Here is a 57,671-nt window from a genome sequence, read left to right on the forward strand (position 1 = left end):
GCCCGAGGCCTCGGTCTCCTCGGACGAGGTCGTCTCCGCCGTCTCATCCGTCGTCGAGTCGCCATCGTTTTCGGATTTCTTGCCAGAAGCGATGGCCTGCACCAGCGCATCGAGCCACTGCGGGGATTCGGTACTGCTGCTGTCGGACGCCTTGACGTCGGTATCGGAATTGACGGACGGTGCCATCAGCGGCCTCCTGAAGAGATTTGGCATCGGAGTCGGCGCCAGGAGCGCGCAACCTGTCGATAGCCAGTATCCCTCGGTGAATGGACCGTCCAACGCGCCCTGCGTGACAAGATGAATAAAAATGTAATCAAAAAGAAACCGTCGCCGCTGTTTCTGCGACAACGGCACCATCCTGATAGGTGCCTTTGGCGCCAACCCTCTCAATCGGTGGCTGAAATAGGGCCATCGCCGCCAAATGGCCCGTTACACTCCGACACACGCAGTAATGCCCCCGCCGGGCGCCAGACTTGAAACGAAACAGGCGCACCGGGCCCGCCTGTCTCCAGTCCGGCAACGAATGCGTCAGAACCGGTAGGTCGCCTGCACACCGAAAAGATTCAGCGTGTTGTCGTAATCGGCACTGAAGGAGTTGCCGTTTTCATCCTGCTGATCCACCGGCGCGCTGGATTCCCAGATTCGGGTATACGCCAGATCGACGGTAACTGCCGGCATCGGAGTCCAGCCCGCGCCGAGCGAGACCAGCGTCCGATCCGCCGACGGCACGCGGACGGTACGCACGCTGTCGCGTATGGGTGACTCGTCGTAGGCGAGGCCACTGCGCAGCGTCCACTCGGCGTTGACGCGGTAGGACGCCCCGATCGCGTACTGCCAGGCATCCTCGTAATCCTGCTTCTCCTCGATCGGCAGCCCCAGCTCGTTGTCGACCACGAGCTCGTCGAATCGACTCCAGCGGACGTAGGTCACGCCGCCCATCAGCGTCCATCGATCGGTGAGGCGATGCGTGACCGAAAGGTCGATCGTCTCCGGCAGCGTGATGTCGAGCGAGGCATCGCCCTTGCCATCGATGAAGACCGGTGCGCCGGTGCCGGGGTTGACGCCACCGAATACCTGGGAGGCATCGACATCGCCGTCGAGCGTGTAGTCGACCTTGGAGCGGTAGGTCAGGCCGAGCGTGGTGGACTCGACGGGCCGGTAGATCATGCCGATGTTGTAACCCCAGGCTTCGTCGTCGCCATCGACATTGACAGTGCCATCGGCACTCGAGGATGGGTTGAGCGGATTGGGCGTCTTGGTCTCCAGCTCACCGCTGATGGTGTTGTAGGTGATGCCGACACCGACGGAGAATTGGTCATTGAAGCGATACGACAGCGTAGGCTGTGCGGTGATGACCTCGACCTCGCTATAGTTGCCGAAGTGTCGCCCCAGAAAATCGTCGTTGTAGTCGGTGATCAGGCCAAAGGGCGCGTACACCCCCAGGCCGAAGCTCCAGCGATCATTGATCGGCTGAACGTAGTAGCCGAACGGAATCGCCTTGTGAGGGATCATGTCGCCATCGCTATCGCCCTGCGATCCGACGACGCCTGCTCCGGTTGGCTGAGAGGCGCTGGCGTTGTGGATATCGCTGCTCGCATCGATGTAGTTCACCCCGCCGGTCAGCTGCGCCTGATTCAGAAACGACATCCCGGCCGGGTTACCGAAGACGATCGTCGCATCCTGAACGTTGGACGAACGCCCGGCCCAGGCGTTTCCCTGACCGCTGACGCTCTGTTCCTGAAGCTGGAAGGCACCGGCGAAGACCGGCCCCGATGCGGCGGCGCCAACGGCGGCAATAGCGACGGACAAGCGTGAATAGCGAAGCTTCATGACGTGACTCCCGATCCCTCGGAGCCTCTCGACCGCGATCGCTGACACCAACGCCGACCCGAGAAGACTCCTGCATTTTTTGGGCTGCAGACCGCTTGGCCATCAGCCGGTTTCTCGCCTTCCGTTTTGACGTAATGGCGACCTGCGGTCAATTCGCAAACGGTCGTTTTAATCGCTCAATAGGGAACTCTTTGGTCGTAAGACCAAGGGTGACCAGACCTTGGTCGATCGAGCCCCTGGCTTCCCCTTCTCCTTTTCCGACTCGCCTTGACCCTTGTGTTACACCTAGGTTTTAGACTTGGGTCATCGACAGCCGAGGACATGACATGAAGGTCACCGAACTCTCGCGCATGGCAGGCGTTACGCCGGAAACCGTCCGCCATTACACCCGGCAGGGTTTGCTACAGCCGCAGCGCGATCCCGACAACGGCTACCAGCTCTACGGCGAGCGTCATCTCGAACGCCTGCGCTTCATCCAGCGCGCCCGCACATTGGGCTTCAGCCTGACCGAGATCGGCGAGATTCTCGCGCAGGCCGATCAGGGAGACTCCCCCTGTCCGCTGGTCCGCGACCTGCTGGCGGCTCGCCTGCCTCAGATTCACGAAAAGATTCGAGAATTGCAGGCGCTGGCCAATCGTATGGAAGAAGCACTCGAGGACTGGTCGCACTTGCCGGACGGAACGCCAGATGGTCATAGCATCTGCCAATTGATCGAGCACACGCCCGGCACACGAAGTGAATGCTGCAGCTCTCGCAACGAGGAGGCCGGATGAATCGTTACCGATACACCATTGACGCCATGCACTGCCAAGGCTGCGTCAAGCGCATGCGCGAGGCGATTCAGGCAGAGGACACCGACGCCGAAGTCAGCGGGGCCCCCGCCGAGAAGCGCCTTGAGGTCACATCCACGCTATCCGATACCCGCATACAGGCGCTGCTCGCCGACGCGGGTTATCCAGCCGACGAAGCCGTGTCGAAGCGATCCGCGGCGGCGCGTTCATTGACCGTGCCGGGGATGAACTGCCAAGGCTGCGTCAAGCGCATGCGCGAGGCGATCCAGGCAGAGGACGCCGACGCCGAGGTCAGCGGGGCCCCCGCAGAGAAGCGCCTTGACGTCACATCCACGCTATCCGACACCCGCATACAGGCGCTGCTCGCCGACGCCGGTTATCCCCCGCAGGACACGCCGACGATTGCGGATGGAGCAGAAGGCAATAGCGACCAACATTTCTCGGAAGCACCGGCGCAAACGATCGCGAAGGGCCATGGCCGAGATGAGACAGACATCAACGGCATCGAGTCCGATTCAAGCGACACATCGCCCATGCAGCGGTTTTCGATCAGTGGCATGACCTGCGCCGGCTGCGTCAATGCCGTGCAGAAAGCGCTCGCGCGAACGCCCGGCGTGCAGCGCGCTCAGGTCAACTTCGCCAGTGAAACGGCACAGGTCAGCGGCAGCGCCTCCAGCGAGGCGCTGGTCGCCGCGGTGAAGTCGGCGGGCTACGGCGCGCAACCGATCGAGAATCTGCGCGAGGCCACCGCCCAGCGTCAACAAAACGCAGCCAGCCAGATGCGGCGCCATGCCATCGAATCTGCCGTCAGCCTCTCGCTCGGCATTCCGATGATGCTGGCGATGTTTTTCCACACGCCCCGGTTCGCCGGCGCGGAGCGTATCGTCTGGCTGGTCTTGGGTCTGGCGACACTCGGCGTTCTCGCCACGGCCGGCCGCCGTTTCTTCGACGGCGCATGGAAAGCGGCCCGCCATCATCAGGCCAACATGGATACGCTGATCGCGCTGGGCTCGGCTGCCGCCTGGCTCTATTCGATGGCCGTCCTGCTGTTGCCGTCGGCGATTCCCGAAGGCGCTCGTCATCTGTACTTCGAGGCGTCATTGATGATCGTCGGCCTGATCGGTCTGGGGCAGACACTGGAACTCCGTGCGCGAGGACGCACCAGCCAGGCGCTGTCCCGCCTTCTCGACCTGCAAAGCGCGACGGCGAGGGTGATCCGGGGAGAGGCTGACCAGGAAAGAGAGACCGAGGTTGATATCGAGGCCGTGGAAGTGGGCGACCGCATTCGCGTGCGCCCCGGTGAACGCCTGCCGGTCGATGGCGAGATCGAGACCGGCGACAGCTACCTCGATGAGTCGATGCTGACCGGCGAGCCGGAACCGGTGCACAAGCGCCCGGGAGACCGCGTCAGCGCCGGCACCGTCAACGGCCGCGGCAGCCTGATCTATCGCACGACGCAGGTCGGCGACGATACCCAGCTCGGGCGTATCGTCGATCAGGTCTCGCGCGCACAGGAGTCGCGCCCGCCCATCGGGGCGCTGGCCGACCGGGTCTCGGCGATATTCGTACCGAGCGTCATGATCGCCGCCGTGGTGACCGCGCTGATCTGGCTCAACGTCGGCCCGGCACCGCAGATGATCCACATGCTGGTGGCCGCCACGACCGTATTGATCATCGCCTGCCCCTGCGCATTGGGACTCGCCACGCCGATTTCGACGATGATCGGCATCGGCAAGGCCGCCGAGTACGGCATCCTGATTCGCAGTGGGGAAGCCCTGCAGACGGCGAGTCGACTGACCACGCTGGTCGTCGATAAAACCGGCACGCTTACCGAGGGCAAGCCCAAGGTAACCGATGCCCGATACTGGCAGGACGAGTCGCTCGCCAAATCGGTCGCGGTGGCGCTCGAACGAGACTCGGAGCACCCGCTGGCAACCGCGCTGCTTGCCTATCTCGGTGACGATACGACACCGTCGAAGATTCGGGATTTCGAAAGCCTGACCGGGCGTGGCGTTCGCGCGACGCTGGCTGACGGGCGTGTCGCGCTGCTGGGCAACGCTGCACTCATGCGGGAACAAGAGATCGATATTGCCACCGCCGAACGCGAAGCCATACAGTGGCAGTCGCAGGCCGCAAGCCTCATTCATCTCGCCGTCGATGGGCAGTTCGCGGCTCTTTACGGCGTCCGCGATGCCCTGCGTCACGACAGCCGGGAGGCGATCCAGCGGCTGCACGATGCGGGCCTCAAGGTCGTCATGTTGAGCGGCGACGGTCAGGCCGCCGCTGATGCCATCGCCCGTGAGGCCGGTATCGACGACGTGCGCGCCGAGCTGATGCCGGGAGACAAGCAGGCCGCCATCCAGGCACTGCAGGCGCGTGGCGAACGCGTCGGTATGGTCGGCGACGGCATCAACGACGCCCCGGCGCTGGCGCAGGCCGAAGTGGGCTTCGCCATCGGCCAAGGCACCGATGTCGCGATCGAAAGCGCCGGCATCACGCTCATGCGCAACTCGCTGCACGGCGTTGGCGACGCCATCGCCATCAGCCGGGCCACGCTCACCAATATCAAACAGAATCTGTGGGGCGCTTTCGGTTACAATTCGCTCGGCATCCCGATCGCCGCCGGCATCCTCTATCCGTTCACGGGCATGCTGCTGTCGCCGATGATCGCGGCGCTGGCGATGTCGCTTTCCTCCGTCACCGTGGTGAGCAACGCCAACCGCCTGCGATTCTTCCGCCCCGATGCCGGCCGGCGCGACAAGACCGAATTCCAGGCTGAGGAAACATCCGCATGACGCTACTGCTCAACACTCTCGGTATTGCCGTGATCCTTTTCATCGTCTGGTGGTTCTGGCTGCGCGGTTGAGCCGCGCAGCCGGCGGAGAGGAACCTTGATCTCGCTAGGCGCCGCGACTGCCCCGCTCTTGCTCCTCAACTTTGACTCACGCCGGTATAAAGTCCCGGACGATGATTGATGGTGAGGATGGCACTGAGCACCACGGCGCCGATGATCGAGTAGAGCACGTTGGTGACCGGCAGCACCGCAAACGCTATCAGCATGATCAGGGCGTCGAGCGCCATCTGCACCTTACCTGCACGCCAGCCGTACTTGTCCTGCAGGTAGACGGCGAGAATGTTGAATCCGCCGAGACTGCCGCGGTGGCGAAACAGGAACAGCACCCCGAGCCCGATCAGACTGCCGCCGGCCAGGGCGGCAAACAGCGGATTGACCTCGCCGATGGTCAGCCAACCCGGCAGCATCCAGGAGATCCAGGAGAGTAGCGCCACGGCGGCGAAGGTCTTGAAGGTGAAATGGTGCCCGACACGGCGCCAGGCGAGCCAGTAGAAAGGCAGATTGACGACGAAGAAGACGGGTCCGAAGCTCCACCCGGTCACATAGGTGATCAGCAGCGCCATCCCCGCCGTGCTGCCGATCAGAATCTCCGCGTGATGATAGATCGCGAGCCCCAGCGCGGCGCAGGTCGACCCCAGAATGATAGCCAGCACGTCCTCGTACGGACGATGGCGATGCACCGATTCCATTGCATGATCCTTGTTCTATTCGTGCCGCCGGATAGGCAGCCGTGAGTCTCAGACGGCGCTTGTGGCGCTCAGGCCAGATTATAGCGACAAGCGGTCGCGACAGAAGTCTCGGCGGCGCGACGAAGGGAAGGAGGCAGGAAGAGAGGTCGCGCGATTCAGCGCCGTTCGGCGTGCTCGACCATCAGCTGTAGAGACTCGCGCCCTTTCCAGCGGTTGCGAGAGAGCTTGAAGGCGCAGCGCACGCGGTCGCCGACGGCGATCGGCAGGCGCTCTCCGGGGTTGAGCGCCCGAAACCAGATCGCGCGACAGACGACGCCCTCCCGCGAGAGCTCCAGCATCAGATGATTGCCCTCGGCGCCGACGGCGCGAAGCTGTTCGACGAAGAACTCACCCTCGAACAGCGGCGCATCGAACTCGCGACCGTAGGGGGCCAGCGCGTCCAGCTCATCCAGCGTCGCCAACGTCAGCTGGTGCGCTGCAAGCTCACCGTCGGTCAACACGACGGGGTAGAGCTCGCGCTCGCCAAGCTGTTCGCTAACGGCCTGTAGAAAAGCCTCCCGAAACGTTTCCAGCTCGGCAAGCGGGACGCCGACACCGGCAGCGCCGCGGTGCCCGCCGAATCGCGGCAGGCTCGTGGGCGCCAGTTCGTGGGCTCGCTGCAGCGCATCGCGCAGATGCAGTGCCTCGATGGAGCGGCCGGAGCCGGTCAGCATCTCCGGCGCGGTCGCCGGTGTCAGTACCAGCGTCGGCCGGCCGTAGGACTGGACCAGACGTGAGGCGACGATGCCCTGCACGCCGGCGTGCCCTTCCGGCAGATGCACGATCAGCGCCGGCTGGTCGGCGGCGAGTTGGGCCGCGGCCAGCGTACGGGCGCTCTCGACCATCTCCGCTTCCAGCGCTTTCCGCGCCTGATTGTCATCATCGAGTACCTGAAGATGCTGGCGGGCAATGGCGTCATCGGCGGCAAGCATGAAGTGCAGCGCCGCGTAGGGGTCGTCCAGCCGCGAACGGGCATTGATCCTCGGCCCCATCTGAAAAGCCAGCGTCTCGGCATCGAACGGCACGCTGTCGGCGCCGAGACGCTCTGCCATCACGCGCCAGCAGGCCGACTCCATCTGATTGATCAGTTTGAGTCCCGTCGTGACGACGGCGCGGTTGGCCGCGCTGGCGCCGAGCGAGACGCAATCGGCCACGGTGCCCAGCGCCACGTAGGAGAGCCACGGCGAGAGTTTCGGCGTCGACGTCGAGAGCACGCCCTGCTCGACCATGACCGAGCGGGTCAGCGACATCATCAGCCAGGCCACCATGCAGCCGGCAATGGTCTTGTCCGGATAGCCGCAATCAGACCGCGTCGGGTTGATGGTGGCATAGGCGGATGCCGGTGGCCCCTCGACCGGCAGTGCGTGATGGTCGGTCACCACGACATCGATGCCGGCCTCTCTCAGCCGCGCGATACGCGGCTCGTCGGACGAGCCACAGTCGGCAGTGATGACCAGGCTCGGCCGTGGCTTCAACGCCAGCGTGCGCTCGACCAGCGGCAGGCTGATGCCGTAACCATCGTTGATCCGATGGCCGATCAGGCTGTGGAGACGCGACGCGGGCACGCCGAATAGCTCGGTCAGCGAGCGCAGGATGACGACGTGCGAGGTGATGCCGTCGACATCGTAGTCGGTCAGGATACCGATGTGCTCGCCGTCATTGACAGCGCGGGCGATGCGCTCGGCGCCGCGCCGCGAATCGCGGAGCCGCTCGGGATGGGAGAGATAACGCAGCGCCGGCGCAGTCAGTGCCTCCAATGGGCCCTCGTGACCCTGAAGGCGCCCGGCCAGAATCCGCGCCTGCAGCTCGCTGGAGCCGCTCGCCAGCGCGGCGCGATAGATCGTCTCGTCACGGGGGCGGGACTGGATCCGCCGCCGCGTGGGGTCGTTGACGATCTTGCCGCTCGTCTCGTCCATCGCCACGCTCAGCGGCGATTTTCGGCGACGAACGCCTGCACCGCCGAGAGCTCCGCCGGCAGCACGCGGTAGCGTTCCTCACGCTCCAGCAGGTCGTCCATGTGCGCCGGCAGCGGGACGCCGGAGAACCCCGCCTTGACCACCGCTTCGGCGAACTTGGCCGGATGCGCGGTCGCCAGCGTGATCATCGGTGTCGATTGGTCTGCTCGCACCTGCTCGACGGCACGATAGCCGGTAGCGGTGTGCGGATCGAGTAGCTCCTTGGTGCGATGATGCGCCTCGCGAATCGCCTCGAGGATGGTGTCATCATCGACGCTGAAACTCGAAAACTTCTCGCGCAGCCTGGCAAGCGGCGCCTCGGCGAGCGCTGCCGGCTCGCGCTGGAAGCGCTCCAGCAGCTCGCGTACCGCGTTGCCGTCGCGATCGTAGGCATCGAACAGTAGCCGTTCGAAATTCGACGACACCACGATATCCATCGATGGCGCGAGCGTTGCCGCCAGTTCACGCTTGGAGAAGTCGTTGTCGGCAATCGTCCGATGCAGGATGTCGTTGGCGTTGGTGGCGATGATGAACTGCTTGACCGGCAACCCCATCCGATAGGCCATATAACCGGCGAAGAGGTTACCGAAATTGGCCGAGGGCACGCAGAAACTCACCTCACGGTGCGGCGCACCGAGAGCGACGCCCGAGGCGACGTAGTAGACGATCTGGGCCATGATCCGCGCCCAGTTGATCGAGTTGACCGCCACCAGACGTGTGCCTTCGAGAAAGGCCTGATCGGCGAAGCTCGCCTTGACCATCGCCTGGGCATCATCGAAGTTACCTTCGATGGCGATATTGAAGACGTTGTCGGCCAGCACCGTGGTCATCTGCCGACGCTGCACTTCGGAGACCCGGTTGTGCGGGTGCAGGATGAAGATGTCGAGATGATCGCAGTGACGGCAGCCTTCGATGGCCGCGGAACCCGTATCGCCGGAGGTCGCCCCCATGATCACGGCGCGCTCGTCGCGCTTGGCCAGGAAGTGATCGAGAATGCGTCCCAACAACTGCAGCGCGACATCCTTGAACGCCAAAGTCGGGCCGTGGAACAGCTCGAGCAGGAAGTGGTTGTCGCCGAGCTGATTGAGCGGCACGACCGTATCGTGGCTGAACGTCGCGTAGGCATCGCGCACCAGACCTCGGAAGGTCTCGTCGTCGATCTCGCCACCGACGTAGGGTTTCATTACCCGAAACGCGATCTCGGCGTACGACAATCCAGCCATCCCCGCGAGCTCGTCACGCGACAGCTGCGGTACCGTCTCGGGAACGTAGAGCCCGCCGTCGCTGGCCATGCCGGTCAGCACCACTTCCTCGAAACTCAGCGCCGGCGCCTGCCCGCGCGTACTGATGTAACGCATGCTTCACTCCGTGAGTGGCGAGCCTGAGCCGCGAGCGGCGAGCTGCCTTGTCGCCATTGCCAGCGCGGCCGGCTCCGGACGTGTTGAATCGACTACCTCTGCTTCACCGATCTGGCGCTCGTCGCTCGTCGCTCGTCGCTCGTCGCTCGTCGCTCGTCGCTAAAGGCTATTCCTGCTCGTCCAGGGACTCGACGCGGATCCGCGTCACAGGCCCGGCGATATCGGCGAGCGATTCCAGCTGGCGAATCGCTTCGTTCATGTGCTGTTCCCGGGTGCGATGCGTCATGAGGATGATCGGCACCAGTTCGCCCTCGGTCGCCTCCTTCTGGATGATCGCCTCGATCGAGATCCCCTGTTCGGAGAGGATCGTCGCCACGCGCGCGAGCACGCCCGGACGGTCGACGGCCAGAAGACGCAGATAGTAGGCCGTGACGATCTCTTCCATGGGCAGGATCGGCAGCGCGTTGGCTTCGTCATTGACGCCGCTGAATGCGAGATAGGGCACACGATAGTGATGGTCGGTGGCGATGTTCCGCGCCACGTCGAGCAGATCGGCGACAACGGCAGACGCGGTTGGCTCGGCCCCGGCACCGGCGCCGTAGAAGAGCGTCGGGCCGACGGCATCGCCCATGACGGCGATGGCGTTCTTGACACCGTGCACATTGGCGAGCAGCCGTTCCTTCGGAATCAGCGTCGGGTGAACGCGCAGTTCCACACCGTTGTCGCTGCGCCGGGTGATACCCAGATGCTTGATGGTGTAGCCGAGGTTGTCCGCCTGCTCCACGTCCTCGGCCGTAATGCGCGCGATACCCTCGGTATAGGCATGCTCGAACTGCAGCGGCATGCCGAAGGCGATGGAGGCCAGAATCGTCAATTTATGCGCGGCGTCGATGCCCTCGACGTCGAAGGTCGGGTCCGCCTCGGCATAGCCCAGCGCCTGCGCCTCGGCGAGCACATCGTCGAAGGCGCGCCCTTCGTCCCGCATGTGAGTGAGGATGTAGTTGCCGGTGCCGTTGATGATGCCGGCGAGCCACTGGATGCGGTTACCGCCAAGCCCCTCGCGCAGCGACTTGATCACCGGAATGCCGCCGGCAACCGCCGCTTCGAAGGCGACGATCACGCCCTTCTTGTGTGCGGCCCGGAATATCTCGTTGCCGTGGACGGCAATCAACGCCTTGTTTGCCGTGACGACATGCTTGCCGTTCTCGATCGCCGTCATCACCAGTTCGCGGGCGACATCGTAACCGCCGATCAGCTCGACCAGGACGTCGATATCGGGGTTGCTCGCCACTTCGAAGATGTCTCGCGTGACCTTGATGCCGGTGGTATCGCAGGCGGGATTGTCGCGGCGCGCGCCGACCTGTTCGATCACGATTGGACGACCGGCGCGACGCGCGATCTCGTCGGCGTTGCGCGTCAGCACGTCGAACGTTCCGCCGCCCACGGTGCCCAGACCGCAGATTCCCACTCTCACCGGATCCAAGATGTCGCCCCTCCCTCAAGTCATCGATGTCGAGGCAAATGCCTCGTCATTTACCGCGAATTCCTCCTCCTCGCCCGCGCACGTCGACGCCGGCGCGGCGATGAGGGGCAGCCACGGTAGAAAGCCGGAGCCCCCTTGTCAAGCGGGCTCCGCGCCGCCCGCCGCGGTTCAACCGTTGCTGTCGTCGCCTAGACCCAGCATCGATGCCAGGCGCTTCGCCGGCAGATAGCCGGGAACCATCCTGCCGCTCGGCAAGACGATCGCCGGCGTCCCCTGGATACCGGACTCGACGCCGAGCTGATACTGCTTGGCGATCGGCGCGCTGCAGTTCGCCGGTGCATCGACCGTGTCACCGCGAAACGCCGCACTCATTGCTTCGGAACGGTTGTCGGCGCACCACACGCGAGCCAGCTGGCGCGCGGCATCGGAGTTCGGGCCCATGCGGGGAAAGGCCAGATAATCAACCTCGATGCCCATATCGTTGAGCTGGCTCATTTCGGCGTGCAGCTTGTGACAGTACGGGCAGGTGGTATCGGTGAACACGGTCAGCTTTGCCTTCACCTCACCCGCCGGTTTATAGACGACACGCTGATCTTCGGGCACGGCCGCGAGCAGTTTCTGGCGACGCTGGTTGGCGGCCTGCTCGGTCAGATTGATCATGCCGTCGTCAGCGTTCTGGTAAAGATCGCCGACGATCATGTACTTGCCGTCACCGTCCGAATAGAGCGTGTTGCCGCCCTTCAGCCGCACCTCGTAGAGACCGGGCACCGGCGAGTCATCGATGGAGTCGATCGGCAGCGGCTGTCCACTGTGCGCATTGAGCTTGTCGGCCAGGTCGGCAGGCGGCTCGGCAAAGGCCGCGGGAGCCACGATCACGCCGACCAGGGCAATGACGGATAACAGACGACTTCTCATGTTCAACCTCTTGGGTGGTGTTGAGCGTGCAGCGCTTCCAGTCGAGCCTGCGCCACATGGGTATAGATCTGCGTGGTCGAAAGATCGCTATGACCGAGCAGTAGCTGTACGACACGCAAGTTGGCCCCATGATTCAACAGATGGGTGGCAAAAGCGTGGCGCAGGGTATGCGGCGACAGCGACTTGTCGATGGCGGCGAGCTGGGCATAGTGCTTGAGACGATACCAGAACGTCTGACGGGTCATGAAACCGTCGCGACGCCCGGGAAAGAGCGGCGGTCGCTGAATGTCCTGCATCAGTTCACTGCGCCCCTGACGGAGATAGCGTTCGATCCAGGCCAACGCCTCTTCCCCCAGCGGAATCAGGCGATCCTTGTCGCCCTTGCCGCGAACCAGCACGACGCCCTGGCGCAGGTTGACCGCGCTGACGGTCAACCCGACCAGTTCGGAGACACGCAGACCGCAGGCGTAGAGGATCTCGAGCATCGCCCGATCGCGAAGCCCCAGTGCAGTCCCGGTATCAGGCGCGGCGAGCAGGCGTTCGACGTCCTGCTCGTCAAGTGTCGAGGGCAGACTGGGCCGAACCCGCGGCGGCTCGATCTCGGCCAGGGGATCGTGCTCGATCAACCCTTCGGCCAGCGCCCAGCGATAGAATCGGCGCAGGCACGAGAGCAGTCGGGCGACGGAGCGAGCATGATAGTGCGCCCGTCGCATCTCGACGAAGGCGACGAGCGTCGTCTCGCCGGGCGCCAGCAGGCGCTCTTGCTCGCCGTCGAGATGAGCGATCCAGGCGGAGAGATCCTGCCGGTAGGCGCTCAAGGTGTGCTCGCTGACGCCCCGCTCCAGCCACAGTGCGTCCAGGAAGGCGTCGCGTCGATCATGATCGTTCATGCAGTGTCAGCCAGCCGGCGACCGTTTTCTGTCATCGCAGAGAATGCCGAGCGTCAGCGGAAAGCCGCGGCCGGCGCAAAGCGCCCATCATAACGCGGAAACCCCGCGAGCCGAACGGCCCGCGGGGTTTCTCGTAGCGCTTTTTTCGAAAGCTTCCGGCCGGCGCCGAAAGCTGTCGAATCAGGCCAGCTTTTCCTTGATACGCGCGGATTTGCCGCTGCGCTCGCGGAGGTAGTAGAGCTTGGCCTGGCGCACGTCACCGCGACGCTTCACCTCGATACCGGCAACCAGCGGGCTGTAGGTCTGGAAGGTACGCTCGACGCCGACACCGTGGGAGATCTTGCGCACGGTGAAAGCGGAGTTGAGGCCGCGGTTACGCTTGCCGATCACCACACCTTCGAACGCCTGCAGGCGCTCGCGGTTGCCTTCGACGACCTTGACCTGAACGATGACGGTGTCGCCCGGGGCGAACGCGGGGATTTCCTTGCTCATCTGCTCGGCTTCGAGCGCCTGGATCACTGAATTCTTGCTGCTCATGACTTGCTCCTTTTGGATGAAAGCGCCTCGCCGGTCTGCACCGTTTCGAGTCGCTTCGTGATCCCGGCGCTCGGCGTGACAAAGCCACGGCGTCGAGACGGAATCGGACTAGTGAGTGACACACGTCGGCGCGATATGGCGCGCCTCATGCACCGCCGTCGCCGGTGGCGACGTATTCCTCGATGAATTCATCGAGCAGACGCTGCTGCTCGCGATCCAACGTTCGGCTCTCCAACAGATCCGGACGCCTGAGCCAGGTGCGTCCGAGAGATTGCTTCAGGCGCCAGCGACGTATCGCTTCGTGATTGCCGCTCAGCAGCACATCCGGCACCCGATGCCCATCGATCACTTCAGGCCGCGTGTAATGGGGGCAGTCCAGCAGGCCATCCGCGAAAGAGTCCTCGCTCGCCGAGTCCCGGTGCCCTAGCACCTGCGGAATCTCACGAGCCAGCGCATCGATCATCACCATGGCCGGCAGCTCGCCACCGCTGAGCACGTAATCGCCGATCGACCACTCTTCATCGATATCGGCCTCGACGACTCGCTCGTCGATGCCCTCGTATCGACCGGCGACGACGATCAGTCCATCGCGTGTTGCCAGCTCCCGTGCCCCGGCCTGATCCAGACGGCGCCCTTGGGGCGACAGATAGATCACCGTGGGGCGCTTGCCGGCCGCTACCGCAGCCGCTCGCGCATCAGCGAGTGCGCCACGCAGCGTATCGACCTTCATCAACATGCCGGGGCCGCCACCATAGGGCCGATCGTCGACCGTCCGGTGCCGATCCGTGGCGTAGTCCCGGGGATTCCAGAAGGCCATCTGCAACAGCCCTCGGTCCACCGCGCGCCCGGTCACACCGTGACGAGTGATGGCCTCGAACATCTCCGGAAACAGAGAGACGACGCCAAGCCACATCCCGGGCGAAGCCTTCTCGCCACCGACGACTTCCGGGCCAGCCTCATGCGATGACGCCGCAAGGTCCATGCTCAGAATTCCGGATCCCACTCGACGACCATGCGCTTGGCGCTGAGATCGATCTCGACGATCACATCGTCGGGCAGAAACGGTAGCAGGCGCTCGCGATCATCCAGACTGCCTTCGCAGGGACGCACTACCATGACGTCGTTGGCGCCGGTCTCGAACAGATGATCGATCCGTCCCAGCCAGGTGCCATCGCAGGTCTGGACATCGAGACCTTCCAGCTGATGCCAGTAGTAGTCATCGTCTTCCAGCTCGGGTAGCGAGGACTTCGCCACCAGCACATCGGCGCCGGCCCACTGCTCTGCCAGCTCGCGCGTGTCGACCTCTTCCAGCCTCACGACCAGGCCCTTCCCCTGGGGACGGGCATCGAGCAGACGACGCGAATGATGCTCACCACGCTTCGATAATATCCACGTCGGATAATCGAAAATGCCTTCGGGCGGACTGGTGTACGAGTAGATCTTGAGCCAGCCTTTCACACCGTGCGGGCTGGTCAGACGCCCCAGCACCACATGCTGCTCGCCATCGCTCATCGCCACGTCACCCGTTGCGTCATCATGCATCGATCGACGAGCCGCTTCCGGCATGGTTCAGACTCAGGCCTGGGCCTTGCGAGCTTCTTTGACCAGCTCGGCGACGCGGTCGGAAACCTGCGCACCCTGGGACTGCCAGTGAGCGACACGGTCCAGATCGACGCGCAGACGCTCTTCCTGACCGCGGGCGATCGGGTTGAAAAAGCCGACGCGCTCGATGAAGCGGCCATCGCGAGAAACGCGAGAGTCACTGACGGTCAGGTGATAGAAGGGACGCTTCTTGGCGCCACCACGTGCCAGACGAATGGTTACCATTGCGTTGATAATCCTTCGGTTAAGTTAATCGTTACGCCACGAAATCGAGTCTTCCCGGACACAAGCCCGAGACGAAGACGCGGCATTCTACGGAAAACGCCCCCGATTGGGAACCTTTTATTGCGTCGACGGGCTCTCACGCCAACCCGCGTCGACGGGCCGCATCAGCGCCACGGAAAGCCACCGCCGCCGCCCATGCCACCAGGGCCACCCATACCGCCGGGGCCACCAGGGCCGCCGCCGCCCATCATGCCGGACATACCACGCATCATCTTCTGCATGCCGCCTTTCTGACCGGCTTTCTTCATCATCTTCTGCATCTGCTTGTGCTGCTTGAGCAGACGGTTGAGATCCGGCACCTGGAGCCCCGCCCCCGCCGAGATGCGGCGCTTGCGCGAGCCGTTGATGATCTCGGGCTTGCGGCGTTCCTGAGGCGTCATCGAATTGATCAGTGCCTCGAGCTTGCCGAACTCCTGCTCGGCGCCCTTGCCCTGCGCCATTTCGGCCATCTGCCCCATGCCGGGCAGCTTGGACATCAATCCACCCATACCGCCCATTTTCTTGAGCTGCTGGAGCTGATCGCGAAAATCCTCGAGGTCGAAACCCTGGCCCTTCTTGACCTTCTTGGCGAGCTTTTCCGCCTTGCCCTTGTCGACATTGCGTTCGGCTTCCTCGATCAAGGAGAGCACGTCGCCCATGCCCAGGATGCGCGATGCGACACGATCCGGGTGGAAGGGCTCGAGGGCATCCACTTTCTCGCCCATCCCCATGAACTTGATCGGCTTGCCGGTCACGTGACGCACCGACAGCGCGGCGCCACCGCGAGCGTCACCATCCGCCTTGGTCAGAATCACGCCGGTCAACGGCAGCGCGTCGCGGAACGCCTTGGCCGTATTGGCGGCGTCCTGGCCGGTCATCGCATCGACGACGAACAGCGTCTCCTGCGGCTGGATGGCCTGATGCAGCGCGCGAATCTCCTCCATCATGGCCTCGTCCACCGCCAGACGCCCGGCAGTATCGACGAGCACCACGTCGTGGAACTGGATCTTGGCGTGCTTGATCGCGGCTTCGGCGATCTTCACCGGCTGCTCGGCGCTGGTCGACGGGAAGAAGTCGACCTGCACTTCCTTCGCCAGTGTCTCGAGCTGATCGATGGCCGCCGGGCGGTAGACGTCGGCCGATACCACCAGCACCTTCTTGTTCTCACGCTCACGCAGGTACTTGGCAAGCTTGGCAACGGAGGTGGTCTTGCCCGCCCCCTGCAGCCCCGCCATGAGCACGATGGATGGCGTTCCCTTGAGTTCGAGGCGCTCGTTGGCCTGCCCCATGATCGCTTCCAGCTCCTGCTGGACGATCTTGACGAACTGCTGCCCCGGCGAGAGGCTCTTGGACACTTCCTGCCCGACCGCGCGGTCGCGCACGCGGTCGACGAAATCCTTGACCACCGGCAGCGCGACGTCGGCCTCGAGCAAGGCGCGGCGCACCTCGCGCAGGGTGTCCTTGATGTTGTCCTCGGTCAGACGCGCCTGGCCGGTGATCGACTTGAGCGTCTGCGACAGGCGATTGGAGAGACTTTCGAACATGGAGCGCTCCGAACGGCGATGCCGAACGCCGAGTGACCTGGCGGCGAGGCTCGGCGTCTGGGGGAATAGAAGTTTGGCCGGCATTATACGCGTGCAGAGGCGTCAGCTCCATGATCGACGGCGAGCCTGTCGACATGCGCCACCGCCGCACGGGTTCTTCCTTGGGTATCCTGCCAGCGATTGGGTATAGTAGCCGGCAAAACGCGATCGACTATCATTCGACCGTTGATCGGCGCCGGGTACCACGGCTCGATCGACGAAGCGTCTCGAGTCGCCGCCGCCGCGACATATCACCACTGTTTTCCCGACTCCGCGAATTCGCGGATCGTGCCACGAGGTCAAATCACCGATGCCGGCGCTTCCCTTCGCCCTGGTCGCAATCGTCTGTTATCTCGCCGCCGGACTCTGGCAGAGCCTGAGCCTGGCTCGCCGCGTGGCAGAACGTCCGGGATGGGTGCGCGGCGCGGGGCTGATCGCCCTGGTCTGCCACGGCGTCATCGTCGGTCTGACCATCTTAGGGCCCCGCGGCCTGCATCTCGGCCTCACCCAGAGTGCCGCGCTGGTCGGCTGGCTGGTGGTCGCCCTACTGCTGGCGGCCAGCCTGGTCAAACCCGTCCTCAACGCCGGCGTCTGCGTCTTCCCGCTGGCGGCCATCACCGTGGTCGCCGTCATCGGCATGCCCAGCACGATGACCGAGTCCGGCGTTTCCCCCGGCCTCTACTTCCACATCCTGACCTCGATCGCCGCCTTCTCCTTTCTGGCGATCGCCGCCGTCCAGGCCGTGCTGGTCGCCTGCCAGCATCAGGCGCTCAAGCGTCGCCAGACCGGCGGCATCGTGCAGGTACTGCCGCCGCTGACGCGCATGGAACAGCTGCTGTTCGAACTGATCTGGTGCGGCATGCTGCTGCTGACCGTCGCCATCGTCAGCGGATTCGTCTTCGTCGATAATCTTTTCGCGCAACACCTGGCGCACAAGACCATCCTGTCACTGCTGGCATGGCTGATCTTCGCCGGCCTGCTGGCCGGCCATCACTACCTCGGGTGGCGCGGGCCGAAGGCAGTGCGCTGGACACTGGTCGGCGTGGGCGTGCTGATCCTGGCCTTCTTCGGCACCAAGTTCGTGCTCGAGTACATCTTTCACTACAACGCCTGACCGCTCGCCGACGACGACAGCGGTGCCGCCCTGACCGGCATCGTTGACACCGCCACGGCAACGCCCTACAACGACTTGATCATCGCATGAGGATTTTTCCGTCTTGAGTGACGACATACCCCTAGGCCTGATGCTGGGCCTGCTCTTCGTCCTGGTCTGCCTGTCGGCCTTCTTCTCCAGCTCCGAAACCGGCATGATGTCGATCAATCGCTACCGCCTGAATCATCAGGCGAACAGCGGCTCCCGATCCGCCAAGCGCGTGGTCGAACTGCTCAAGCGCCCGGACCGCCTGCTTGGCGTGATTCTGATCGGCAATAACCTCGTCAACAATCTCGCCGCCTCCATCGCGACTATCGTTGCCATCCACTTCTTCGGCGATGTCTCCGGCCCGGCCATTGCCACACTGGTACTGACCATCGTGGTCCTGATCTTTGGCGAAGTGACGCCCAAGACCTACGCCGCGATCAAACCGGAGCGCATCGCCCTGCCGTCTTCGATGGTGCTCTCGCCGCTGCTGCGCCTGTTCTACCCGCTGGTATGGATGGTCAATGCGATCTCAAACAATCTTCTGCGCCTGCTCGGTGTCCGCCATCTGGAAGCCGGCAAGGACAGTCTGACTCGCGACGAGCTGCGCAGCGTAGTGCACGAGGCGGGATCGCTGATTCCGACGCGCCACCAGACCATGCTGCTGTCGATCCTCGATCTCGAGAACGTGACCGTCAACGACATCATGGTGCCGCGTCACGAAATCGTCGGGCTCGACCTCGACGATGATCTCGAGACCCTGCTCGCCCAGATTCGCCAGAGCCAGCACAACCGACTGCCGATCTACAAGGGCGACATCAACAACATCATCGGTATTCTGCACCTGCGCAACGCCTCGCGCTTTCTGACCAAGCCGGATCTCTCCAAGGCATCGATCGTGCAGGAAGCGCGCGAACCCTACTTCATTCCAGAGTCGACGCCCTTGCATACCCAGCTGCTCAACTTTCAGCAGCAGAAGCGGCGTATCGGCATCGTGGTCGACGAGTATGGGGACGTGGAAGGACTGGCGACGCTCGAAGACATCCTCGAGGAGATCGTCGGCGAATTCACCACCGATGTCGCCGGCACCTATCGCGACATTCACCCGCAGACCGACGGCGGCTACGTCATCGAAGGTACCGCCAACATCCGCGAGCTCAACAAGGCGCTCGGTTGGCAGCTACCGACCGATGGCCCCAAGACCTTGAACGGGCTGATTCTCGAGCACCTCGAAGCGTTTCCGGAAGCCCAGGCCTGCTTGCAGATTGGTCCGACGCGACTCGAGATTCTCGACATCAAGGACAACCTGATCACCTCGGTACGCTGCTGGCAGCAAGGCGTGCGCAGACGCGCCGCGGAGTAACGACGGCGACGGGCAGGAACGAAGGATAGACAGGGACGACCGACAGAGGCGGTAAAACGCAACGACAGACAGAATTCAGCGCGGCAGCGGCGATCGGCAACAGCAGTCACGCGCCTTCCTGGCAGCGCAACCGCCACCGGGAGGCGCCAGTCAGACTGGACCGCGCAACCCCTTGGCGAGCCGCAATTCCGCCTGACGCTTGAGACCGCGGACGCGCCGCTCCATCACGCGACGCGGCGAATCCCCCGCCGGAATCGGCTCACCGAAGACCAGCAGTACACGAGCGCGAAGACGCCGTGGCCACTTGGTCAGCGCCTTGCCATCCTTGTTCGACGTCCATGATCCCCAGAGACCGGCCAGCGCCGCCGGCACGACCGGAACCGGGTCCCGCGCCAGCACCAGATCGAGACCACGGCGAAAGGCCTGAACCTCGCCGTCGGGCGTCAGACGCCCTTCCGGAAAAATCATCACCACCTCACCGTTGCGCAGCGCCCGGCTGACCTCCTCGAGCGCTCGACGCACGCCGCCGGGATCGCGGCGGTCGGAGTCGACGGGGATCGCACCGGCGATACGGAAGAACCAGTGGATCCACGGATTCTCGTAGATGGGCCGATCCATCATGAAGCGCAGCGGCCGCGGACAGGCCCCGCCAAGCACCAGCGCGTCCATGAAGCTGACATGGTTGCACACGACCAGCGCCGGCCCCGTCGCCGGTACATGGTGGCGGCCGCGGCAGCGCAGCCGGTAGAGCACCTGGATCAGCGCAAAGATGAGCAGGCGCAGCGCGGGCCGTGGATTGCGGATCAAAAGCCCCACGCCGACCAGCAGCGAAAGCCAGCCGAGCACGGCGAAGAACGTGAATAGCGAAAGCCCGAGGGCGCTCAAAATCACGATGCCGAACAGGGCCGAGACGATCATGAAAAGAGCGTTGAGAATATTGTTGGCGGCAACCACCCGAGCCCGTCGATGCGCCTCGCTCGCCACCTGCATCAGCGTGTAGAGCGGCACACTGTAGAGACCGCCCCCCAGGCCGACCAGCGCCAGCAGCGTGCTCATGCGCCAGAACTCGGTCATGCCAAGCAGGCTTGCCAGCGCAAGCTGTTCGCCGGGCAGGCTCGCTTGGCTGGCCAGCTCGATGCCGGAGACACCGATGACCAGCGCACCGATCGGCACCAGCCCGAGCTCCAGCCGCCCGGCGGAAAGCCGGGCGCAGAGCAGCGCTCCCAGACCGACGCCAACGGCGAAGGCGCCAAGCAGAAAGCTCACCGCACCCTCGCTGCCATGAACCACGTCTCGAACCCAGGCCGGCAGCTGCGTCAGGTAGGACGCGCCCAGAAACCAGAAGAAGCTGATGCCGACCAGGGCGGCGCGAACCCGGCGCTCGCGCATGCCGGTTCTCACGACCTGCCAGGTGCCCGCGAAAGGCTGCCAGCGCACCCGGCCCGTCACGCTGGGGGGCGCACTCGGGATGCCGAGACTCGCGACCACGCCGACCAGCGCGATAACGACCAGCGCCCCGGCAATGGCGGCACGCTCCCATACGCCATCGAGCGACGTCAGCACCCCCGCCAGCAACGTGCCCAGCAGAATCGACACGAAGGTGCCGAGATTGACCCAGGCGTTACCTTTTACCAGCTCGGTAGCTGACAGATGCTGGGGCAGGATGGCGTACTTGACCGGCCCGAACAGCGCCGACTGGGTGCCCATCATGAACAGCAGCGCCAGCAGCAGCCCGAACAGCTCGAACCAGACCGCGACGGCGGCCAGCATCATGGTTACCAGCTCGAGCAGTTTGAGCCGACGCACCAGGCGCTGCTTATCGAGATGATCGGCCAGCGTGCCGCCCCAGGCGGAGAAGAGAAAGAACGGTAGAATGAAAAGGCCTGCCGCCAGATTGTTGAGCAGCCCGGTATCCCAGCCATAGCGCGGGACCGCCACGAACGTCAGCAGCAGCAGAAGCACGTTCTTGAACAGATTGTCGTTGAAGGCGCCCAGCGCCTGCGTCCAGAAGAAGGGAGCGAATCGCCGCTGTGTCAGCAGTCCGGGAATCACGTGGCATCCGGCCAGTGACGAAGGCCGAGCAGCGTGGTCGAAAGCAGTTGATCGAGCAGCTCTCCGACTTCCATCGGCTGCCCCTGCCAGTATCCCAGGCGGTCATTTAGCCCGAGCTGAACCAGGCCGTGGACACTCCCCCACAGCGTACGCGCCATCCGGCGGGCAGTGGCTTCATCGAGCCGGGGCTGATGGTGCGTGAGCGCTGCCTCTACCCGGACGAACAGGGCCTCGATGATATGATTCTGGCGCTCGTCGAGCTCCCCCTCCTCGGCCAGCGGAAACTCGAACAGCATCTGCCAACGATGCGGCTCATGCTGGGCGAACTGCCAGTAGGCTAGTGCCAGAGCCTTCAACTGGGGCTCGGGCGCCGCGTCCTCGAGATGCGCGACCGCGGCGCCCATTCGATCGAGCGTTTCGATGTTGACGTACTGCAGCAGGTTGCTGAAGCTGCCGTAGAGTTTCAGCAGCGTGCTGGGCGCGCAGCCGACATCGCGCGCGAGCGAGCGCAGCGACAGCGTATGCACGGGGCTTTCGCGCAGCCATGCATCGCAGGCGGCCATCACCTGGGCATGAAGCGCATCGGGGGCGTGCTGGCGCGGTCGAGCCATCGAAATCCTCGCTCGGAAAAATCGGATCGGCTGTCGATTTCCCGTGATACGGGCGCTTTGGGAGTGTCGTCCCTTATTGTCGGCTTAAAATCGAACAGCGTTTCCCAGCATATCGCTAAACGCGGTAAACGCAAGCGCACAGGTTATTAACGCAACGATTTCGCGAGACTTTTAGACGCACTTCCACGCCCGGAAACCTTGGGGCGCCCCTTGGCCCGACAGCCGCCGTGGCATAGTCTGTGACCCCGATATCCCGTTCGCGAGGAGAGCTCATGCCCGGTCGCCTGATGATCGACGACTGGACGCGTCATGCCGAGATGCCGGCGTTCCACGGCGACCACTCGCCGATACTGACGCCGAACGCCGCGCCACGGCGCTGGCTTTCGATCCTGCGCCATGAACCTGGCGCCGAATCGACCTCGCCAACGCGCCCGCCCCTGCTACGTGAAGCCTTCTGGGGGCTGACGCCGGACTGGCTCGAGGTACTCGACCACGCGCCCCACTGCGCACGCGCCGAGACGCTCGACGAACGCCCGATGTTTCGTGACTCCCTGGACCGGCGTCGCTGCCTGGTGCCGGTCGGTGGCGTCTACGTCTGGCAGGCGGGTCTCCGCGGCAAGCAGCCTTTCCTGATCACGCATGCTCGTCGAGCGCCGCTGCTGCTGGCGGGCATCTGGACGCGCCATGCCCCGGATTCGCAGACGTCTCGCGACTCCTTCGCACTGATCACGGTCGCCGCGCCGGAATGTCTCACACCGCTCAGCGACAGGCTACCGGCAGTCATCTCCTCGGCACAGGCGTCCGCCTGGCTCGACGAAGAGACGACGCCTGATTCGGTAAGGGCACTGCTGCATCCGGCTGGCGAAGAGCTGCTTGGCGCCTTTCCCGTTTCTCGAAGCGTCAACGACCCCAAGCAGCAGGCCTGGCATTGTGCCCACCCGACGGGCCCCATGCGGCTCGCTCGGCAGCCGGCTTCGTCATGACATCCGCCACCGCCACTTTCGGCCGCTTCGCCTCTGTCATTCGCTCACCCCTTGTTATTCGCTTCGCCCTTTGCTCCGGTCCAGGAACTGCCATGCAGACACGCACTCTTCTTCGCTCATCGATTCGTCCGGCAGGGCCAAGGGCCATGCTTCACGGCCTGCTGATAAGCCTTGCCCTCGGTCTGGGTATCGCGCCTGCACTGGCCGATACCTCCACCGACCCGATCACGCCATCAGAAGCCCCGCAGGCCGGCAGCATCATCCAGAGCCCCAATGATCATCGCGCCTATCGCGCCGTCACGCTCGACAACGGTCTCGAAGCACTGCTGATCAGCGACCCGCAGGCGGACAAGGCCGCCGCCGCGATGGATGTTTCGGTCGGCAGCGACTACGACCCCAAGGATATGCCCGGGCTTGCGCATTTTCTCGAGCACATGCTGTTCCTTGGCACCCAGGGCTATCCCGATCCGGACGGCTATCAGCGCTTCATCAACCAGAATGGCGGCTCACACAACGCCTTTACCGCCGATCAGGACACCAATTTCTTCTTCGATGTCGACCCCGGCGCCTTCCCGGAAGCGCTGGATCGGTTTGCGCAGTTCTTCATCTCGCCGCAGTTCAATCCGGCCTACGTCGACCGCGAGCGCCATGCCGTCAATTCCGAATACCAGGCGCGCCGCGATGACGACAGTCGACGCCTCGCCGAGGCGCTGGGCAAGGCCTTCAATCCGGCGCACCCGGTCAATCATTTCTCGGTCGGCAACCTGGATACGCTCAACAGTGACAAGCGCCCGCTGCGTCAGGCCCTGATCGACTTCTACCAGGCCCACTACGGGGCCAATGTCATGCATCTCGTCCTGCTCTCCCCGGAGCCGCTCGATGTCATGGCCGACCAGGTAGAAGCGCGTTTCAGCGCCATACCGGACCGGGGGCTGAGTCGTCCAACGATCGACCAGCCGCTGACGACGCCAGGCGAGCTGCCGGCCGCGATGCGCGTCAAGACCCACGAGGCGCGCCAGCGAGTCGAATTCCTGTTCCCGATCCCGGACCCGATCGAGGACTACGCCACCAAACCGGACGACTACCTCGCCAACCTGCTCGGCCACGAGGGAGAAGGCAGCCTGCTGGCAGCGCTGCGTAAAGCAGGCTGGGCAGATGCGCTGTCGGCCGGCACCCGCAACGCCGACGGCAGCCACGCCCTTTTCGATGTCTCGATCAGCCTGACAGAGGCCGGCGCGAAGCAGATCGACCGCATACAGGCCAGCCTGTTCGACCAGATCGCACGCATCCGCCAGCACGGCTTGAACGCCTGGCGCTACGACGAGCAGGCACGGCTCGCCCAGCAAGGCTTCCGCTTCCAGCAGCGCAGCGAGCCGATCGACGCCGTCAGCGGCATGGCGATGAGCCTCGCCTACTATCCGCTGACGGATGTCCAGTACGCCCCCTACCGGATGGATGGCTTCGATGCTGACGCCGTCGACGAACTGCTCTCGCGCCTCACTCCGAACAATCTGCTGCGCGTCTACAGCGGCCCGGAGGTCGATGGCGAACGTAGAACGCGTTACTTCGATACCCCCTACACACTGACGCGACTGTCGCAGTGGCCAGCGGCGCAGACGCTATCGGGGCTGGCCCTGCCCGAGCCGAATCCCTACATTGCCCAGGACCTGAGTCTCGAGACGTTCGATGAAGCGCCGCCCCGGCAGCTGGTCGACGCCCCCAGCGTCGAGATCTGGCACCAGGCCGACAGCCACTTTGGCGCGCCGCGCGTCGAGTGGCGCTTCAGCCTGCAGAACCCGGATGCCTCGAAGGATGCCCGCCATGCCGCGTTGACCGAGCTGCTCGCCGGCTGGTTGAACGACGGCTTGAACGAGCGCTTCTATCCCGCCGCCCTCGCCGGCCAGGATTTCTCGGCCTACGCGCATGGTCGCGGCATCACGCTGGCGTTCTCCGGCTGGCGCGATCATCAATCTCGGTTGATGCAGACCGTCGTCGAACAGCTCGAGCAAGGTGAGATCACCGACGCCAGCGTGGCGCGCGTCAAGCAGGGGTTGATCCGATCCTGGCAGAACGCCCCGCAGGACGCGGTCTACCAGCAGATGCAGCGCACGCTGGGTGAGGCGCTTATCCGACCTCAGGCCAGTACCCCTAACCTCCTGGCCGCGATGCGCACTCTCGATGCCAACGACCTGCGCACCTACCGTCATCAGTTCCTGAGCCAGCTGTTCGTCCAGGCCATGGCGGTCGGCAATCTCGATGCCGAGCGCGCCCGGCGTGAAGGCCTGCAGGTCGCCAATGCGCTGGCGCCTGCGCTGCACGCGGACGACATCGAGCCGCTGGCTGTTGCCGCCGTCCCGGAGACACCGCCGCGGCTGCATCCCGAGACGGCGCGTGACGACTTCGCCGTGCTGCGCTACCTGCAGGGTGGCGACCGCTCGCTGGCCAGTCAGGCGCGGCTAGCGATCATCGGTCAACTGATCGGTCCGCCGTTTTTCGCCAAGCTGCGCACCGACGAGCAGCTCGGCTATATCGTCAACGCCGGCTACGCGCCGCTGCTCGACGGCCCGGGCCTGGCATTGCTGGTCCAGTCGCCGAGCGCATCGACCCGGAAGATCGACGAGCGCATGGACGCCTTCCTCAAGACCTTCGATCAGCGCATCGCCTCTCTCGGCGACGAGGAGCTGGCGCCCTACCGTCAGGCCGTGCGTCGAGAGCTGCTGACTCGCGATCAGTCGCTTGGCGAGCGTGCGGGCCGGCTGTGGCAAGCGCTTGCGTACACCGACGTCGACTTCCAGCGCCGCCAGCACCTCGCCGCGCAGGTCGCCAAGGTGACCGCTGCCGACGTCAAGCGCGCCTGGCAGGCACTGCGCGAGCGGGCACCGCTGAGCATCAGCGCCGCACCGGGCGCTACCCCGAGCGATATCGACGCATTGACGTCAGGATTCGGCCAATTACCGGCGCAGTGATCATCGCTCGCACCACGTGAAACGGGCCGACCGCTGTCACGCGGTCGGCCCGTCGTCTTGGCGCGTCCCGAGTCTCGAGCGCGGCACCGGCGTCTAGAAAGCGAAGGCCAGACGCGCATTCACGCTCTGATCCCTGGCCGAGTCGGCCAGATCACCGCGGTAAGAGAGCGAAACGGACGATGTCGCGGAGAGATCGACGCTCAGCCCGGTTTCGAGCCGAATCGCGTCCTGATTGACGGGCACCGCCTCGACGGTGAAATCACTGCCGCCGACATAGGACTGCGTGACATCGGGCGTGGTGTCACCGAAGGCGTGCTGCCAGCCGATTCCCGCATCCACGTTTGCCGATCTGTTGCCGAGCATGAAAGGTTGGCGTAGACGCATGCCCAGCGTGGAGAAGGTCACGTCATCACCGCTGGACTCTCCCCGCAGCCCGGCGTTGCCCGTCTCCTGGAAGGCATCACCATGCACATGCACGTGGGCCAACCCCGCGTAGGGCTCGACGCGCACGGAACCGGATTCGATCGTATAGGCGAGCTCGCCGAAAGCCTGCGCCGTGCGCGCATCGTAGTCGGCCGAGGCATCGTCGAGACCGTCGATGCCGATGTGGCGCCGGCTGTCGATATCATGCCAGCTCTGCGCGATGCCGAACCTCAACGCCAGCGGGGCTCGCCGCGCCTCGCTCGCCGCAGATTCCATCGCATCGCCCATGCCGAAGCGTCGCCCCGCGTAGGCCGCCAGGGTGTAGGTATCGATATCGGCGTGGGAATCACGCGCCTCGATATCGTCATCCGTGCGGGCATATCCGGCTGCCACACCGGCACGCCATGCCGTGCCGAGACCTCCATCCGCCCCGATGAAGAGCCCCCGCGTCGAACGCTCGAGTGTCGCGGCGTTGCCGTTGCCGTCGCTGTCGGCCCAGCCACCGAAAGCATGCACCCAGATGCCGCCGTGCCGGTCGTCTTTCGCCGTGTCGACCTGACGCAGGCGACCGATGAGTGCATCGCGGGTGTAACCGCTCTCCTCGATCAGCCCGGCGTGAAGGCTGGCGTGAAGCTCACCGGAAAGCGCGTCGTAGTCGCGCTGCAGCGTGGAGGGATCGGCGGTAGTGATGATCTCGTCATACAGCGCATTGCCCGCCCCCAGGCTCTCGATGCCGGCTGCCGCCGCGCGCTGATTGCCGGTTGCCGCCATGTCGGCAAAGCTCGTGGCATTGCGAGCGACATCCAGCACGACGGCATCGTCACCATAGTCGAGCGCCAGATCGAAAAACGGCGAGAAGGCCGCGGGTTCGTCATAGCGGCCGGAGATGCCATCCGCCGCCGTCAACAGGGTGTAGCTCGAGGTTGTGTAGGCAGCATCGGAGAGCGGCGTCACCGTCAGCGCCCCGGCAAGCGTCGCCGAGCCGTCGATAGCAATCAGATCGGCGCTCCCGCCACCCCCGATCTCGGCCGCGTAGGTCGAGCTCTGCGTCTGGACGTAATCACCGTCCACGTTCAGCTGGCCGAGCGAGTGTCCCGGCGAGACAGTACCGGCGACCGTCAGATCACCCGTCGTGCCGTTGCCGTCCAGCAGTGCGCCGGTGCCGACCGTTAGCGCCCCGTCGAGCGTTCCGTCGAGATCGAGATGGCTCATGTCGGTCAGCGTGATGCCATCGGCATAGTTCTGCGTGCCGGAGAGCAGCCAGTCACCGTTGATGGTGAGCGATTCGAAATTGACCCCGCCGGCGAATTCTCCACTGCCATCGAGCATGACCGAGTCTTGACCATCGCCGCCGTCGACGGTGCCCTGGAAAGTGCCCCCGGTTTCGACCACCAGCGTGTCATCGCCCGCCCCCATCGCCAGCGCAAGCCCGTTGCCGCCGGCGATCAGGCCAGAGTTGACGACGCTATCGTCGTAGTTACCCACCAGCGAGATACCGTAGCCGTCGACGCCCTCGATGGTGCCGCGATTGACGATGGCGGTCTCGCCGTAGGCGCCACCGCTGCTGCCGTCGTCGATCAGGATGCCGTTATCGGCGCCGCAAATGACCGCATCCGCGCTGGCATTGACGATCGAGCCACCGCCCATGGCAATGCCTTCGCTGCGATTCGGTGTGTCGCCGGGCTTCTGCCCCTTGGCGCCCGTACCCTGAATGGTGCCGTAGTTGGTGATATCACCGATGTAGTCGATATCGACGCCATCACCGTCACCGAGCGCGGAATCTTCGTCGATATCGCCACTGATCAGCCCCCAGTTGACGACCGTGCCATCGCCGTCGGAACCGACGCCGGAGCCGTTGCGCCCGCGAATGACCGCGCCCGCCGCGTTGTAGACGGTCACATCCACATCCGTGGTGATGCCGTGCCGGGCGCCGGAAATGACGCCACCTTCCCGATTGTCGATCGTTGCGCTGTGCGCCTGCAGATCGACGCCATCGTTGGAACTGTCCGGCTCGCTGCTGTTGGCGACGATGGTGCCGCTGTTGATGAGCGTGGCGCCCTCGCCCGGACGCACGCCGTCGGCATCCTCGGCACGGATCTCGCCACCGGCGTAGTTATGGATGGTGACCTCACCGAGATCGGAGACGATATGATCGAGATCGATCGCCTGCCCAGCGTCGTCGCCCGTGCCGGACGAGAGGATGAGACCATAGTTGTCGATCGTGACCGTGCCGGACGCGCCCGACTGCTCATCGTCATCGCTGTCGATGCGCACGGCATCGTCGGTCGACTCGATGATTCCGGTCGCTTCATTGGTCAGGTGGAAAGATCCGAGACGCGTGTACTCACTGACGTTGATCGCACGGCTGGGCGAATCCGTCGACAGAATCTTGCCGGCATTGTCGATGGTGATGGTGCCTGCACCGGGACGTATCGCGTCGTCGCTCTGCGAGGCGATGACCCCGCCCTCGGCGTTGTCGATATCGACGACCGCATCGGGTGACTCGATCGACTTGAAGTCGAGCACCTGACCATCCGCCGACAGGAGACTGCCTGCATTGTCGACGCTCACCGTGCCGAGCGTGACGTCGCTGTCGACGCGAAAGGTATCGTCTCGTGACGATATGATGGCGCCATCGCGATTGCTCAGGCGGATCGAGCGTTCGGTGTCGTCGCCATCGGTATCGATCCCGCGATCGTCGCTGGTGATCGTCCCCGAATTGTCGATCGCGACACCGGGTGCCGGCGAGGCGCCCTCCAGCGTGATGGCGGTATCGCCGGTCGCCAGCTCGGCACCCGCCTCGATCTCGAGTGTGTCGTCCCCGCTCAGTTCCTGCAGCGACGTCTGCGTCGCACCGCGCGTCAATATCGTGCTATCCGCCTGCCCGAATGAGGGCACGAGCGCCAGCCATGACAGCGTCAGCGCCGTGCGCCGCCCGATTCCTGATCCCATGTTTCCCTGCCTGTTATCGTCTTTGAAAAACAGGCGAAGGCTAGGCAAGGAACATGACGCTTCGATGACGTCGGCTTGATCATCCCGACGTCATGACATCGCGTGGTACCCGGCGCGCGGCGTGCAGAGCGGAATCAGGGTGTGTGGTATCAGGCCGCGCTCCAGCAGCCAGCCATCGATCGAGAACCGCCCGCCACCGGACAACAGCAGGCTGACGTAAAAGACGATCAGCAGCGCAATATACTCCCATCCACTGCCATCCCAGGCGTAGCCGTGGACCCACTCGTGCCCGAAGGCCACCGTCGCGACAAGAAAATAGAGCGTGCCGAGAGCGGCGAAAAATCGCGTGAAGAGCCCCAGTCCAACGCCGATCGCCAGCGAGAACTCGACCAGGCCGGCAGCAATGACGAATAGCCCCGGCATTGGCGTGCCGAGTTGCCCGAACTGAGTGGCCATATGCTCGAAAGACGCCTGACCGGCAAAGATCTTTTCCGTGGCATGCCCGACCTCGTTCACCCCGAAGTAAAGGCGGACCAGGGCGAGCTGCCACATGAGGTGATTGGCGAACGCAGCGCTGCCTCGCGACTGCCAGTCCTTGCGCATGGCATCGGCGAACTGTGCCACCAGTGCAAGAAAGGTCACGAAGCCTGCGATCATCAGTGGCCAAACATCATGCATCGCTGCAACTCGCCAGCCGGTGACGAAGGTCAAAAGCGAGACGAGGAATCCGATCCGGAACCAGCGCGGCGTCACGACCAGGTTGACGACAAGCGATATCGCCAGCAGCCCGACGACGGTCCAGCGCGACCAGTCCGGCAGTTGACCGGCGTAAACGGACCAGAGTGCGACCAGCAGCATCAGCGCATACAGCGCGCTGATCCAGGAGGGCGTAACTTTCTCGGGTGCCAGGTTATCGGAAGGAGAACCCTCGGCCGTCATCCAGACCGCGGTGAGCGCGTGAGCCATGATTACCTCCGGAAGGTGATGGCCTCAGCGCGGAACCGCTGGAGAGGGCGTGTTCATGTCGAGGCCAGTGAATGAAATCCCACATTGACCTCTACACCATAGGTTCCTCACGGCGCATTGACGGCGGGCGTCATCGACGGACATCGCAAGGTTGTATGATGTTTCGCGTTTTGCATTGTCGATCGCGGCAGATTTGCCGGAGATGATCACCAGAAGCGTATATTTCCGCGCCCTGGAAAACGCTGTTGCACCCCATCGAAGCCCCTGTCGAAGCCCCCATCGAAGCCCTTATCGAAGAGCGAGCCCGAACGTTTCGGATCACGACGCGTCGTGATCAGTAGGCGTCGAAGGCCTGCTCCGGCATGATGGACTCGACGTACATCACCAGCTCTTCGAGCACCTGACGCTGGCGATCGTCGAGTGAGACTTGATTCAGGCGCTCGATCTCGCGCGCGAACTCCTTCAGCGTCAGCCCCCCACTTTGGCTATCGTTCATCCGCGACCAGCGAAAACTATCCCACTGCGCCTTCTCCTCGCTCTCCAGCGTTTCGGGATAGGAACGGGCACGCAGCCGGAACAGCATTTCCTCGAGACGCGGGTCCTGAAAGGCGAAGCTGGTCGAACCCAGCGCCTCAGGCGGCGTGGCGTGGACGCGCTCCATCGCCTGGCGGTCGTGGGGCGAGAAAAAGCCGCCGGAATAGAGCATCAGGTCAGGGTCGTGGGGCGGATCGGCCGGCCCGTCGGCGAACACCGTCGCGGCCTTGCTGGCTGCGTCGGGGTTCTGCATCAGTGCCTGCCAATGGCGTTCGCACGCGGCGCGATCCAGTCCGAGCCGACCAGCGACACTCTCGTCCGCCGCGGCGATCGGCAGTACCACCGGGCTACGATTGAGGTGGACCACCTTGAGCGGGATACGGGTCTCCCCTTCGGCCAATTCGTTCTCGCTGACGAACACCCGAGCGCGGATCTCGTCGGCCGATAGTGAAAAGAGCGGCGCCGGATCGACGGCGAGATCGTAGACGATGACACCGTTGGGATTAGAAGGGTGCATCGCCAGCGGCATGATCAGGGCGCTGCAGCCGCGGCTGGCGGGGTAACGTCGGGAGACGTGCAGCATCGGCTTGCGTGCCGTCACGTCGAGTAGACCCGCAACCCGACGTTTGTTGCGCAGCGACAGCAGATAGTCGAACAGCTTGGCATTGCGCTCGCGCAAGAGTCTTGCCATGCCGATGGTGGCACGCACGTCGGCTAACGCATCGTGTGCGCCGACATGCTCGATGCCGTTGGCCGCGGTCAGATGTTCCAGCTTGAAACTCGGGGCGCCGTCGTCGCGTTTTGGCCACTCGATGCCCTCGGGGCGCAGCGCATGGAAAGCCCGCACGACGTCGATCAGATCCCAGCGCGAATTGCCGTTCTGCCATTCGCGCGCGTAAGGGTCGAACAGATTGCGGTAGAAGAGGTGACGACTGACTTCGTCATCGAAGCGCAGGCTGTTGTAGCCCAGCGAGCAGGTGCCGGGGACGCTCATCTCGGCCTGGATCCGCGCCGCGAACTCGACTTCCGGCAGCCCGCGGCGCATGGCCGCCTGCGGCGTGATACCGGTGATCAGACAGGCTTGCGGGTTGGGCAGATCGTCGTCGGCCGGCCGGGCATAGAGAGTCAGCGGCTCGCCGATTTCGTTGAAATCGGCGTCGGTGCGAATCGCCGCGAACTGCGAGGCGCGGTGCCGGCGTGGGTCGGCGCCGAAGGTCTCGTAGTCGTGCCAGAGAAAAGTGGTCTCCGCCTGGGCCATGTGGCTCTCCGCCTGCTGCGCAAAGGGCCAAGCCTAGCACAGCCACCGGCACGACTCATGTCGATGGCGCGCTCAGCGCTTGCCGGCGGCCTTGGCCTCGGCTTCATTGGGCAGCGTGACGTTCAGCTCGAGCACCGAGCAGTCGTTGTCGCTATCGAGACTGATGTTGATCGCATCCTGCTCGACCTTGACGTAGCGACGGATGACTTCCAGCAACTCCTGCTCGAGCATCGGCATGTAATCCGGCTGCCCACGATGGCCGCGCTGATGCGCCACGATGATCTGCAGGCGCTCCTTGGCGACCGATGCGGACTTCTTGCGCTCGCCCTTGAGAAAATCGAGTAGTTTCACCGACGGCCTCCCCCTCCGAACATGCGTGCGATCAGGCCTTTCTTCTGCGCCGACTGAAAGCGCAGCGGCACATCTTCACCCATCAGACGGGAGACAGTGTCGGCATAGGCCTGACCGGCATCGCTCTTGTCATCGTGAATGACCGGAACGCCCTGGTTGGAAGAGCGCAGCACCGCCTCGGACTCCGGAATCAGGCCAACCAGGTCGATCGCCAGGATCTCGCGAATGTCATCGAGGTTGAGCATGTCACCGTCATCGACCCGGTTCGGGTTGTAACGGGTGATCAGCAAGTGCTCCTTGATCGGATCGCGATTCTGCTCGGCGCGGCGCGACTTCGAAGAGAGCAGACCGAGAATACGATCGGAATCGCGGACCGAAGAGACTTCGGGGTTGGTCACGACGACCGCTTCGTCGGCGAAGTAGAGCGCGAGCTGAGCACCACGCTCGATGCCCGCCGGCGAATCGCAGATGATGTAGTCGAACTCATCGGCGAGGTCGGCCAGCACTTTCTCGACCCCTTCCAGCGTCAGCGCGTCCTTATCCCGGGTCTGCGAAGCGGGAAGGATATGCAGGTTCTCGGTGCGCTTGTCGCGGATCAGCGCCTGCTTCAGCCCGGCCTCCCCCTGGATCACGTTGACCAAGTCATAGACCACGCGTCGCTCGCAGCCCATGATCAGGTCGAGATTACGCAGACCCACATCGAAATCGATGACGACCGTCTTGTTGCCGCGCAAGGCCAGCCCCGTGGCAATGGCCGCCGCACTTGTCGTTTTACCGACGCCACCTTTACCGGAGGTTACAACGATGATCTTGGCCAAGATGAACTTCCTGTTACCCGATAAGTGTTGATCGCTCCCGCGCCGTTCAGGTCAGCGCCGAGATCCTGAGTTGGTCTTCCTTGAGCTGCACCTGCACGGCGCAGCCGAGCATCTTCGGGTCGATATCCTCGAGCCGTTTGTAGGTCCCCGCCACGGAAAGCAGTTCGGCGTGCAAGTCGTTGCAGAAGATTCCCGCTTCGCGATCGCCGTGGATGCCGGCCAACGCGCGCCCGCGCAGCGGACCATAGACGTGCACGCTGCCCGCGGCGAGCACCTCGGCACCGGGGTTGACCGCACCGATGACCACGAGATCGCCCTCCGGTGCCGACACCTGCTGGCCGGAACGCACGGTACCGCGATAAATGCGCCCGCCCGCCTGCCCGGCAGATTCGGCCGGCGGAACGGGCAGTTCGGCCTCGATTTCGGCTGGCGCAGGCTGGGTCTGGGGGGCGCGAGTCTCGACCGCCCGCGGCCGGCTCTCCTGCGGCGGAAACCAGCCCAGTCCCAGGGCCCACGCCGACTGTTTGACAGGGTCGGGCCCGCCGCGCACGGCCACCGGCAGCAGCTTGTGCGCCCGGCACACGGCACAGATTCTTTCCAGCGCCAAGTGCGGCTCGTCGATCTGCTCCACGCTCAGCACGACCGGCGTATGCTGAAAGAAGGCTGGCGCCTGGCTCACCTTGCCGGCGAGCTGCGCGCGAATACGCTCCGGGTCGCCGCTGGCCAGCTCCATGACCGTCATCGGCAGCATGCCGCCCTTGAAGGTGAAGGCGATATCTGCCGTATCCCTGTTGAGACTCATCACCGAACTCCGCAGCGAGAAAATGGGTGGCCCCGGACCATGACGGGTCCACAAGCGGCCTGCAGCGCATGCAACGCATCGAGCGAATCCGATACCTCGGCATGCATGAGCACAATCGATAGTGGTCGACTCCGCTCACCACGCTCGGGGCGGAAGTGTCATGCCAGTGACCCGCCCTGCGCGATACAGTTAGGCCCTAAGCTATGCGAGGGCGACCGTCGCTGCAACCGATCATACGGTCAGGTCGACCTTTTGTCAGGTGTCTCCATGGGCATACACATCGGGCCTGCAGGCTTTTATCGTCGGTCATCAAATGGTTAGATAGACAGTTGCCGTCGAGCTCCCACCGGCGTGGGACCGACCACCGCCAGCTCGTCGTAATTTCAGGATGCCATACCGGCCATGCCAGGACTCTTTCAACGCCTGTTCTCTTCTCGTGGGCGCCGCGCGCGCTGGCAGCACGAAGACCCTACCGTCCGTGCCCGCGCCGCCGCCCAGCTCGATGCCAACGACCATTCCGCGCTGGAAGCGCTCGCCGGCGACGACGACGCCCGGGTCCGCGAAGCGGCTCTGGCGCGTATCGACGACCTCGACCGCGTGTTTGCACTCCATCGCCAGTCGCCCTGCGAGGAGTCGCGTCAGCGACTGACACAGCTTCTGACCGGCCGCAGTGAGCACAGTCGGGATCTCCAATCTCGGCTCGACTGGCTCGAGCGACGCAGCGCCGAATCCCCGCTCGACATCGCCCTCATCGAAGCGGTGATCGTCGATGGCGACAACCAGTCGCTGCGTCTCGCTGCGCTTTCGCTGATCGAGGACGAAGCCCACCTCGTTCGCCACGCCAGCGAGAACGGCATTAGTGCAGTGCGCCACGCCGCCGCCGAGCGAGTGACGTCGGAAGCGGGGCTGTCCCGGCTCGTCAAGCAGGCCCGTCGCGACAAGCAGGTCGCGCGCCTCGCCCGCGACCGCCTCGCCAATCTGCGCGCCGACGCCGAGCAGCAGGCAGCCGCCCATCTCGAGCGCGAGCGCCTGCTGACAGCGCTGGAAACGCAAGCCAATCGCCCGTGGGAACCCATGTTCGAGGCACGCCTCAAGCACTGGGTCGCGCAGTGGGAGGCGCTCGATGGCAGCGCTGAGACCGAGCAGCGCGAACGTTTCGACGCTGCCGTCACCCGCTGCCGCCAACGCATCGCCGAACATCTGCGTCATCAGCGCGAGAGCGAACGGCTCAAGCAGGAAAAAGCCGAAGCCCAGTCGACCCGCGAAAGCATTCTCGAGGCGCTGTCGCACGCATTGACAGTCGTCGAGTCGGCAGAGCGTCTAACGCCGGATGTCATGGAGTCGCTCGAGGGCAAATGGCAGCTGCAAAACGAGCGCTGGCAGGAAGTGTCCGACCGTTACGGCGTCAGCGACCACTACCAGCAGCGCTACGTCGAGCTCAACCAGCGCGCCCAGACGATCTGGCAGGCGTGGGAGCGCTGGCAGAGTGAAGCACCGGCACTGGAAGCAGCGATCGAACAGGATGCCGCCGTGGCGCCCGCGTTGAGTCGCCTGGACTGGCCCGCAGCGCTGCCACCCACCGATCTTTTGCTCGAGGCTCGGCGCCAGACGGCATCCGCCGCCGTGGCCAAGCCGACGCCAACGGATCTCGATGTCTCCCACGCCCAGCTTGAAGAGTGGTTAGAAGCCCTGGCCGGTGAACTCGATGCCGGCCGCTACCGGGGTGCCACCCAGCTTCATCGGCGCCTGCGCCAAGCGATCGGTGGTCAGGAGAGTTCGCTTCCCGAGGCGTTGCAGCAACATTGGAAGCAGCAGCATGCGCGGCTGGCCGAGCTACGCGACTGGCGCGGTTTCGCGGCGGCGCCGAAGCGGGAATCACTGGTTGCCGATATCGAGGCACTGGCCGAGGCGCGCGATCATAGCGACCCCAAGCGCCATCGCCGCCACCAGCAACTGGTTCGGGAATGGCGTCAACTCGGGGATGCCGCCGCCACCAAGCCGCTGGCCCAGCGTTTTCGCAGTGCATCGGATTCTCTTCATGACCAGCTAGGCGCCTGGGAGCAGGAGATCGAGGCTCAGGAGGCGCAGAACCTCGAAGCCAGGCAGGCGCTCTGCGAACAGCTCGAATCGCTGCTGGACCATCCTTCCGACGTGGCGGACCCGGATGGCCTGCGTCGCATTCGCGACGCCGCTCAGGAGCAGTGGGATCGGCACTGGCCCGTGCCAAGACGCCAGGCAGCCTCTACCGGACGTCGCTTTTCGCGCCTGCGTCAGCGGCTGCAGTCCCTGATCGACGAGCGCGCCGGCGACATCGCCAGCCGCAAGCGCGACCTGGTCCAACAGGCGCAGCAGTTGGCCGAAGACGACGGCGCCGCCGCCGAACGCGCCGAGCAAGCGAAGGCACTGCAGAAGCAGTGGCAGGCCCTCGGGCGAGCCCCCAAGGGCGTGGAGCAGGCACTGTGGCGGCAATTTCGCTCGCACTGCGACACCATCTTCGCCGCTCGCGAGAGCGTCCGGGGCGAACAGCGCTCGCGGCAGCAGCAGCGCTTCGAGGAGATGCAGGCGCTGATCGACCGCCTGGACGCCTGGCAGCCCGCCCGCGCCGCAGAACGCGACACGCTGGACGCGGCGCTCGCCGAGGCTCAGCGGCTGGCACCGCTACCGCGCGGTCGCCGCAGTGATGGCATGGAAAAGCGCTGGCAAGGCATCGTGCATGCCAGAGAGGTGACGCTCGATCGCCTGGCGCTGGTCGAGCAGGCCCGGCAGTGGCCGGCATATCGCCGATGGCTGGAGGCGGCAATCGACGGAGAGCCTCTCGACAGCTCATCGTTCGATGACGCTCCCGCCGACATTCGTGCCACCGTTTCCGCCCGATCGTCAGACAGTGACAGCGAAGCGGCCGCCGAGGACGCGCTCCAGCGCTGCCTGGTGCAGCTTGGCCTGCTCGCCGGCGAACCCATTCCCGAGTCGCTCGAGCCACTGCGGCTCGAAGTCCAGGTCGCGCGGCTCAACGATGGCCTGGGGCGTCCGCCGACACCGCCGGAAGAACTCGAACAGACGCTTCATCGGCTGTTGTCCGTCGCACCACTCTCCCGCGAGACCTGGGAACGCTACGCCAGCGCCTTCGATCACGTACTCGGAGAGATCGGGCAGGCTCGTCATGCCGACGATCACCAGCAACCTGTTGACAGCGTCTAATCCATCCGTATAATACGCCACACATTGATGCGGGGTGGAGCAGTCTGGTAGCTCGTCGGGCTCATAACCCGAAGGTCATCGGTTCAAATCCGGTCCCCGCTACCAAATTCTTTGACCGGTGCCTTCCCCAGGCGCCGGTTTTTTTTGCGTGTTGTTTTGTCTTGCGATTTCGCCTTTCGCCTGCGCTTTATTCGCCCATCATGGACAGTATGGCGTCACAGCGATTCAAAATGTTGGGTACACCTCGCCGAGCGACGAGATTTTTCTCTTGGGCCCGCATTACTCTAGCATGCCGAGTGTCCGTCTTCGGACCAGCTCATCCCTCACGCACACTCTCGAGCCACGCCCGGCACGAGCGGCTCGACGCGAGTTCGGCCAGCAGTCGGCGGGCCTTTTCTACCCGCTGATTCGACCAGCCAGCATCGAAGCAGAGCGATGCGAACTTGGCGTCGAGTTCGCCATCACTCAGAGGCAGCTCCGGATCGCCCTTTCGATCGGCCTGGAAGTGTGTGTGTCGTGCTCCATCACGAAAGCCGACGGTGACCCGCGCACTGCGACGCCTGGGGTAGGCAGCATCGATCTCGGCATCTACTGCCACATTGACTGCCGCCATCAGTCGCTTCACCAGAGGGTTGCCCAGACGCTCCGCAGCGAAGGCGCCACGCCCTGCATGCCCGGAGACCGCGGCATGGGCCACCGCGTATTGCATGCTGAAGCGCGCCTCTTCGGCGTCACGCGGCGTCGGCTTGTCCGTCATCTCTTGGGAGCGCTGGCTCGTGTACACCTCGATCGACGTGATCTGCTCGGGATCGAACCCGGGATCGGCGCGGAGCGCCAGCACGGCATCCACGGCGGAGAAGACCTGCCCGCAGCACGCGTGCCGCTTGAAGGTGATCTGTTCGATCCGGAAGCTGTCGTCGAATCGCTCGCCAAAGCGCGACCAGTCCGGCGAGCCCGCCATGGCGGCACCGAGACCGGCGCGCCCCTCGAGAATATCCAGCGCTCCCGTCATGCCGCGATGGGCCGCCAGCGCCGACCATACGCCGGTATCCGCGGCGTGTCCGGCATGCATCGGCTTGGTCATCGCGGTGGAGCGAAACGCCTGCTGCAAGCCGCCCGCGAACGACGCAGCCGTGGCCAGCGCATGCGCCATCATGGCCGCATCTCCCCCGAGCAGAGTGGCGCAGGCCGCCGCCGCACCCAGACAGCCCACAGTGCCGGTGGTGTGCCAGTAGCGATAATGCGCCGTTCCCAGGAACTCGCTCAGACGCGTCGAGACTTCATAGCCGACCAGCACCGCCCGGAGCAGATCGCGTCCGCTGGCGTCACGGTGCTCGGCCAGGGCCAGCGCCGCCCCGATGACCGGCGCGCCCGGATGGAAGAGCCCATCCCGATAGATATCATCGGACTCCAGCGCGTGGGCCGCGGTCGCGTGAAGCATCGCGGCGTCGCGTGGCGAGAGCATCGATGTCGAAGCCACCACACTATCGGGAGATGCCCCCAGGGCCAGCCTCAGACGAACAACGACCTCACTTTGCGCCCCCGCAATCGCACAACCGAACCAGTCCTTCATCACACGCTGGAGCGCCGCGCGGGGCCATTGGGCTTCCGGCTGCGCCGAGACCTCGAGGGCGAACTCGGCTAACTGCTCGCACACGAACATGGCGGACCTCTTCAACGGCAATGCGAAAACGCTATCGAGTATCCGCCAAAAGTCGAAGTCTCAGCAACCGCGCGACTTCAGGTCACCGCGGGTCGAGACCGAGCGAGCGTCATCAGCTCGTCCAACTGACGCAGCAACGGCTCGACAGAGTCGAGCGTCTCCAGAGCCAGCACCTGATCGCACAGCCGCTGTACCTCGCCCGGCGCCTCCATCCAGGCGCAAAGCGCCGTTGCCTTATCGACTAGCTCCTTCTCCTCGACCGGCCTGGAGGGATCACCTTTGGGGGCATCGCAGGCGCCTCGCAATAGCCGCCCATCGTCGAGTTCGACCTCGACGACCGCCGGCGTGCTCTGGGGGTATCGCTGCGTCATCGCGTCGTCGGCAGCGATCTCGACGCGCCGGCTGAGATTCAGCGTTTCCAGGTCGCTCAACGCCCCAGGGGCCAGCTCGGCCTGAGTCATACGCCCATTCTTGAGAATCGTGGCAATGATATAAGGCAGGCTGAACTGCGCGGCGACCATGCCGCTTTCCGCGGAGATCTGTCTGTCGAGCAACTGAGCGGAGAGTGCGTAGGTAGAGAGTGTCACCCGACGAATTCTAGAGAATTCTCCCTTGATCGAAGCGGCAACCTCGAGGGCCGCCTCGGCAGCAGCCTGTGCCTGACGGCAGATCGGATAGAACTTGAAGTAGGTTTCGGTCAGCGTCCAGCGCTGCTCCAGACCTTCACTCAGGCGTTCGAGAACCGGTTTGCCCGAAGTGATCTCGAGAAAGCCGCGTCCCCGAGACGATGAACCCTCTATCGGACAGCCGCCGAAGCCCATCTGCGCAAGCATCGCCGCCTCCACACCGGTTTTCGCCGCATAGCCCGTGTGTAGTGGCTTGGCGGGATATCCCGACCAGAGATTTTCGGCAGTCGAGACCGGCAGCAGAAAAGCCGCCGTCCCCAGGGCGCCTGCCTGCGTCGGCGCGTCAAGCCCGAGCAATGCGCCCGCTGCCGCCGCGCTGCCGACCGTTCCGGCCGTACCGTTGGGCATGTAACCGCTCGCCATGTGCTGCGGGTGCCCCGCCCAGGCAACCCGATGCGCGACTTCATACCCGCCGACCACGGCGGCGATCAGCGAGCGACCGCTGACAGGCCGGTGACCGGCAACGGCCAGCGCCGCCGGGATGACCAGGCAGGCGTGAATGCCTCCGAAACGCCAGCCATCCTGCAGCTCGAGCATATCCGAGAGGGTGCCCAGAACGAGCGCCGTCATGGCTGGCGTAGCTCTATCCACGGCGGCAAAGCGATGTGCGCCGAGCGTCGTCGGCATGTCCAGCAATTGGCGAGACGGCGGCAGCGCGACGGCACCGAGAATGACGCCAAGCGTGTCGAGAATCGCGTGTCGGGCCCGTTTCACGACTTCCGTAGGTAGCGCCTCGAAGTCGAGCTGGCTGACGAAGGCACCGAGCTTTGCGGTATGGTCGCTCGAGGCGTGGTTATCATTGTTCATGGCCTCACTCCTTGATTGTCGATCCTGCCTAATAGGCTTTCTTTTCCAGCCGGTTGAGTATCTTGACGATGGGCAGCAGCAACACGATATAGATCAGCGCGGCAGCGATCAGCGGCGTCGGGCTGTAGGTATTGCCCTGAGCGATTCGCGCCATGCGCAGAAGCTCGGGCAGCGCCACGACGCTCGCGATCGACGTGACCTTGATCGTCTCCAGAATGTTGGTGATCAGGTCCGGCGCCATGTTGCGCACGGCCTGAGGCACGATGATGTGTCGCATCACCTGCAGAAACGACAGTCCGGTCGAGCGCCCTGCTTCGATCAGCCCATACGGAATACTGCCGATGCCGGCACGAAAGACTTCGGCGAAGTAGCTGGAGGTGTTCAGCGTCAGCGCCAGCACGACCGCACTGCGCGTGCCGATCTCGATACCGAAGAACGGCAGGCCGTAATAGATCAGGATCAGCAGCACCAGCGAGGCGAACGAGCGAAAGAAGTCGACGTAGATGGTGAGGAAGAGATTGAGCCAACGATTGCCGGCCGCGCGCGCGCAAGCGATCAGCAGCCCGACGCCGACACCCAGCGGAACGATCATCACCGACAGCAGCAAGGTCTCTTTCAGACCATTGAGCAGCATCGGATAGATGGCCGCCATGATGTCCAGATTGAAAAACGTGTTGAGAAATCCGTTCATGACAGCCTCTTCATTTCGCCCACTGACTGCGGCTTTCGACCCATTTGCTCATCAGCACCAGCGGATAGATCATCAGCAGATAGCCGATTGCCGCCATCATCAGCGGCGTGGTGTTGGCGACATCGCTTTGCACGGTGATCGCCGTTCCCAGCAGCTCGGGTACGGCAATCGCCGAGGCGAGCGCGGTGTTCTTGGTGATCGCGATCAGACGGCTGGTCAGCGGCGGAATGGCGATACGCACTGCCTGGGGCAGCACCACCGACTTCATTGTGGTGGCGAAGGTCAGCCCCGTGGCCCGCGCGGCCTCGAGCTGCCCCTTGCTGATGGCGCAGATGCCAGCCCAGAAGATCTCCTCGGCGAATGCCACCAGCACCAGCGATAGCGAGAACCATGCGACCACGAAACCGCCGAGCCGGAGCCCTACATACGGCAGGCCGAAATAGAGCAGAATGATCAGCACCAGCGGCGGCAGCGCGCGAATGACATCCACGCTCTGCTTGATCAAGACATTGAGCGGGCGGATGCCGATCGAGCGGATCAGCGCCAGCAGCATGCCAACGCCGACACCGGTCACGATGACCAGCAGCGCCAGCCACACCGTGCGGAAAAAACCGACCAGGAGCGTCGGGCCATACTGGGCCATGATGGCCCAGTTGAAGAAGTTTTCGATAAAGGCATGCATGGTAGAGTCCTTCTGACGACGCGCTCAGGAAGCCGAGCAGTCATGCTCGTGCGGCGTGTCGTCGTAGCCTTCGAACCCCGGCTGGCCGTAGCCTGGCTGGCTATTGACCGAGACGCTGTCCGCTTTCGGCGTGATGCCGGTCCAACGGGTGAATATTGCCTTGAGTTCGCCGTCGTCCTTCATGCACTCGAGCGCGGCGTCCAGCCGATTTCGGAGTTCGGGGTTGTCGTTGTTGACGGAGTAGGCGTAGACGCGCCCGCCGCCGGTGGTGAAGTCGGACACGGCAAGCAGCGGATTCTGCAAGGCGATCCAGCCGGCCGCGCTCTGGTACATCATGTAACCATCGGCCTGGCCGGTGATGACCGCCTGTACGGCATCGGATGCCTTGTCGTACTCGGCCAGCGTCAGGTCGTACTGTTGGCTGTGCTCGCGGATCCAGTTGCCCGAGCTGCTCCCCTTGTTGATCGCAAGCGTCATACCCTGGAGATCGGAAGCCTTGGTGATCTCGCCGGCGGACTTCTTGACCAGTACCGCGTCGGTCGCATCACCGTAGCCCTCCAGGAACAGCATGTTGCCGGCCCGTTCGGGCGTGACCGCTGCCGCCGATAGCACGATATCGAACTTGCCGGCGTTCAGACCGGCGAACGTCGTCGACCACGGCTGATCGATCACCTTGATATCGATGCCGGAGTATTTCGACATTCCCTTGGCAATATCGATATCGATCCCCTCCAGCGAACCGTCGTTGGAGACCATCGAGTAAGGGGCGTAGCCGACGTCGGAGGCGGCGACGACAGACTCCTGTGCCAGCGCGAGTGGTGCGCCAAGACAGCCGGCGATGGCGGATATCCACAGTGTCTTTTTCATGGGAGAACTCTCTTGTCGTTGTATTCTTAGATCTCGTATTCCACTTCACTGCCACGACGGGAGTCGTCGACTCTCGTCGCTTTCTGCTCATGCATCGTTTTGCGCCACGCCGATCAGCCGGCGTAGCTCTCGCGCTGGGAGGCGATATCGCGCAAGACCGCTTGCCAGGCCGGCTCGATCCAGGGTGCATAGCCACCATCGTCGTACTGCGACGCGACGTGATCGCGCACCGATTTCGGCGGCCAGATCAATTCCGCCCCACCGCTTTGCGCCGCGAGCTGCGCCTGACAGGCCCGCTCGAGAAAGTAGATCTGGTCGAACGCTTCCGGGATGGTGCGCCCGCCGACCAGCAGTCCGTGATTGCGAAGGATCATCGCCTTGTTGGTGCCGAGATCCCGTGCGAGCCGCTCGCGCTCCTCATGATCCGTGGCGATCCCTTCGTAACCGTGATACGAGAGCCGACCGTGAAATTTCAGCGCATGCTGGGTGATCGGCAGCAGGCCCTGCTTCTGCGTGGAGATCGCGATGCCCGCAGCCGTGTGCGTATGCACGATGCAGGTCAGATCCGGACGCGCGTGATGCAGCGCGGAATGGATGGTGAATCCTGCCGGGTTGATGACGCCGCCGCCGGCGCCCTTCTCGATCACGTTGCCGTCCAGATCGACCTTGACCAGGCTACTGGCGGTCACTTCGCTGAACAGAAGCCCGTAGGGGTTGATCAGGAAATGGTGCTCGGGCCCGGGTACGCGCGCGCTGATGTGCGTATAGATCAAGTCCGTCATGCGCAGATGCGCAACCAGGCGATATAGCGCCGCAAGCTCGACCCGTACTTCAGCTTCGCTTTTGGCGTCGTGACGTAGATGCTCCGGAATCATGTCAAAGCTCCCTGTCTGCCGTTCAGCCCGAAATTCGGGCGAGGAAGTCGCGTGTGCGAGGATGCTGCGGATTGTCGAACAGTTCGTTGGCGGTGTTCTCCTCGACGATGTTGCCGTCGGCCATGAACACCACCCGATCCGCGGCTTCCTGGGCGAAGCGCATCTCGTGGCTGACCACGACCATGGTCATGCCCGCCTGACGCAGTTCACGCATGGTGTTGAGCACGCCGCCGACCAGTTCGGGGTCAAGCGCGCTGGTCGGCTCGTCGAACAGCACCACGCGTGGCTCCAATGCCAGCGTCCGGGCGATCGCCACGCGCTGCTGCTGGCCGCCGGAGAGCTGCGAGGGGTAGTGATCGACACGCTCGCCAAGCCCGACCCGCTCGAGCATGGTGATACCGATCTCGCGCGCCTCGGCTTTGCTCTTTCCCTGCACCTTGCGCAGCGCCAGCATCACGTTCTGCAGCGCCGTCATGTGCGGATAGAGATTGAACGACTGGAACACCATGCCGATCTTGGTGCGGATCTGATTGATGTCGACGCGCGGCGAGAAAATGTTCGTGTTGTCGAACAGGATGTCGCCGGAAGTCGGCGTTTCCAGTCGATTGCAGCAGCGCAGCAGCGTGCTCTTGCCGGACCCCGAGGGGCCGATCAGAAACACCATCTCCTGGGGCATGACGCGCAGCGTCACGTTTTTCAGAATTTCGTTGTCGCCGAACGACTTGGAGATACTCACCAGTTCGAGCAGCGGTCGTCCCGACCGGTGTTCCCCGGTCGGGGTCGCGACTTGTGCCATGGACGTCATCGATGTCTCCCGCTTACTGGCAGTCGAGGTCGTGCTCGGTGTCGTCATAGCCGGGGAAACCGGGCTGACCGTAGCCGGGATAGATGGTATTGACCGCACCATCGGCCTTCGGCTCGAGACCGGTCCATTTGGTGTAGAGCTTGGCCAGCGTACCGTCGTGTTTGAGGCACTCGATCGCCGCATCGACCTCGTCACGCAACGCCTCGTCATCTTTACGGAACGAGTAGCCGTAGACTTCGCCGTTATCGATCACGTAATCGGATACTGCCAGCAGCGGTGAGCGATTGGCGGCATCGCCGGCAGAGGCACTGTAGACCAGCGCGGCATCGGTCTGGCCGCTGGCGACCGACTGGATGGCATCGCTGTTCTTGTCGTAGCGATTGATTTTCCAGCCGTACTGGTCCTGGCGTTCGGTCAGCCAGCGATCGAACAGATTGCCCTTGTTGACCGCGATCGTTTTACCTTTCAGATCGTCGGGAGACTCGATCGTCGCGTCGCTTGCACGCTGCACGAACTGGTAGGTGGCATCTCCATAGGCCTCGGCGAACAACATGCCGTCGGCCCGATTCTTGGTGATCATGGCAGCGGAAAGCACCATGTCGAACTTGCCCGAGTTGAGTCCGGCATACGTTGTCGACCACGGCTGGTCGATGACATCGATCTTGCGTCCAATCTGCTTGGAGATCGCCTTGGCGATATCGATGTCGTAGCCCTGGTAGCTACCGTCATTGCCGACGGTCGCGAACGGCGGGTAGCCGACGTCGGACGCGGCGCGGATCGGCGACTGATCCTGGGCCAGCGCTTGCCCGGCGATCGCGGTGCCGCCAACGATCAGCAGTGAAGAGATCAGGGTACGAGTTTTCATGGGGCTTTCCTTGTAGTTGTTGATTTCACAAGCAATTATTGATTTCACACGCAGTTGTTGATTTCACGAAAACAGTCGATGTCACACTTGGCTTGATAAGCGAGATCATCCGGTCGGGTGATCCGGTTTGTCGGTGATCGAATCACGACCCCTGAAGCGATGCTCCATGAACGCGAGGCAGTAGGGAGCGACCAGGATCAGCCCGGTCAGCCGCAGCAGGTGGTGGAAAGTGACGAACAACGGGTCGATGTCGAGCGTCACGGCGAGAATGGCCATCTCGCCGATACCGCCAGGCGCCGATGCCAGTAGCGCCACCGGCAGAGGCACGCCGAGCAGCCAGTGCATCGCGAGTGCCGTGACACCGAGCACCGCCAACGTCAAAAGTGTCGCGACACCGGCATGAACGATATGACGGCGTAGCTGCGAAAGCGTCAGCCCGTAGAAGCGCGCGCCTATGGCGCTGCCCAACACCCAGAGCATGATGCTGACCGCCCAGTTCGCGGGATGAAATTGGACCAGTCCCGTTCCGCCAAGCGCCGCTGCGACGAGCATCGGTCCCAGCAGACCGGGAGTCGGCAAGCGCAGTCGCTTGGCCACTGCAATGATCAGTGGCAGCAGCAGGATCAACCACAGGCCATCAGGTGCCATATGGCTGCGGACCAGATCGGGATCATGTGCCCACCAGACGAAGAGCGGCGGCAGTGTCAGCACGACCAGCAGCGCGCGCAGCGACTGCGCAATCGCGACTTGCCGCGGATCGCCACCGGCCTTCTCGCCCATCAGGATCATGGCGGTCATCGCGCCCGGCGCCGAAGAGAACCAGGCACTGGTGCGTGTCATGCCACAGCGGCGATACCACATCGATCCCACCGTCGTGGCCACTGCCAACCCGACGATCAGCACCGCAGCGGAGGTCATCCAATGGCCGATCTCCGAGAACAGACCCGGTGTGACCTGACCGCCCAGCACCAGACCGAGTACCCCCAGAAAGAACTGGCGAAAACTCTCGGGAATGCGCACCTGCACGCCGCGCATCGCCGCGATCAGATTGACGACCAGCGGCCCCAGCATCCAGGCCAGTGGCAGGTTCAGCGCGCTGAAACCCACACCGCCAATCGCGCCGATCGCCAGCGACAGCACGATCGATCGACTCTGGCGGATTCGGCCGGGAGAAAGCTGCTCGCGGATTCGGGCCAGACGGGTCGCGGCAGACATCAGGCTTCGACGCGTTCCTGAACCTGACACACTTTCTCGACCACGCGCTCGAGCACGTCGAGCCCCTCGTCGAGCAGAGACTCCGAGATCGTCAGCGGATGGAGGAAGCGGATCACGTTTCCGTAGAAACCGCAGGCGAGTACCAGAAGGCCTTGCGTCTTGGCCGTTCGCAGCACCGCGAGCGCGAGTTCCGGGGCGGGCTTTCCGGTCTCGTCGAGAAACTCGATCGCCCGCATGCTGCCTTTACCGCGGACTTCGGCGATCTGAGGCACGCGAGACTTGAGCTGCTCCAATCGCGCCGCCAGCCGTTCTCCGAGCTGATTCGAGCGCTCGACCAGCTGCTCTTCCTCGATCACGTCGAGCACCGCATGGCCGGCGGCAATACCCAGCGGATTGCCGGCGTAGGTGCCGCCCATGGCCGCAGGCGCCGGTGCGTCGAGCATCTCGGCACGGCCGCAGACCGCGGAGAGCGGCACGCCGCCGCCAAGACTCTTGGCCAACGTGGTCAGGTCCGCCGAAACGCCGTAATGCTCCATCGCGAACAGCTTGCCGGTGCGCCCGAAGCCGGTCTGGATCTCGTCGGCGATCAGCACGATGCCATGCTCGTCACAGATGGCGCGCAGCGCCTCGACGAAGGCCGGTGGCGCCGGCACGAATCCGCCCTCGCCCTGAATCGGCTCGAAAAGAATGGCGGCGACGTCCTGCGGATCGACCTCGGTCTTCATGACGCGTTTGAGGTCCTCGATCGCACGTTCGGCGGAAATGCCGTGGAGCGCGTTCGGGAACGTCGAGTGATAGATCTCGCCCGGAAACGGCCCGACGTCCTTGCGAAATGGCATCGCCTTGCCGGTCAGCGCAATACCCAGCGACGTTCGACCGTGGAAGGCACCGGAGAAAGCGATGACGGCACGCCGCTTGGTGTAGGTGCGCGCGATCTTGACCGCGTTCTCGACCGCCTCGGCGCCGGTCGAGAAGAAGATGGTCTTCTTGGCATGCTCGCCCGGCATCGACGCATTGAGGCGCTCGGCAAGCGTGATGTAAGAAGTGTAAGGAGAGTTATGATAGGCGGTATGAATAGCGCTATCGAGCTGCGCCTTGATCGCCTCGACCACTTTCGGATGACGATGACCGACGTTGTTGACGGCCACACCGCTCATGAAATCGATGTAGCGGTTGCCTTCGATATCCCAGATTTCGGCATTCTCGGCGCGATCGACGTAGAGATCGAACTTTACTCCGACACCGCGGGCCGTCGCAGCCTGTCGGCGCTCGCCCCACTCTGCATTGGTACTCATCTCGCTACTCCTGTGTTCTTGTGCTGGTATTGCATCGAACCCTGGTTTCTCCGGACTCGCCGGGCGGTTCAGCTGCCGTAGCCGTAGCGCTCGCGCGCTGCCGATTCGCTCACGTAGCCTTCGTCGATATCGACCTGGATCTTTGCCGGATCGCGTTCGCTGACAGCGCCGTAACCGCCGCCGCCGGCGAGACGCAGGCTCAGCACGTCACCGCGTTTTAGCGTGCAGGTCTCCTTGGAATGGAGCTCACGCGCTTCGCCGTCGGGATTGAGAATCGAGGACGCCAACGCGCCCGATTCGGCACCGAATAGCCCGTAGGGCGCGCGCGCATGGCGGTCGCCCAACAGGGTCAGCGAGACTTCGCCGGTGCGGATTTCGAGATCCTTGCGCATGCCGCAGCCGCCGCGATACTTGCCGGCACCGCCGGAGTCGGGAATCAGCTCGAGCCGCTGGATCTTGATCGGGTTGAACGCTTCGTGGATCTCGACCGGGATGTTGGCGCAGTTGATCACCGGCGCCAGCGCTTCGACACCATCGGCGTGGCTGCGCGCGCCGTAGCCGCCGAAGATCAGGTCGTAGTAGATGAAGGATTCACCGGTGCGCTCGTCCACGCCGCCGATGATCGGATTGCTCCAGTGCGAGAAGCCCCCCATCGCGCGCTCCTTCAAGAGCGGTGCCAGCGCGCCATTGATCGCTTCGAAGATGCGCACCTGGATTGCCGCGCGACCGCCGCTCGGCGCCGGGAACACCGGGTTGAAGAACGAGCCCTCGCGCCCGACGACGGAAACCGGCCGAATCGAGCCGGCGTTCTGCGGCATGAACGGGTCGGTAAACGCGCGCACGGCGAACATCGCATGCGCCCGAGTGAAGTTCATGTAGGCGTTGATTGCCGCCGGCACCTGATCGCTGCTGCGGGAGAAGTCGACCTTGACCGCTTCGTCCTCGATGATCACATCGACCGCCACTCGGATCGGCTCACCGCCAATCTCGTAGCTATCGAGGGCATCCTCGAACGACCAGGTACCGTTGGGAATCTCGCGAATCAGGTCGCGAACGGTCTTCTCGGAGCGAGTCAGAATTTCCTCGATTCCGGTCGCCACGTCCTCGACACCGAATTTCTCGAAGATCGTCCGCACCCGCAGCGCGCCGATGTGGTTGGCGTTGCGCTGGGCGCTCATGTCGCCGCGCAGATGCTCCGGCAGGCGCACGTTGGCGCAGATCATGCGCATGATCTGCTCGTCGAACTCGCCGCCGCGAATCACCTTGGTCGGCAGGATACGGATGCCTTCCTGATAGGCCTCGGTGACGCCGAGCACCTTCTGCGAACCGGGCGCGGCGCCGCCGACGTCGATCTGATGCGCGATATTGACCACGAAGCCGACCAGCTCGTCGCGGAAGAACACCGGCGAGACGAGATAAAAGTCGGGGAAGTGACCCGAGCCCATCGCCGAATCGTTGAGCAGCACGCCATCGCCCGGCTCGAAGGTCTCCAGCGGGTAGTAGTCGAGCACGCTCTTGACCACGAACGGCATGGCGCCCATGTGTCCCGGCGTGAAGTTGCCCTGGGCGACGAGCTGACCTTTGGCATCGAATACCGCGGTCGAGAAGTCATCCGCCTCGCGCACGGCCTGGGAGTGCGCCGTCTTGCGCAGCGTGCTGCCCATCTCGTCGGTGACCGAGACGAAACTGCCCCACAGAAGCGACAGCGCGATCGGATCCAGCGTCCGGTTATTGGGGTTGTTGGCGCTCATGCCTGGGTCTCCACTGCGATATCGATGACCAGATTGCCGTTGGCGCTGACGTGAACGCGGTTACCCGGCGGGATGACCACGGTCGACTCGGACTCCTCGACGATGGCCGGACCGTCGATACGTACCTCCGGGGTGAGCGAGCGACGACGATAGACCGGGGTATCGACGTAGCCATCGCACTCCGGGAACCACGCCCGGCGATGCTTCACCGCCTGGACTTCGTCGGCCTCCGGCGTCGGCGCCCGACGCGTGGTCGGTGCTCGGGTGACCGTAAGGTGCCAGTCGGTAATCTCGATCGGCGCTTCGGCCTCGTCGTAGCCGTAGCTCTGACGATACTGGCGTGCGAAGTTGTCACGGGTGAGCGCTCGATCGAGCGTGTCGCCGGCGAACGCCAGTTCGGCCCGCAGCTCGAAGCCCTGGCCGCGATAGCGCAGGTTGGCCGAGAACCGATATTCGAGGCCGTCCGTTTCCAGCTTGGCGACATCATCGGCCGCCCGCGCCTTGAGCTCGGCCACCACCGCGGCGACATCCGCGTCGCTGGCCTGATCGAGAATCATCAGCTTGCTGGTGGAGTAATCGAGACGCGGCTCGGCCACCAGCAGCCCCAGCGCGGAGCCGACACCGGCACCGACCGGGATGATCACACGAGAGATCCCGACCGCCATCGCCAGGCGTACGGCGTGCAGCGGGCCCGCGCCACCGAAGGCGACCATTGCGTACTGACGGGGGTCGCGGCCACGCTCGACGGAAACGATGCGCGTGGCGCGCTCCATGTTGGCATTGGCCATGGTGTGGATACCCCAGGCCGCCTGTTCGACGCTCAACCCCAGTGGTTCGGCGACGTGACGACGAATACCGTCTGCCGCCTCGCTGCTCTCGAGCGACATCGCCCCGCCGTTGAAGTAGCCCGGATCGAGATAGCCCAGCACGAGATTGGCGTCGGTCACGGTCGGCCGCTCGCCACCGTTGCCATAGCAGATCGGCCCGGGATTGGAGCCGGCGCTCTCGGGGCCGATCTTCAGAAGCCCCATATCGAGATTGGCGATACTGCCACCGCCGGCACCGATCTCGAGCAGTTCGATCGCCGAGATGTTGAGCGGCAGACCGCTGCCCGGCTTGTAGCGCAGCTGATCGACCTCGAAGGAGGAGAGAATCGCTGGCTCGCCGCCGTCGATGGCACCGAGCTTGGCCGTCGTCCCGCCCATGTCGAAGGAGAGCACGTGGTCGCAGGACTCCTGACGCCCGATCTCGGCACACATCAATACGCCCGCTGCCGGTCCCGACTCGACGATATTGATCGGCTTCTCGGTCGCGATCGCCGGTGTGATGAGACCACCGTTGGATTGGATGACGGAGAGCGGTGCGTCGACGCCGATGGCCGAGAGCTCGCGGCGCAGCGTGTCGACGTAGTGCTTCACCATCGGCTTGACGTAGGCATCCGCAACCGTGGTGCTGGTGCGCTCGTACTCGCGAATCCGCGGCGAAATGATCGACGAACGAGTCACCGCCAGCGCCAGGCCACGTTCGGCGATCCGCTCGGCAATTTGCGTCTCGTGAATCGGATTGACATAAGCGTGCAGCAGGCAGATCGCCACCGCCTCGTAACCACGCTCTACCAGCGTGTCCAGCACGTCATCGAGGGCATCGACGACCAACGGCGTCTCGATGCTGCCGTCGAACAGCACTCGCTCGTCGATCTCGAAAATATCGCGACGGGCGATCAGCGGTTCCGGCTTGTCGAGATGCAGATCGAAGGTCTCGTAGCGTTTCTGGCGCCCGATCAGCAGGATGTCGCGGAAGCCCCGCGTGGTGAGCAGCGCGGTGCGCGCGCCCTTGCGTTCGATGATGGCGTTGGTGGCAATCGTGGTTGCGTGCAGCACCGCCTCGATCTGCCCGGGAGCCACATCGTGCTGCTCCGTCAGTTGCCTGACACCCTTGAGCACGGCCTCGGCCGGCGCATGATGGGTAGATAGAATCTTGGCAAAGTGACGCTCGCCGGACTCGACGTGCTCGAGCACGAAGTCCGTGAACGTACCGCCGATATCGAAGGTAATCCGGTACATGTCGCTGGTATCCGCTTGTTCTTGTAAAGGCCCCTGCCTCGGCCACTGGGCCGGGGCTGCCGTTCGGTCGCCGCCGCTCAGCGCCGGACGAAGGGGTTGGCAACCTGCAGATCGCTGGAGATCCAGACACACTTGGTGTCGAGATACTCGCGAATCGCATCCACGCCGGATTCACGTCCGATGCCGGACTGCTTGAACCCGCCGAACGGCGAGGTATAACTGGTCGCCCGGTAGTTGTTGACCCAGACCGTGCCGGCCTTGACCCGCTCGACCATGCTCATGGTGCGATGGAGATCGCGCGTCCAGATGCCGGCGGCGAGACCGAACGACGTATCGTTGGCTAGCTCGACCGCGTGATCCTCGTCGGTAAAGGGCATGACCACCAGCACGGGCCCGAATACCTCTTCCTGGGCGATGCGCATCTTCGGCGTCACGCCGGTGAAGATGGTCGGCTCGACGAACTGCCCCGCGCCAAGCTCGGGGCGCGAATTGCCGCCCAGCGCGCAGTGAGCTCCCTCGCCCTTGGCGATCTCGATGTACTCCATGATCTTGCGGAACTGCCCCGGCGTGGCGATCGGCCCGATGCGCGTCTCGCTATCCAGCGGGTCGCCGAGCCGCGCGTCCGCGACGAAGGCGACGAGGCGCTCGACGAACTCATCGTGAATGCTTTCGTGTACCAGCAGGCGCGACCCGGCAAGACACGTCTGGCCCGAGGCGGCGAAGATACCCGACACCACGCCCTTGACCGCCTGTTCGATATCGGCATCGTCAAAGACGATCTGCGGCGACTTGCCGCCGAGTTCCAGCGTGACGGTCTTCAGATGACGGGCCGCCAGCTCGTAGATGCGTCGGCCGGCCTGATCGCCACCGGTAAAGCCGATATGGGCCACCTTGGGGTGGGTGACCAGCGGCTCGCCGACTTCATTGCCAAAGCCGGTGATCACGTTGACCACTCCCGGCGGAAAGCCGGCTTCCTCGAACAGCTTGGCAAACTCGACCATCGAGGCCGAGGTGAATTCGGAGGGCTTGACCACCACCGTGCAACCCGCGGCCAGTGCCGGCGCCAGCTTCCAGGTCGTCAGCGACAGCGGCGAATTCCAGGGCGTGATGATGGCCACGACGCCCTTGGCCTCGTAACGGGTGTAGGCAAAGACGCCTTTCTTGTCGGTAGGAATGACGCTGCTTTCGATCTTGTCCGCCAGCCCGCCGTAGTAGCGGTAGTATTCGGCGGTGTAGCGCACCTGACCGGTGACCTCGGTCGCGAGCTTGCCGTTGTCGCGCATTTCGATCTCGGCGAGCTGCGGCGCGCGCTCGACGATCAGATCCGCCAGGCGCATCAGGCAACGGCCGCGCTCACTGGCACTCATCTGTGACCAGGGTCCACTCAGGGCTCTGTCGGCGGCATCGACGGCCGTCTCGACATCCGCAGCGCTCGCTCTGGCGATCTCGGCCCAGGCTTCACCGTCGAACGGGCCGTGAGTCGCATACCACTGGTCTTCCACCGCTGCGCATTCGCGACCGTCGATAAAGACACCGTAGCGCGGCAGCGCATCGCCGGAAGCCGCTACGCGGCTGTCGGTAGCATCCGTCATGTTGTTATCCTTGGCTGATGACGTTTGATCCATTATTTGGATCTTTGTTCTAAAAATGACATTAAAGCTATATGAATATCGCCGTCAACACTCATTGCCAAGCAAACGCCTCGAAGGTAACGTGTAACAACGATTTCCATTCCTTGAAACATGCGTTCCACAAAAACGTGAGCTGCCGCACCGCCTGACGAGCGGTCAGACCATCACGTTCGAGGCGCGACAATTCATCTGCCAACCGCAAGGAGCCGGGATGTCACCCCACTACATGGCCTACCACTGGGGCCTTTACGAGGTCGAGAATGGGATGACGGATCGGGCCAGGCTGACGCCCTACCGCCATGACCCCGATCCATCGCCGATCGGGCCGGCAGCACTGGACGAGAGCGTCGACCGGGCGCGCGTGCGCCGACCGGCGGTGCGCAAGAGCTGGCTCGCCGCCCAGCGCGGGGCGCAGAGCGAGGCACTGCCGCGCGGCAAGGACCGCTTCGTCGAGGTGAGTTGGGAAGAGGCGATCGATCTCGTGGCTCGAGAGCTGACTCGCGTCACGGAGAAGTACGGCAGTGAGTCCGTCTTCGGCGGCTCCTACGGCTGGTCGAGCGCCGGGCGCTTTCACCATGCCCAAAGCCAGGTCCATCGATTCCTCAACCTCACAGGTGGCTATGTCAGCCACGTCGGCTCCTACAGCATGGGAGCCGCGCGCGCGCTGATGCAGTATCTGGTCGCACCGATGGATCAGCTGATGGCCGAGCACACGGACTGGCAGACGCTCGCCGAGCACACCGAACTGTTCGTCACTTTCGGCGGTGTCCCGGCCAAGAACGCCCAGATCAGCGCTGGAGGCACGGTCAATCACCGTATTCCCGGCGGCCTGCGCGCCATGCAGGAAGCCGGCTGCCGTTTCGTCAACGTAAGTCCGGTGCGTGACGACCTGGAGACCGGAGGCGCATTCGAGTGGTGGGCCATTCGACCCAATACCGATACCGCCCTGATCCTCGGTATCGCCCACACGCTGCTGGTCGAGGGGCGTTTCGATGCCGACTTCGTCGAGAGCCACTGCGTCGGTTTCCGACAGTTCCAGCGCTATCTACAGGGTGAACTGGACGGGGAAGTGAAGAGCGCGGCCTGGAGCGAGTCGATCACCGGTATCCGCGAGGCCGATGTCGTTGCACTGGCCCGCGACATGGCCAGCCACCGCACCATGATCAACATGGCATGGTCACTGCAGCGCGCCCATCACGGCGAGCAGCCTTACTGGGCGCTGGTCGCGCTGGCGGCAATGCTGGGGCAGATCGGTCTACCGGGCGGCGGATTCGGCGTCTGCTACGGCGCCGAAAATCTGATGGGAAGCCCGCATCGTCAGGTGAGAGGGCCGCGCTTCTCGCAAGGCATCAACCGCGTCAGCGCCTTCATTCCGGTGGCGCGCATCACGGATATGCTGCTGGAACCCGGCGCCACCTTCACCTACCAGGGGGGCGAGCACCGCTACCCCGACATTCGGCTGATCTACTGGGCCGGCGGCAATCCGTTCCACCATCACCAGGATCTCAACCGGCTGGTGCGCGCGTGGCAAAAGCCGGAGACCATCATCGTCAATGAGCCATTCTGGACCCCGCTGGCGAAGATGGCAGACATCGTGCTGCCGGCCACGCTGCCTTCGGAACGCAACGATATCTTCTTCGCCAAACGCGAACCGGCCGTCGCCTACATGAAGCAGGCGCGCGCCGTGGTCGGCGAGGCGCGCAATGACTATGACATCTTCGCCGCGATAGCCGAACGCATGGAGATTGCGGAGGCGTTCAGCGAGGGCCGCGACGCCGATGGCTGGGTACGACATCTCTACGAGGAGTGGCAGGTTGCCATGACCGAGGATGGCCTCGATGTCCCCGACTTCGAGAGTTTCATCGAACAAGGCCTTGTCGAGATTCCCGACGACGGCAAGCCGGTGATCATGCTCGAGGCGTTCCGTCAGGATCCTCTGACCTACCCATTGGCGACGCCATCCGGGCGTATCGAAATATCCTCGGAAACCATTGCCGGTTACGGCCTCGAGGATTGCCCCGGCTATCCGTGCTGGATGCCGCCGGCCGAGTGGCTCGGCGCGCCCGAAGCGGAACGCTGGCCGCTGCACATGATCTCGGATCAGCCCGCGCGGCGACTGCACAGTCAGTTCGACAACAGCCCGCATAGCCTGGCCGGCAAGATTCAGGGACGGGAGCCGGTCTGTATGCACCCGGACGATGCCCGAGCTCGAGGTTTGAGTGACGGCGATGTGGTCAAGCTGCATAACGCACGCGGTAGCTGCCTTGCGGGGCTCGTCGTGACCGATGGCATTCGACCTGGCGTGGTCAAGCTCTCGACCGGCGCCTGGTTCGACCCGACCAGCGACGACACGGCACTGGAAAGACACGGTAACCCCAACGTGTTGACGCTGGACATCCCGACGTCGAGCTTTGCTCAGGGGTGTAGCGCCCAGACCTGCCTGGTGGAAATATCGGCGTGGTCCGAGCCACTACCCGATATCCGCGCTCACGACCCGCCCGATGGCATTTCGAATCGCTAGTCAATCCCACGTTTTGGCGTCGTTCGAACTCGACGCGGCGCCGACTCAACGCAGACACCCGACATCATGGACAAGGTATTTCTCAAGGGACTCACGCTGCTGGAAACCATGGCGCTGAAAGAAGAGCCCGCCGGCGTGACCGAGCTCGCAGAGGAGCTCAACCTCAACAAGAGCAACGTGCATCGGTTGCTGCAAGCGCTAATGCATCACGACTTCGTGTACCAGGAATCCGCTTCCGGCCGCTATGCCTGCACCTTCAAGCTGTGGCAGCTCGGCTCGCGGATCTGGAGCAGAACCGACATCAAGCCGATCGCCAGACCCTACCTGATGAAGTTGCATAACGAGACATTGGAGACGGTGCACCTTTCGGTACGTCAGGGCACCGATGTCGTCTATATCGACAAGCTCGATTGCGCCTACGCGGTTGGCACCTTCACCACGCTTGGCGGACGCGCCCCGATGCACTGTGTCGCGACCGGCAAGGCGATCCTGATGGCACTCGACGAGAGTGAACTGGAAACGTTGCCGCTACCGTTCACCCGTCATACCGACAAGTCGCTGACCACGCTCGCCATGCTCCGGGCGGACCTGGTCAAAGCGCGCAAGCAAGGCGTTGCGTCCAACCGCGGCGAATGGAACGAGGGGGTCGGCGGTATTGCGGCGCCAATCTTCGATGCGTCGAACACGGTCTGCGCCGCCATTGGCCTCTCCGGTCCGCTAAGCCGACTGACCCCGGCACAGCTGCGCAAGCACACGCCCCTCGTCATCCAGGCGGCGAGGGATATCTCTCGTGATCTCGGCGCATCGACAGCCGGAGCCTGACATCGCGGGATCGCCTCACCGCGCCATCTGCGCGTCCTGTTCGACGCGCTTCTCGCCCGCACTCCCGGTCGGCTGCGCCATGCCGACCCGGCCGATGCCGGGGAGCTTGAGCGCCGGGGACTGGAAGTCGACGCCGACGGTCAACCCGAGCAGATCGAGTTCGACGCCTTCGTCCAGCGCGAACACCACCCCGAGAAGGCCGCCTAGAGAGAGCTGATAGCCGGTGTGCGACGGCGCCCTGGCGACGATACCGTCCAGCAGATAATCCTTGCCGATGGCGTTGGGCGGAAAATCCACGGAGAGCTCGGGCACCTGACGCACTACCCAGGCGATGAAGGTATTGCTGTTGGGTCCGGGCCAGATACGGTAGCGGTTCGCCTCGGGGTAGCGCGGCACGACGCGCTCGATGGTCTGAATCGCCCGCGCGGCACTGTCGCCACGGATGTCCGCCAAGAGTGTCGGCGGGTTGCCGTACCAGTTGCGATCCGGCGTAGCATAGCCGCTCTCGACCGTGGGCCGACGCCAACTCAACACCTGGTAGACACGATAACGGCTCGCGCCAGCAGTCTTGGTGGCAATCCAGGTATGCACGCCGAAGGCGCCACGCCACTCGAAGGTGCGCGCCGCATAGACCTGCACCACGGCCTGCGGCGTCCGGGCAGGATCGGGCGCCAGATCGGCGGACGTCCGATCCGCCGTCTGCCAGTTGGCGTGAAGCGGCACCTGCTGAGACGCCAGCATGTAGGCCGGCCCCAGCAGCAATGCAACAACCAGCGCCAGCAGTGCGACGGCGATCTTCAGAAACCGGACCAGCGCCCGGCGAAAGGCATTCAACGCGCATTCTCCTGTGATGATTTTTCCGGGGTGGCCGCAGCCAAGCGGGGTTGAATCCGGCGCTTGGGACCCACATTAACTTCGACAAATCCGCATCGGACATCAAGGGCTTTTCGCAATGGCTATCGTCGATCCGCGTACCGGACAACCGCTTTCCGGCCCCGAGACCAGTACCGCTACCACCCCCGGCGCTGGCGCCAGCGCCGAAGAGGTCATCGTCGACGTGACGATGGAAAATTTCCAGCAGGTCGTGCTTGAGGGTTCGATGCAGCGCCCCGTGCTGCTGCAGAGCTGGGCTTCCTGGTGCGAGCCGTGCAAGAACCTCAAGCCGGTGCTCGAGAAGCTGGCCACCGAGTACGCTGGCGCTTTCGTGCTGGCCCGTCTGGATATCGA

45 protein-coding genes and 1 tRNA gene (2 of these 46 cut by a window edge) are annotated in these 57,671 nt (G+C 64.0%); 11 read left to right on the forward strand and 35 right to left on the reverse strand.

Going from position 1 to position 57,671, the window contains the following annotated elements:
* Both IE125_RS07330 and IE125_RS07335 read right to left on the reverse strand, forming a co-directional pair.
* Nucleotides 1-186 carry the 5' end (the start) of a phage tail family protein gene (locus IE125_RS07330; RefSeq protein ID WP_189444000.1) on the reverse strand. It extends 3,012 nt beyond the left edge of the window, so 186 of the gene's 3,198 nt are visible here — the first part of the coding sequence; the start codon lies at nucleotides 184-186; its stop codon lies beyond the left edge, outside the window.
* Between the two features lie 342 nt (nucleotides 187-528).
* The gene (locus tag IE125_RS07335; RefSeq protein ID WP_189444001.1) at nucleotides 529-1,830 is read right to left on the reverse strand and encodes an OmpP1/FadL family transporter; all 1,302 of its coding nucleotides are present in this window, start codon (nucleotides 1,828-1,830) and stop codon (nucleotides 529-531) included.
* A 326-nt stretch (nucleotides 1,831-2,156) separates the two neighbouring features.
* Between IE125_RS07335 and IE125_RS07340 the strand changes: the two genes are divergently transcribed.
* Both IE125_RS07340 and IE125_RS07345 read left to right on the forward strand, forming a co-directional pair.
* Entirely contained in the window at nucleotides 2,157-2,603 is a 447-nt protein-coding gene (locus tag IE125_RS07340) for a MerR family transcriptional regulator (RefSeq protein ID WP_189444002.1), read from the forward strand.
* Nucleotides 2,600-5,416 (forward strand): heavy metal translocating P-type ATPase, encoded by a 2,817-nt coding sequence (locus tag IE125_RS07345; protein WP_229808975.1) that lies wholly within the window; start codon nucleotides 2,600-2,602, stop codon nucleotides 5,414-5,416. Before IE125_RS07340 ends, IE125_RS07345 begins: the two co-directional genes overlap by 4 nt.
* Nucleotides 5,417-5,552: 136 nt before the next feature.
* Here the strand turns inward: IE125_RS07345 and IE125_RS07350 are convergent, their stop codons facing one another.
* The 11 genes from IE125_RS07350 to ffh all read right to left on the reverse strand — a co-directional run bounded on the left by IE125_RS07350 (nucleotide 5,553) and on the right by ffh (nucleotide 16,751).
* On the reverse strand, nucleotides 5,553-6,164 hold the full coding sequence (locus IE125_RS07350) for a YitT family protein (RefSeq protein WP_189444003.1): 612 nt from the start codon (nucleotides 6,162-6,164) through the stop codon (nucleotides 5,553-5,555).
* A gap of 155 nt (nucleotides 6,165-6,319) precedes the next feature.
* The gene (gene recJ, locus IE125_RS07355; protein ID WP_189444004.1) at nucleotides 6,320-8,119 is read right to left on the reverse strand and encodes a single-stranded-DNA-specific exonuclease RecJ; all 1,800 of its coding nucleotides are present in this window, start codon (nucleotides 8,117-8,119) and stop codon (nucleotides 6,320-6,322) included.
* A gap of 8 nt (nucleotides 8,120-8,127) precedes the next feature.
* Entirely contained in the window at nucleotides 8,128-9,516 is a 1,389-nt protein-coding gene (thrC, locus tag IE125_RS07360; protein ID WP_189444005.1) for a threonine synthase, read from the reverse strand.
* Between the two features lie 166 nt (nucleotides 9,517-9,682).
* Nucleotides 9,683-10,999: a homoserine dehydrogenase gene (locus IE125_RS07365; protein ID WP_189444006.1), complete on the reverse strand. Its 1,317-nt coding sequence runs from the start codon at nucleotides 10,997-10,999 to the stop codon at nucleotides 9,683-9,685.
* A 168-nt stretch (nucleotides 11,000-11,167) separates the two neighbouring features.
* Entirely contained in the window at nucleotides 11,168-11,914 is a 747-nt protein-coding gene (locus IE125_RS07370) for a DsbC family protein (RefSeq protein ID WP_189444007.1), read from the reverse strand.
* 2 nt (nucleotides 11,915-11,916) lie between these two features.
* Entirely contained in the window at nucleotides 11,917-12,804 is an 888-nt protein-coding gene (xerD, locus tag IE125_RS07375) for a site-specific tyrosine recombinase XerD (RefSeq protein ID WP_189444008.1), read from the reverse strand.
* A 180-nt stretch (nucleotides 12,805-12,984) separates the two neighbouring features.
* On the reverse strand, nucleotides 12,985-13,341 hold the full coding sequence (gene rplS / locus IE125_RS07380; RefSeq protein ID WP_189444009.1) for a 50S ribosomal protein L19: 357 nt from the start codon (nucleotides 13,339-13,341) through the stop codon (nucleotides 12,985-12,987).
* A 145-nt stretch (nucleotides 13,342-13,486) separates the two neighbouring features.
* On the reverse strand, nucleotides 13,487-14,254 hold the full coding sequence (gene trmD, locus IE125_RS07385) for a tRNA (guanosine(37)-N1)-methyltransferase TrmD (protein ID WP_189444276.1): 768 nt from the start codon (nucleotides 14,252-14,254) through the stop codon (nucleotides 13,487-13,489).
* 71 nt (nucleotides 14,255-14,325) lie between these two features.
* A complete protein-coding gene (gene rimM / locus IE125_RS07390; protein ID WP_229808976.1) occupies nucleotides 14,326-14,883 on the reverse strand; it encodes a ribosome maturation factor RimM in 558 nt (185 codons plus the stop codon).
* Between the two features lie 33 nt (nucleotides 14,884-14,916).
* A complete protein-coding gene (gene rpsP, locus IE125_RS07395; RefSeq protein WP_189444010.1) occupies nucleotides 14,917-15,168 on the reverse strand; it encodes a 30S ribosomal protein S16 in 252 nt (83 codons plus the stop codon).
* A 164-nt stretch (nucleotides 15,169-15,332) separates the two neighbouring features.
* On the reverse strand, nucleotides 15,333-16,751 hold the full coding sequence (gene ffh / locus IE125_RS07400; protein WP_189444011.1) for a signal recognition particle protein: 1,419 nt from the start codon (nucleotides 16,749-16,751) through the stop codon (nucleotides 15,333-15,335).
* 349 nt (nucleotides 16,752-17,100) lie between these two features.
* Here ffh and IE125_RS07405 point away from each other — a divergent pair, with 349 nt between their 5' ends.
* Nucleotides 17,101-17,904, forward strand: a complete 804-nt coding sequence (locus IE125_RS07405) for a cytochrome C assembly family protein (protein ID WP_189444012.1) — start codon at nucleotides 17,101-17,103, stop codon at nucleotides 17,902-17,904.
* 103 nt (nucleotides 17,905-18,007) lie between these two features.
* Nucleotides 18,008-19,291 (forward strand): HlyC/CorC family transporter, encoded by a 1,284-nt coding sequence (locus tag IE125_RS07410; protein WP_189444013.1) that lies wholly within the window; start codon nucleotides 18,008-18,010, stop codon nucleotides 19,289-19,291.
* Nucleotides 19,292-19,441: 150 nt separating this feature from the next.
* Here IE125_RS07410 and IE125_RS07415 read toward each other — a convergent pair whose 3' ends face one another.
* The gene (locus IE125_RS07415) at nucleotides 19,442-21,343 is read right to left on the reverse strand and encodes an MFS transporter (RefSeq protein ID WP_189444014.1); all 1,902 of its coding nucleotides are present in this window, start codon (nucleotides 21,341-21,343) and stop codon (nucleotides 19,442-19,444) included.
* Nucleotides 21,340-21,954: a TetR/AcrR family transcriptional regulator gene (locus IE125_RS07420; RefSeq protein WP_189444015.1), complete on the reverse strand. Its 615-nt coding sequence runs from the start codon at nucleotides 21,952-21,954 to the stop codon at nucleotides 21,340-21,342. Before IE125_RS07420 ends, IE125_RS07415 begins: the two co-directional genes overlap by 4 nt.
* 272 nt (nucleotides 21,955-22,226) lie before the next feature.
* Between IE125_RS07420 and IE125_RS07425 the strand changes: the two genes are divergently transcribed.
* The gene (locus tag IE125_RS07425; RefSeq protein WP_189444016.1) at nucleotides 22,227-22,937 is read left to right on the forward strand and encodes an SOS response-associated peptidase; all 711 of its coding nucleotides are present in this window, start codon (nucleotides 22,227-22,229) and stop codon (nucleotides 22,935-22,937) included.
* Between the two features lie 92 nt (nucleotides 22,938-23,029).
* Nucleotides 23,030-25,903, forward strand: coding sequence for an insulinase family protein (locus IE125_RS07430; RefSeq protein WP_229808977.1), 2,874 nt, complete (start codon nucleotides 23,030-23,032; stop codon nucleotides 25,901-25,903).
* A gap of 93 nt (nucleotides 25,904-25,996) precedes the next feature.
* Here IE125_RS07430 and IE125_RS07435 read toward each other — a convergent pair whose 3' ends face one another.
* The 6 genes from IE125_RS07435 to minC all read right to left on the reverse strand — a co-directional run bounded on the left by IE125_RS07435 (nucleotide 25,997) and on the right by minC (nucleotide 34,007).
* Nucleotides 25,997-29,278 carry an autotransporter outer membrane beta-barrel domain-containing protein gene (locus IE125_RS07435; protein ID WP_189444017.1) on the reverse strand — a complete coding sequence of 1,094 codons (3,282 nt, stop codon included), beginning with the start codon at nucleotides 29,276-29,278 and terminating at the stop codon, nucleotides 25,997-25,999.
* 90 nt (nucleotides 29,279-29,368) lie between these two features.
* Nucleotides 29,369-30,244 (reverse strand): DoxX family protein, encoded by an 876-nt coding sequence (locus IE125_RS07440; RefSeq protein ID WP_189444018.1) that lies wholly within the window; start codon nucleotides 30,242-30,244, stop codon nucleotides 29,369-29,371.
* A gap of 334 nt (nucleotides 30,245-30,578) precedes the next feature.
* Nucleotides 30,579-32,036 carry an exodeoxyribonuclease I gene (sbcB, locus tag IE125_RS07445; protein WP_189444019.1) on the reverse strand — a complete coding sequence of 486 codons (1,458 nt, stop codon included), beginning with the start codon at nucleotides 32,034-32,036 and terminating at the stop codon, nucleotides 30,579-30,581.
* Nucleotides 32,037-32,108: 72 nt separating this feature from the next.
* Nucleotides 32,109-32,387 (reverse strand): cell division topological specificity factor MinE, encoded by a 279-nt coding sequence (minE, locus tag IE125_RS07450; RefSeq protein ID WP_189444020.1) that lies wholly within the window; start codon nucleotides 32,385-32,387, stop codon nucleotides 32,109-32,111.
* On the reverse strand, nucleotides 32,384-33,205 hold the full coding sequence (gene minD / locus IE125_RS07455) for a septum site-determining protein MinD (RefSeq protein ID WP_189444021.1): 822 nt from the start codon (nucleotides 33,203-33,205) through the stop codon (nucleotides 32,384-32,386). The genes minE and minD overlap by 4 nt, the downstream gene beginning before the upstream one ends.
* A 46-nt stretch (nucleotides 33,206-33,251) precedes the next feature.
* On the reverse strand, nucleotides 33,252-34,007 hold the full coding sequence (minC, locus tag IE125_RS07460; protein WP_189444022.1) for a septum site-determining protein MinC: 756 nt from the start codon (nucleotides 34,005-34,007) through the stop codon (nucleotides 33,252-33,254).
* Between the two features lie 402 nt (nucleotides 34,008-34,409).
* On the opposite strand from minC, the gene IE125_RS07465 reads away from it, so the two are divergent.
* Together IE125_RS07465 and IE125_RS07470 are read left to right on the forward strand one after the other, a co-directional pair.
* The gene (locus IE125_RS07465; protein WP_189444023.1) at nucleotides 34,410-37,205 is read left to right on the forward strand and encodes a DUF349 domain-containing protein; all 2,796 of its coding nucleotides are present in this window, start codon (nucleotides 34,410-34,412) and stop codon (nucleotides 37,203-37,205) included.
* A 28-nt stretch (nucleotides 37,206-37,233) separates the two neighbouring features.
* Nucleotides 37,234-37,310: transfer RNA gene (locus tag IE125_RS07470), tRNA-Met, on the forward strand.
* 211 nt (nucleotides 37,311-37,521) lie between these two features.
* On the opposite strand, the gene IE125_RS07475 is transcribed toward IE125_RS07470, so the two are convergent.
* The 13 genes from IE125_RS07475 to IE125_RS07535 form a co-directional block, all read right to left on the reverse strand.
* Nucleotides 37,522-38,868: an MmgE/PrpD family protein gene (locus IE125_RS07475; RefSeq protein ID WP_189444024.1), complete on the reverse strand. Its 1,347-nt coding sequence runs from the start codon at nucleotides 38,866-38,868 to the stop codon at nucleotides 37,522-37,524.
* 77 nt (nucleotides 38,869-38,945) lie between these two features.
* Nucleotides 38,946-40,361: an MmgE/PrpD family protein gene (locus IE125_RS07480; RefSeq protein ID WP_189444025.1), complete on the reverse strand. Its 1,416-nt coding sequence runs from the start codon at nucleotides 40,359-40,361 to the stop codon at nucleotides 38,946-38,948.
* Between the two features lie 28 nt (nucleotides 40,362-40,389).
* Nucleotides 40,390-41,052 carry an amino acid ABC transporter permease gene (locus IE125_RS07485; protein WP_189444026.1) on the reverse strand — a complete coding sequence of 221 codons (663 nt, stop codon included), beginning with the start codon at nucleotides 41,050-41,052 and terminating at the stop codon, nucleotides 40,390-40,392.
* Nucleotides 41,053-41,062: 10 nt separating this feature from the next.
* A complete protein-coding gene (locus tag IE125_RS07490; protein ID WP_189444027.1) occupies nucleotides 41,063-41,734 on the reverse strand; it encodes an amino acid ABC transporter permease in 672 nt (223 codons plus the stop codon).
* A 24-nt stretch (nucleotides 41,735-41,758) separates the two neighbouring features.
* On the reverse strand, nucleotides 41,759-42,601 hold the full coding sequence (locus IE125_RS07495; RefSeq protein WP_189444028.1) for a substrate-binding periplasmic protein: 843 nt from the start codon (nucleotides 42,599-42,601) through the stop codon (nucleotides 41,759-41,761).
* A gap of 113 nt (nucleotides 42,602-42,714) precedes the next feature.
* Entirely contained in the window at nucleotides 42,715-43,476 is a 762-nt protein-coding gene (locus IE125_RS07500) for a class II aldolase/adducin family protein (protein WP_189444029.1), read from the reverse strand.
* 22 nt (nucleotides 43,477-43,498) lie between these two features.
* Entirely contained in the window at nucleotides 43,499-44,281 is a 783-nt protein-coding gene (locus IE125_RS07505; RefSeq protein WP_308430123.1) for an amino acid ABC transporter ATP-binding protein, read from the reverse strand.
* Nucleotides 44,282-44,294: 13 nt separating this feature from the next.
* Nucleotides 44,295-45,146, reverse strand: a complete 852-nt coding sequence (locus IE125_RS07510) for a substrate-binding periplasmic protein (protein WP_189444030.1) — start codon at nucleotides 45,144-45,146, stop codon at nucleotides 44,295-44,297.
* 105 nt (nucleotides 45,147-45,251) lie between these two features.
* Complete coding sequence (locus IE125_RS07515; RefSeq protein WP_189444031.1) at nucleotides 45,252-46,361, reverse strand: AbrB family transcriptional regulator; 1,110 nt, start codon at nucleotides 46,359-46,361, stop codon at nucleotides 45,252-45,254.
* On the reverse strand, nucleotides 46,361-47,656 hold the full coding sequence (gene gabT / locus IE125_RS07520; RefSeq protein ID WP_189444032.1) for a 4-aminobutyrate--2-oxoglutarate transaminase: 1,296 nt from the start codon (nucleotides 47,654-47,656) through the stop codon (nucleotides 46,361-46,363). The genes IE125_RS07515 and gabT overlap by 1 nt, the downstream gene beginning before the upstream one ends.
* 68 nt (nucleotides 47,657-47,724) lie before the next feature.
* Nucleotides 47,725-49,407, reverse strand: coding sequence for a hydantoinase B/oxoprolinase family protein (locus tag IE125_RS07525; RefSeq protein ID WP_189444033.1), 1,683 nt, complete (start codon nucleotides 49,405-49,407; stop codon nucleotides 47,725-47,727).
* Entirely contained in the window at nucleotides 49,404-51,470 is a 2,067-nt protein-coding gene (locus IE125_RS07530) for a hydantoinase/oxoprolinase family protein (protein ID WP_189444034.1), read from the reverse strand. The genes IE125_RS07525 and IE125_RS07530 overlap by 4 nt, the downstream gene beginning before the upstream one ends.
* Before the next feature lie 77 nt (nucleotides 51,471-51,547).
* Entirely contained in the window at nucleotides 51,548-53,062 is a 1,515-nt protein-coding gene (locus IE125_RS07535) for an aldehyde dehydrogenase (RefSeq protein ID WP_189444035.1), read from the reverse strand.
* Between the two features lie 250 nt (nucleotides 53,063-53,312).
* Between IE125_RS07535 and IE125_RS07540 the strand changes: the two genes are divergently transcribed.
* Both IE125_RS07540 and IE125_RS07545 read left to right on the forward strand, forming a co-directional pair.
* Nucleotides 53,313-55,622: a molybdopterin-dependent oxidoreductase gene (locus tag IE125_RS07540; RefSeq protein ID WP_189444036.1), complete on the forward strand. Its 2,310-nt coding sequence runs from the start codon at nucleotides 53,313-53,315 to the stop codon at nucleotides 55,620-55,622.
* A gap of 66 nt (nucleotides 55,623-55,688) precedes the next feature.
* Nucleotides 55,689-56,444, forward strand: a complete 756-nt coding sequence (locus IE125_RS07545; RefSeq protein ID WP_189444037.1) for an IclR family transcriptional regulator — start codon at nucleotides 55,689-55,691, stop codon at nucleotides 56,442-56,444.
* Nucleotides 56,445-56,459: 15 nt separating this feature from the next.
* Here IE125_RS07545 and IE125_RS07550 read toward each other — a convergent pair whose 3' ends face one another.
* Nucleotides 56,460-57,278 (reverse strand): DUF3750 domain-containing protein, encoded by an 819-nt coding sequence (locus IE125_RS07550; protein WP_229808978.1) that lies wholly within the window; start codon nucleotides 57,276-57,278, stop codon nucleotides 56,460-56,462.
* A gap of 118 nt (nucleotides 57,279-57,396) precedes the next feature.
* On the opposite strand from IE125_RS07550, the gene IE125_RS07555 reads away from it, so the two are divergent.
* Nucleotides 57,397-57,671, forward strand: the start of a protein-coding gene (locus tag IE125_RS07555; RefSeq protein ID WP_189444038.1) for a tetratricopeptide repeat protein. It continues 661 nt past the right edge of the window; the window shows 275 of its 936 coding nt (coding positions 1-275); it begins with the start codon at nucleotides 57,397-57,399; its stop codon lies off the right edge, out of view.

The organism is Salinicola rhizosphaerae (assembly GCF_014652715.1).
GTDB classification, from domain to species: Bacteria; Pseudomonadota; Gammaproteobacteria; order Pseudomonadales; family Halomonadaceae; genus Salinicola; species Salinicola rhizosphaerae.

Bases quoted from the DNA above. Each gene is read 5' to 3' on its own strand.
- IE125_RS07540 (WP_189444036.1), top strand. From the start codon at position 53,313: ATGTCACCCCACTACATGGCCTACCACTGGGGCCTTTACGAGGTCGAG.
- IE125_RS07505 (WP_308430123.1), bottom strand. From the start codon at position 44,281: ATGACGTCCATGGCACAAGTCGCGACCCCGACCGGGGAACACCGGTCG.
- thrC (WP_189444005.1), bottom strand. From the start codon at position 9,516: ATGCGTTACATCAGTACGCGCGGGCAGGCGCCGGCGCTGAGTTTCGAG.
- rimM (WP_229808976.1), bottom strand. From the start codon at position 14,883: ATGCATGATGACGCAACGGGTGACGTGGCGATGAGCGATGGCGAGCAG.
- IE125_RS07530 (WP_189444034.1), bottom strand. From the start codon at position 51,470: ATGTACCGGATTACCTTCGATATCGGCGGTACGTTCACGGACTTCGTG.
- IE125_RS07350 (WP_189444003.1), bottom strand. From the start codon at position 6,164: ATGGAATCGGTGCATCGCCATCGTCCGTACGAGGACGTGCTGGCTATC.
- rpsP (WP_189444010.1), bottom strand. From the start codon at position 15,168: ATGGTAACCATTCGTCTGGCACGTGGTGGCGCCAAGAAGCGTCCCTTC.
- IE125_RS07495 (WP_189444028.1), bottom strand. From the start codon at position 42,601: ATGAAAAAGACACTGTGGATATCCGCCATCGCCGGCTGTCTTGGCGCA.
- IE125_RS07370 (WP_189444007.1), bottom strand. From the start codon at position 11,914: ATGAGAAGTCGTCTGTTATCCGTCATTGCCCTGGTCGGCGTGATCGTG.
- IE125_RS07345 (WP_229808975.1), top strand. From the start codon at position 2,600: ATGAATCGTTACCGATACACCATTGACGCCATGCACTGCCAAGGCTGC.
- IE125_RS07535 (WP_189444035.1), bottom strand. From the start codon at position 53,062: ATGACGGATGCTACCGACAGCCGCGTAGCGGCTTCCGGCGATGCGCTG.
- IE125_RS07335 (WP_189444001.1), bottom strand. From the start codon at position 1,830: ATGAAGCTTCGCTATTCACGCTTGTCCGTCGCTATTGCCGCCGTTGGC.
- IE125_RS07525 (WP_189444033.1), bottom strand. From the start codon at position 49,407: ATGAGCGCCAACAACCCCAATAACCGGACGCTGGATCCGATCGCGCTG.
- IE125_RS07500 (WP_189444029.1), bottom strand. From the start codon at position 43,476: ATGATTCCGGAGCATCTACGTCACGACGCCAAAAGCGAAGCTGAAGTA.
- xerD (WP_189444008.1), bottom strand. From the start codon at position 12,804: ATGAACGATCATGATCGACGCGACGCCTTCCTGGACGCACTGTGGCTG.
- recJ (WP_189444004.1), bottom strand. From the start codon at position 8,119: ATGGACGAGACGAGCGGCAAGATCGTCAACGACCCCACGCGGCGGCGG.
- IE125_RS07480 (WP_189444025.1), bottom strand. From the start codon at position 40,361: ATGAACAATGATAACCACGCCTCGAGCGACCATACCGCAAAGCTCGGT.
- IE125_RS07435 (WP_189444017.1), bottom strand. From the start codon at position 29,278: ATGGGATCAGGAATCGGGCGGCGCACGGCGCTGACGCTGTCATGGCTG.
- trmD (WP_189444276.1), bottom strand. From the start codon at position 14,254: ATGTGGCTTGGCGTCGTCTCTCTGTTTCCGGAGATGTTCGAGGCCATC.
- minC (WP_189444022.1), bottom strand. From the start codon at position 34,007: ATGAGTCTCAACAGGGATACGGCAGATATCGCCTTCACCTTCAAGGGC.
- IE125_RS07405 (WP_189444012.1), top strand. From the start codon at position 17,101: ATGCCGGCGCTTCCCTTCGCCCTGGTCGCAATCGTCTGTTATCTCGCC.
- sbcB (WP_189444019.1), bottom strand. From the start codon at position 32,036: ATGGCCCAGGCGGAGACCACTTTTCTCTGGCACGACTACGAGACCTTC.
- IE125_RS07465 (WP_189444023.1), top strand. From the start codon at position 34,410: ATGCCAGGACTCTTTCAACGCCTGTTCTCTTCTCGTGGGCGCCGCGCG.
- IE125_RS07515 (WP_189444031.1), bottom strand. From the start codon at position 46,361: ATGTCTGCCGCGACCCGTCTGGCCCGAATCCGCGAGCAGCTTTCTCCC.
- IE125_RS07340 (WP_189444002.1), top strand. From the start codon at position 2,157: ATGAAGGTCACCGAACTCTCGCGCATGGCAGGCGTTACGCCGGAAACC.
- rplS (WP_189444009.1), bottom strand. From the start codon at position 13,341: ATGAGCAGCAAGAATTCAGTGATCCAGGCGCTCGAAGCCGAGCAGATG.
- IE125_RS07545 (WP_189444037.1), top strand. From the start codon at position 55,689: ATGGACAAGGTATTTCTCAAGGGACTCACGCTGCTGGAAACCATGGCG.
- ffh (WP_189444011.1), bottom strand. From the start codon at position 16,751: ATGTTCGAAAGTCTCTCCAATCGCCTGTCGCAGACGCTCAAGTCGATC.
- IE125_RS07430 (WP_229808977.1), top strand. From the start codon at position 23,030: ATGCAGACACGCACTCTTCTTCGCTCATCGATTCGTCCGGCAGGGCCA.
- IE125_RS07425 (WP_189444016.1), top strand. From the start codon at position 22,227: ATGCCCGGTCGCCTGATGATCGACGACTGGACGCGTCATGCCGAGATG.
- IE125_RS07475 (WP_189444024.1), bottom strand. From the start codon at position 38,868: ATGTTCGTGTGCGAGCAGTTAGCCGAGTTCGCCCTCGAGGTCTCGGCG.
- gabT (WP_189444032.1), bottom strand. From the start codon at position 47,656: ATGAGTACCAATGCAGAGTGGGGCGAGCGCCGACAGGCTGCGACGGCC.
- IE125_RS07490 (WP_189444027.1), bottom strand. From the start codon at position 41,734: ATGCATGCCTTTATCGAAAACTTCTTCAACTGGGCCATCATGGCCCAG.
- IE125_RS07420 (WP_189444015.1), bottom strand. From the start codon at position 21,954: ATGGCTCGACCGCGCCAGCACGCCCCCGATGCGCTTCATGCCCAGGTG.
- IE125_RS07510 (WP_189444030.1), bottom strand. From the start codon at position 45,146: ATGAAAACTCGTACCCTGATCTCTTCACTGCTGATCGTTGGCGGCACC.
- IE125_RS07485 (WP_189444026.1), bottom strand. From the start codon at position 41,052: ATGAACGGATTTCTCAACACGTTTTTCAATCTGGACATCATGGCGGCC.
- IE125_RS07440 (WP_189444018.1), bottom strand. From the start codon at position 30,244: ATGGCTCACGCGCTCACCGCGGTCTGGATGACGGCCGAGGGTTCTCCT.